This is a genomic window from Barrientosiimonas humi (assembly GCF_006716095.1).
Taxonomy (GTDB): Bacteria; Actinomycetota; Actinomycetes; order Actinomycetales; family Dermatophilaceae; genus Barrientosiimonas; species Barrientosiimonas humi.
In genome coordinates, this window is sequence record NZ_VFOK01000001.1 from 3,060,194 (window position 1) to 3,117,386 (window position 57,193).

The following is a 57,193-nucleotide window of genomic DNA, read 5'->3' on the forward strand; positions in this document are numbered from 1 at the left end:
TCTCCTGGTTGTTGTCGGCGGCGGCAGCGTCGGCCTCGGCCACGTCGGCGGCCGGGGCGACGAGCAGGTGGCGGCTGTCGGGACCCTGCGCGACGAGCGAGGCGTGCGTGGGCGGGTCGCTCGGCACGTGCTCGGGGCGACGGGCCTCGAACTCGCGGCGCAGGACCGGCACGACCTCCTTGCCGAGGATCTCGATCTGCTCGAGCACGACGTCGGTCGGCAGACCGGCGTGGTCCAGCAGGAACAGCTGGCGCTGGTAGTCGCCCATCTGGTCGGCGAAGCCGAGCGTGCGCTCGATGACCATCTCGGGCGTACCGACCGTCAGCGGCGTGGTGCGCGTGAACTCCTCCAGCGACGGGCCGTAGCCGTAGACCGGGGCCACGTCGAAGTAGGGGCGGAAGCGCTTCTTGGCCTCGGCCTCGGTCTCGCCCATGAAGACCTGGCCGCCCAGCCCGACGATCGCCTGGTCGGCGCTGCCGTGGCCGTAGTGCTCGAAGCGGCGGCGGTAGAGGTTGACCATCTGGGCGGTGTGCTCGGGGTTCCAGAAGATGTTGTTGTGGAAGAACCCGTCGCCGTAGAACGCGGCCTGCTCGGCGATCTCCGTCGAGCGGATCGACCCGTGCCAGACGAACGGCGGGACGCCGTCGAGCGGCTGCGGCGCGAGGGTGAAACCGCGCAGCGGGGTGCGGAACTGGCCCTGCCAGTCGACGACCTTCTCGCGCCAGAGGCGGCGCAGCAGGTGGTAGTTCTCGACGGCCAGCGGGATGCCCTGGCGGATGTCCTTGCCGAACCAGGGGTAGACCGGGCCGGTGTTGCCGCGGCCCATCATCAGGTCGATGCGGCCGCCGGACAGGTGCTGCAGGAACGCGTAGTCCTCAGCGATCTTGACCGGGTCGTTGGTGGTGATCAGCGTCGTCGAGGTCGACAGCTGGAGCTTGTCGGTCTTGGCGGCGATGTATCCGAGGTGCGTGGTCGGCGACGACGGCACGAAGGGCGGGTTGTGGTGCTCGCCGGTGGCGAACACGTCGAGCCCGACCTCCTCGGCCTTCAGCGCGATCTTCGTCATCGCGTCGATCCGCTCGCCCTCGGTCGGCGTACGGCCGGTGGTCGGGTCCGGCGTCACGTCGCCGACGGAGAAGATCCCGAACTGCATCGTTGCTCACTCCTCAGTGGGTAGTTGAAGTGTCCACTACCTCGAACGGTACCCCCTCCCGGGGTATTCCCGGGAGGGCTCAGCCGAAGCCGTGCGCCGCCAGCGGGTGCATCAGCTCGCGCTCCTCGTAGGCCAGGTGGGACAGCAGCGTGTCGGTCAGCAGGTCGACCGACTCACCCAGCCGCGCGAGCGCGTCGCGCCCGGCCTGGCCGTACCCCTCCGCCTCGACGAGCCCCACCAGCGCGCGGTCGAGCTGGTCGAGCACGTCGGCGATGACCTCGTGCTCCTCCTGCAGCTGGTTCAGCACCGGCTCCAGGTCGGGCTGGCTGCGCTGCAGGTGGGGGAAGACCGAGCGGTCCTCGAGCGTGTGGTGGCCGGTGACGATGCGGCAGTAGCTCTCGCAGTAGGCGCCGAGCGTCCAGTTGTTCTGCCGCATGGTCATGGTGTTGATCACCGAGCGGGCCGCGCCGACGGAAAGGTGCCCCTCGCGTACCTGGTCCACGATGCTGCGCACCTGCTCCAGCTCGGCGCGCAGGCCGTCGTGGATGTCGACCAGGTGCTGCGGCGCGGCCTGCTGGGCGAGCGGGTATCGCGCGTCGTCGGGCTTGGGCAGGGTCGGCCGGCTCGCCTCGTCCCACGGGAGCTCGGGGCGCAGGCGGGTGCCGTCGTCGGCGGTCGGGGTGACCTGGAGGGGTTGCGGCTCGTCCCCACGGGGTACGCCCGTGGCCGGGTGCTCGGGCGCCGTCGCCTGGCCGGTGGGCAGCGCGGTCTGCGGGGCGGAGCGGCGCTGCTCGACCAGGTCGCGCAGGCTCGGGCCGACCTCGTCGGCGAACCGGCGCAGCGTGTCGGGGTCGTCGGTGCCGAGCACGAAGGTGCTCATGCCGGTCGTCGTCGCGAGGTCGGCGAGCTCCTCGGCCCACTGGTCGGGGGTGCCCTTGAGGAAGCCGCCGCCCCGGCCGAAGGAGCCGAAGATGTTGTAGATCCGGCGGATGTCGCGCGGGTCGCGGCCGGCCTTGACCGCGGCAGCGTCGACGGCGGCGGACAGCTCGGGCAGCGCGGGCGGGTCGGCGTAACCCATGCTCGGCACCCAGCCGTCGGCGAGCTGGCCGGTGAGGCGCAGCATGCGCGGCTTGTACGCCCCGAACCAGATGGGGATGTCGTGCGCCGGGCGCGGGCCGCCGCGGAACCCGACGACCTGGTAGTGCTCGCCGTCCTCGCGCACCGACTCCCCCGCCCAGACCGCGCGGATGATGCGCACCGCCTCGACCAGGGCGTCGACCGCCTCCTTCGGCGAGCGGCGCGGGCCGCCGGCCGCGACGATCGCGTCCCAGAACGCGCCGGTGCCGAGACCCAGCTCGACCCGGCCGCCGGTGAGCAGGTCGAGCGACGCGGCGGACTTGGCCAGCACCGCCGGCGGGCGCAGCGGCAGCGAGGCGACGTTGGGTGCGAGACGGATGGTGGACGTACGTGCCCCGAGGAAGGACAGCAGGGTCCAGGTGTCGACGAAGTCGCGCTGATAGGGGTGGTCCTGGATGCTGACGACGTCGACGCCGCTGACCTCGGCCAGCTGGACGAGCTCGAGCAGCTGTGGGAGCGCGTCGGCGCGAGGGGTGGGGAAGAGTCCGAGCTGGATGTCATGACCAAGATCCGGCATGGGCTCATCGTGGCACTCGAAGGTGTGCGCCTTCCCGGTTGGCCGCGGGCGGAGCTGTTGCGGCGCGGGGCCGTTCGCGAAGACATGACAGACGTCAGGGGTGCCCCACCCCGTCGGGTGTCAGGGTGACGGCATGAACCGCCGCGTCCTGACCTTCGTCGCCCTGGCCGTCTCCATGCTCTACGGCGTGCTGGTGGGCGTCGCGGACGACCGCAGCGTGATCGCGCCCGTCGGGGGAGTCGTGGTCGCGCTGTGCTGGGTCGCGGTGGGGATGTTCGGCCGGGACCCCGGGGAGGGTCGCGAGCGCAGACGGGTGCGCTGACCCCGCGGCTCGGCTGACGAGGGGGCAGCCGAGCCGCCGGGGCGAGTAGTTCGGGGAAGGAGCGCCGCGAGGAACGAGCGCGTCGCCGAGTGGTCACTTGTGGCGGGTGCGCCGCAGTTCACACCAGCAACGAGTGACCACTCGACGCGCTGTCCGATCTGTTCGGACACGGTCGGGGTCACGCGTTCCCAGACTCCCCTCACGAGGAGCGCCGCTGCCGCAGGATCTGCTCGCCCGTGCGAAGTACGCCGGGAGCCTGGCGGCGATGGGCGTGGCTGAGCAGCTCCCAGCAGACCTTTCCGCGCCAGGTCCGGCGCGGCAGCTTCTGGGCTGTCCCACTGCCCCGGACACCGTCGCTGCGGGAAGGCAGTTCGTCGATCGGTCCGGCTGGTGAGGCGGAGTGCCGGGCACAGGTGGCGCGAACTGCCTTGTCAGCGCGACGGTTTGGTGGCGTGACGGGCGCCCGCCTCAGCTCTGCGCGTGGCGGTCGGCCACCTCCCGCATCTGGGCCCGTCGTACGTCGTTCGGCTCATCCCCGCTCGCGCAGGGCGGACCACGCCGCACCTACTCGCCTATGGTCCTAACTGGGCTCATCCCCGCTCGCGCGGGGCGGACTGAATTTCCTGACAAACTCTGAGAGGACGTAGTCGGCTCATCCCCGCTCGCGCGGGGCGGACAGCCCGGTCCCGGCCGCGGTCGACGAGCCGTCCGGCTCATCCCCGCTCGCGCGGGGCGGACTCGATCGAGTCGGCCGCCGGCGGGTCGCTGAGCGGCTCATCCCCGCTCGCGCGGGGCGGACACCCCAGGAGCGCCGCGGCTCATGTGGTGGGAGGGCTCATCTCCGCTCGCGCGGGGCGGACGACTCGCTCACCGACGACGACGACAGGCCGGTGGGCTCATCCCCGCTCGCGCGGGGCGGACTCCGAGACGCGCCAACCCATTCCGCGCGCGGCCGGCTCATCCCCGCTCGCGCGGGGCGGACTCCGAGACGCGCCAACCCATTCCGCGCGCGGCCGGCTCATCCCCGCTCGCGCGGGGCGGACGAGTGCCACGCGCGCCACGTCGGCGGCAGGCACGGCTCATCCCCGCTCGCGCGGGGCGGACTTCCGGGACACCCCGGCGCGGTCGAGGAGGCTGGGCTCATCCCCGCTCGCGCGGGGCGGACGCCACCTCGAGCTCGGCCGACCACAGTGAGCGCGGGGCGGACCGCGGCCGGCCGCCGTTGAGGTCGAGGTAGGCCGGCTCATCCCCGCTCGCGCGGGGCGGACCCCGTCGGGATCGTCGGCACCGGCGGCTTCGTCGGCTCATCCCCGCTCGCGCGGGGCGGACTTCCGGGACACCCCGGCGCGGTCGAGGAGGCTGGGCTCATCCCCGCTCGCGCGGGGCGGACGCCACCTCGAGCTCGGCCGACCACAGTGAGCGCGGGGCGGACCGCGGCCGGCCGCCGTTGAGGTCGAGGTAGGCCGGCTCATCCCCGCTCGCGCGGGGCGGACCCCGTCGGGATCGTCGGCACCGGCGGCTTCGTCGGCTCATCCCCGCTCGCGCGGGGCGGACGGGACTGCCACCCGCCACGGCCACTCGTCTTCGGGCTCATCCCCGCTCGCGCGGGGCGGACGGGCTCGTGGCGTTGTTGACGATGCGCTGGATCGGCTCATCCCCGCTCGCGCGGGGCGGACTCCAACGCGCTCAATCCCTATAGCGGGCAGGAGGGCTCATCCCCGCTCGCGCGGGGCGGACGCCGACGCGCTCGGCGTCAGTCCGCTGGTGTGGGGCTCATCCCCGCTCGCGCGGGGCGGACCACCTACAGCAGGCCGGCCCCGGCGCGGGGCTGGGCTCATCCCCGCTCGCGCGGGGCGGACCCGACACCGACACAGGAGAGACCGATGACTGAGGGCTCATCCCCGCTCGCGCGGGGCGGACGAAGACTGGGGTCAGGGCGAGGAGTACAAGCTGGGCTCATCCCCGCTCGCGCGGGGCGGACCAGCCGTACGGGCCGTGGTCGTCGGTCGCGACGGGCTCATCCCCGCTCGCGCGGGGCGGACGGAGGCACCGGCCAGACGTCTCGTCTGCAAGCGGGCTCATCCCCGCTCGCGCGGGGCGGACACCGAGGTCAGGACCGCGGCGACCTGCTCGGCGGGCTCATCCCCGCTCGCGCGGGGCGGACACGACCACGGTCTTCGAGACGGCGAAGGACGTGGGCTCATCCCCGCTCGCGCGGGGCGGACTCGCCTGGCGTGTACGCGTAGAGTTCGTGTCCGGGCTCATCCCCGCTCGCGCGGGGCGGACTCCCCCCAAACTTGCATTGCGCCCCTGCCCCAGGGCTCATCCCCGCTCGCGCGGGGCGGACGTGAGGGATCGGCTCCGTGCGGTGTCGACCGCCGGCTCATCCCCGCTCGCGCGGGGCGGACTGGTCCGAGCCCTTCATGTGGAACGCGGGGTTGGGCTCATCCCCGCTCGCGCGGGGCGGACGGCAGCGACGCCGGCAAGGGCTGGGCGTCGAAGGGCTCATCCCCGCTCGCGCGGGGCGGACTATGGTCACCTAGACCACAATCCCGCCGATTCCGGCTCATCCCCGCTCGCGCGGGGCGGACTGCATATCGGTGCATTCCGCCTGCTTCGTCCGCGGCTCATCCCCGCTCGCGCGGGGCGGACGTCTCAGAATGTGAAATGGATCGGCCGGGGAGGGGCTCATCCCCGCTCGCGCGGGGCGGACGTCTCGTCGCAGACAAAGCACCGATATTGACGAGGCTCATCCCCGCTCGCGCGGGGCGGACTCGCCACCCGCAAGCGCGGCATCGACCGTGACCGGCTCATCCCCGCTCGCGCGGGGCGGACCGCAACATTCCCTGCCCCATCTGCCGCCGCGCTGGCTCATCCCCGCTCGCGCGGGGCGGACCGCAACATTCCCTGCCCCATCTGCCGCCGCGCTGGCTCATCCCCGCTCGCGCGGGGCGGACCCTGTCGTGCGCGGTCACTGTGGAGGTTTCAAGGGCTCATCCCCGCTCGCGCGGGGCGGACGCTAATGTCCGTGCCGGTCATTTCGGCGGCCACGGCTCATCCCCGCTCGCGCGGGGCGGACCACACGCTCGATTGCCCACGCGGGATCGCGGCCGGCTCATCCCCGCTCGCGCGGGGCGGACGGCACGGGCATTACTGCCCGTGCCGCACGTAGGGGCTCATCCCCGCTCGCGCGGGGCGGACCCTGGGGTTGAACACCACTGCCCTGAAAGGGGAGGCTCATCCCCGCTCGCGCGGGGCGGACTTCTCGGTCAACGCCCGCGGTCACTTTGCATCGGGCTCATCCCCGCTCGCGCGGGGCGGACAGGACGCCGACGCCGGAGACGGGTCGCAGCAGGGGCTCATCCCCGCTCGCGCGGGGCGGACCACTACCGACACCATCGCCGCCCGCGTCGTGGCGGCTCATCCCCGCTCGCGCGGGGCGGACGCGTTCCAGGTCTCCTCGCCGGTCTCGGCGAGCGGCTCATCCCCGCTCGCGCGGGGCGGACGCGAAGACCGCGTTCGACATCATCACCCGCGGCGGCTCATCCCCGCTCGCGCGGGGCGGACGTCGGCGGTCTCTCTCCCCGCGACCGAGCACGCGGCTCATCCCCGCTCGCGCGGGGCGGACGGCGGTCCACGTCTGCGCGGCGAGGCCGTCCTGGGCTCATCCCCGCTCGCGCGGGGCGGACTCACTGGTGAGGCCAGACCGCCGCTGGAACTCCGGCTCATCCCCGCTCGCGCGGGGCGGACCCGGTAGGCGTCGGCAGGAGCGTAGGCGTAGAGGGCTCATCCCCGCTCGCGCGGGGCGGACGTATATGCCGCACTAAGGCGACCTAGTCAGTCGGGCTCATCCCCGCTCGCGCGGGGCGGACATTCCGTCACCGTCACAGATCGGGCAGGTCGGCGGCTCATCCCCGCTCGCGCGGGGCGGACGCGCGGACCGGCGCTAATGTCGGTGCCCGTCATGGCTCATCCCCGCTCGCGCGGGGCGGACTGTGGTCTAGGCGACCATAGCGCGGCATATACAGGCTCATCCCCGCTCGCGCGGGGCGGACTCGCCCCACACCTGCATAGCGCCTCGACCCCAGGGCTCATCCCCGCTCGCGCGGGGCGGACTCACTGGTGAGGCTGGACCGGCGCTGGAACTCCGGCTCATCCCCGCTCGCGCGGGGCGGACCTCGGCGACGCCGGCGGCGACGCGGGGAAGAAGGGCTCATCCCCGCTCGCGCGGGGCGGACGTCTGCTCACCGCCCGGCGACCTCGAGACCACGGGCTCATCCCCGCTCGCGCGGGGCGGACCTCGTACCACTTCGTGGCGAACCCGGCGGCTCGGGCTCATCCCCGCTCGCGCGGGGCGGACCGGCACCCTTGCGCTCACCGCCACGTCCAGCGGGGCTCATCCCCGCTCGCGCGGGGCGGACGCGCCCCGGTTGGTCTCGGCCCACTGCTGGGCGGGCTCATCCCCGCTCGCGCGGGGCGGACGACCGCATCGGCTCACTGTCCGGGCTGGACGAGGGCTCATCCCCGCTCGCGCGGGGCGGACGGCTCCGACGCCGTGCGCGCCGCGAACATCCTGGGCTCATCCCCGCTCGCGCGGGGCGGACAACCCGGCTCGCAGGTCGTCGCGCCACGAGGTCGGCTCATCCCCGCTCGCGCGGGGCGGACTCAAACACCGGGTCCGCCAGGATGACCGACCGCGGCTCATCCCCGCTCGCGCGGGGCGGACACGTCTCGGCGTGCAGGCCGTCCTGCTCCGCCCGGCTCATCCCCGCTCGCGCGGGGCGGACGCCTGGATGCCGCGGGCGGCGGTGGACACGGCGGGCTCATCCCCGCTCGCGCGGGGCGGACTGGCAGTCGTCTCGATGGTCCTCGGGGTAGTCGGGCTCATCCCCGCTCGCGCGGGGCGGACTCGTGCTCGGCGGCGGCGACCGCGAGGCAGAACGGCTCATCCCCGCTCGCGCGGGGCGGACTGAAGCCGGCATGGACGGAAGTTCAGCAGGCGGGGCTCATCCCCGCTCGCGCGGGGCGGACCGCCCTCCTCCAAGGTGTCCGGGTGCTCAGGGGGGCTCATCCCCGCTCGCGCGGGGCGGACCCGCCCTTGAGTCGGGCGACCTCGGCGCGGAGCGGCTCATCCCCGCTCGCGCGGGGCGGACTTCCAGGACAACATGATCGCCTACCTGATCGAGGGCTCATCCCCGCTCGCGCGGGGCGGACCGCGGCGTGGACCGTGACCTCGCATGGCAGGAGGGCTCATCCCCGCTCGCGCGGGGCGGACGACGCCGGGAACGCGACCACCCTGTTCGGCTGGGGCTCATCCCCGCTCGCGCGGGGCGGACATGACCGGGTTGCGCACCGCCCACGACTTGGTGGGCTCATCCCCGCTCGCGCGGGGCGGACAGCGAGACGGGGCGCAGTCGTGGGCGGCTGTGGGGCTCATCCCCGCTCGCGCGGGGCGGACACCATGAGCAGGGCGACGAGGAGGGTCATGCCGGGCTCATCCCCGCTCGCGCGGGGCGGACAGTCGCTGACCTGCAGTGTTCCACTCCTCCAGGGCGAAACTACTTCACTTTCGTCGCGCCGCGCGGCGGTACTTGCTCGCCGAGCTCCAGCCCTGGCGCATGCCGTATCGCGCTGCGGGGGCGGTCGGGCGGCGAATCAGCTCGATCCCGTCGAAGTCCACCGGCTCCCATTCGTGCCGGTGGATCCGGAACGCGAGCCGCTGTTCGCCGCGCACGGAGTGCACCATCACCGCGCGGCCATCCTTCGACAGATCAAGGACCCGCTCCCACAGCTGTTCCCGCACCCGAGCCGGCACGGCACCGACGAAGACGCCTGGGGAGATCTCCATCAGCCACCGGGTCAGATGACCGCGGAGTCCAGCGGGGCAGGCGGTGAGCACGAGAACTACCACGGCACGTCCTCCGCGTAGTCGCGTCCACCCGCCACGCGCCGCCCCTGGCCGTCCCAGAGATGCACGACATCCCACTCGCCGTCATCGACCTCGTCGGGGCTGTCGTCGGTGTCCAGCAGCAAACGGTGGATGTCTCGCACGCACCGAGTGAGCAGCTTCCCGTCGTGCAGTCGGTCGCGCATCTCGCGACGTGTCTCGGCGGGCAGATCGTCCAGCTCCTCGGCGCGAGCCGCGATGTCGAACGCCACCGGGATCGCCAGCTCCGCCTTGTAGAGGTCGGCCACGTCGAAGACGAACGAGCGCGCGTGCCCGGTGTGCACGAACCCGAGCCCAGGCGCACATCCCAGAGCCACGATCACGGCGTGCGTGACGCCATACAGACAGGTCGTTGCCGCGGACAGCGCCTGGTTGACCGCGTCCCCCGATTCGAAGTCTTCGCGGTCGTAGTTCCTGCGCGCCCACTCGACACCGGTGCGGTCCGACTCCGCACGGTAGATCCGACGGACACGCGCACCCTCTCGGCCGCGCAGCTGCTGCATCGTCAGACCCGAGACGTCCTCGCCGGCGAAACGCATGGCGTACATCGCCCGCGCCACACGCAACCTCGAAGACTGGTTCGTCACCGCGCCGGCCTGCGCCTCAAGCAGCCGTGAGCTGTTGGTGAGCGTGCGACCGTGCGCGTAGTAGCGCACGCCCCGCTCGCCCACCCACACACTCGTCGAACCGCTCTCGGCCATGAGCAGCATCGCCTGGTGCGTCACGCGGGTGCCTGGTCCGAGGAGCAGTGCTCCGATCGTGGCCGCAGGAATGTGAACCACGCCGCGTTCATCGGTGGCGGTGATCGCGTTGCCGTCGCGGTGAACGGTGCACCGCTCCAGATAGATGAAGCTCAGACGGTCCTGCGCGCGCACCAGCTGACCGATCTCGACCGGCGGTGGTCCCGGAGGCGGCTTGACCATCGGAGTCTCCTACGTCGGCGCCAGGGTGAGCAGGCCGCAGCCGTACGCCTTCGCCCGGCCGATGCCCGACGTCAGCGCTCTTCGTAGGACGTCTGGGTCCGTCACCGTCAGCTCTCCGCGGTAGGTGACGCGGGTGACACTCACCCGCCCGCGGCGCCCCGAATCAGGGTCGGAGCGTCCGAACTCGGCCAGCCCGATTCCCGAGAGCTCGAGCGCGCGAACTGGCTCGCCGTCCGCCTCGTCGCCGCGCGTGGGAATCTCGAATCCCCAGTGCTGACAACGAGATACGAACCATTCCTCCTGATGACGACGGGTCAGGTGCGGGGTGACCTTGCCGCGCTTCCCCTCTCCTGCGCTGACCGACCGCACCGGGTTCGCCGTCAGCCGGAACCTCCAGCTCTGGCCGGCCTCGATGCGCTGGAGGAACGGGTCGTAGTCCGCGGCGTCCCAGGTGGCCCGCGTCGGCCAGCCAGCCTGCTCGATCAGCCCTGTGAAGTCCGGGGGCTCGGGACTCACGACGTACAGCTCGATCCGGTGCTTCTCCGGCCGGTCGACCCGCCAGAGGACCCGGCCAGCCTGGTCGACTCCCCCGGCGTCCGGCCCGCAGCTCGCGAGCACCACGGCGTGCATCGCCTGAGGCGAGGCCAGGAACCGACCTGTCCCGCGACGGCTCGGGTTCAGCAGCACACGAGAGAGGTACATCTAGGCCCCGCCCAGTGCTGCGAAGAAGTCCTCGCGCTGATGACCGTCAGGATTGTCCTTCGCCACCGGCGCGAGGCGCACGACGTCACGCCAGCCGTACTCCCGTCGCTCGGAGGAGAAGCTCAGCGGCACGTCACGCACGGTGAAGCTGTCCTGGTCATCCGTCGGCAACCCGCCGGACGCGTCCGCGAGCAGGTCCAGATGCACGGTCTGCCCCTGCTCCTTCCTGTACGCCCTACTCACCTGCCAGTCGGCGTCCCGCAATGCGCTCTCCAGGTCCGTGTCCACCACGCCCAGGGACAGACGGCCCGCCGGTGGGCACGACCGTCGTCCGAGGTACAGCGGAAAGGCCGGGGCGCGCACGGCCTCGTCCAGTCCGCGCAGCAGCTCGGCATCCCCCTCGACACCTGCGACGAACACCGCGTCGGACAGGTAGTAGCGGTAGGACAACGGCATCACAGCTCCGTCGGAGATCCGGATCGCCGTCTGGAAGTCGCGGATGATCCGCCCGGGCTGGTCGACACGAACCCCGAACCGCAGCGCGGCAAGGTCCTCGACCGGGTCGGTCCGGCGGCGCCCCTGAGCAGCGGCGAGCAGCCCGAGGACGCCGCTCTTCGTCGGCTCGGGTCGCGTCTCGCGCCGTGTGAACCGGGAGGAGTCGCCCCACGCCTGCAGGGGCGCAGCGAGACGCAGCAGCAGGACGCTCATGCCGGCGCTGGGGCGGAGACGGCGGCACGGATCGGTTCCGCCAGCCGCTCGACGGCCTCCGCCAACGTGGCGACGTCGCCCAGCTCGTCCAGCGCAGCAGCCCGGTCGTTCCCCCGCACGACCAGGGTCAGCTCCGGCTCCGCGACGAACGAGGACACCCCTCGGGTCGCCTCTGCGAGCTTGGCGGCCGAGCCGGCAACCAGCCCCCGATCGGGCTGCACCGGATCCTCGAACGCACCGACGAGGTTCACCGGCTGCCCCGTGCGCACCATGATGACGGCCGCATCCGGGACGGTGCGGTTGGCGAAGGTGTTCTGCTTGCCGGTCGGCATGCTCGAGACGAAAGCGTGCACGAATGCCTGCGCGGCACGGACCGTTGCCTGCTCGTCCCCCAGGTTGGCGAACAACCCGTCCAGGTTGATCGTGGCGTAGCGGTAGATCGTCGCCGAGTTGAACTCGATCGTGCCGAGCATGCCGGCGCCGGACTCGTCCTCAGGGTTCTTGTCGTCCACCGCCGTGAAGTAGTCCTGCTCGATGTCGACCGCGTGCGTGCTGATCGCGTGGGCGACCTGCACGGCAGCGTCGACGCTCAGCTCCTTGTTGTCGGCCACCATGCGACCGAACAGCCCGACCTCGATGCCGTGCTCGCTATCGGCCGCGGCGACGGCGTCCTTCTTGCTCACGGTCTTGCCCGCGTCACCGTCCAGCGCCAGCTCTGCGAGTCGATCGATCTGGGCGGTGCTGAAGAAGATCAGGTAGTCGCTGACGGGATAGGGCTCGGCGTCGTCCGGCGACGCGTCCTTCTTCGCGCGAGGCTGAGTCACCTTGATTCCTAACGCTTTCAGGACGCCCTCGGCCCGCTGACGCGCCTCGTCGCCGTCCACGTCCGGCTGCAGCTCCTGCATGCGAGCAACCATGAGCTCGACGATGCGCTTGGTCCGGTAGCCGACGTCCGCCCGCTCCAGCGACTGCTCGTACGCCTTTCGCGCGGCCCGCTTCCATGCCTGGCTACTCACCCGCGCGCGGCGGACGCCGCCGTACAGCGCCGACTTGGGGCTGCCCGTGTCATCGCGGTTGAGGTTGCTCGGCGGAACCGTCTGCAGGACGTGGATGTCGATGAAGGTGGCCATCAGGCAGCTCCGTTCTCGGATGAATCATTGGCAGGTGGTGCACCGTCCGCGGGCGCGGACCCGTCGTCGGCCTCGCCCGGTCGTGAGTACAGGTCGCGCGCCCAGCCGGTCCGCACGCGGGTCGCCCGCTCCGGACGAGCCATGCGGAAGAGATCCGCCGCGAGCAGGGCGTGGTCCAGGCCGATGTCGTACGACCGGAGCAGCTTGATGAACACCCGCAGGTGATAGAGCCGCTGCGACGAGGTGCGTGCAAGCGCGACCGCGGTGAACCGTCGCACGACGGCCGGGTCAAGACCGCCGTCGGCCCCCTCGCGTCGCGCCAGCCGCCCGGCTGCCGCGCCGAGCGAGACGCCCCGGAGGTCCATAGGCGTCAACCGGCCTTGCTGGTGAATCGCATAGAGCACGAGGCCGGCACAGATGGCCTGCTCTGCGTCCGAGGGCCCGTCCGTCCTGCCCTGCAGTCGGGGGTCGAGGTCGGTCCAGACCAGCGCCCAGACACCTGGATCGTCACCGAGCCGTGCCGGGTCCGCGCCGCGCAGCGCCGCCATCGTGGCGGATGCTGCTGAGGTCGGTCGGGTCCGGCCGGCGGCCGGCAGGTATTCGCGTTGCAGCTGGCCGACCACCTGGCCCGTGTGCTGCTGGACCAGTCGGGCAGTGCCGACGTCCTGCTCAGCCATGGGTGAGCTCCTTCTCGCTCGTCTCGCTCGGACGGGCTGTCGCGAGCGGCAGTGCCTTGGCCAGGTTCCTGGTGAACCACAGGAGGGCGTTGCCGCTGCTCACGTGACGGGTGCCCCCTCCACGACGCTCGACGTCACGACCGCGGAACGCGTCGTCGCCGGCATTCAAGACAAGTTCGTCCCCCAGACGCCGGATGGCGTCCTTGGCGAACCGCTGCCAGGCGGTTCGCCGCTCGGTCAGGTCCGAGTCGGAGCTCAGTGAGGCGATCCACCGGCGATAACCCTGGTCGAGACGCAGATACCCGGTGGCGCGCGCCGAGTCGCGGGGGACGTCAGCCTCCTGGCCGCGAGCCGTTGCCAGCTCGCCCGCGAGCCCGGCCAGAGCGTCCACCGCCAGCTTTGCGTCGTCCAAGGAGGCGATGACGAGGCCGTGGAGCCGCTCGTCCGTCAGCACCGACAGACGCAGCCGGAGTGCGTCGTCGATGACGCTCGCGGTCGAGGAGTTCTGGGCGCCGTAAAGCATTCCGATGGAGCGCACGCGCACCGGGTAGTCGCGCGCGAGCACGCCCTGCTCCTGCAGCTCCGCCAGCCACTCCAGCGTGTGCGGCGGCAGCGTGTCGTCTCCCTCGTTGCGCACGGCACCGCCGTCGACACGTTGCACGAGCAGACCGGCGAGTCCTCGCCACAGGGCGCGCTCGGGATCATGCTCGCGGGGCATGTAGGCCACCGGGACCCCGTTTTTCTTCTCCTGCGCCTGGCTGCGCCGCCATGCCGTCATCGGCTCACGGTCGTGCTGGTTGTAGTGCTGGATCGGGTCGCCGTTGCTGATCACGACGTCGACGACGTCCGGGCCCTCGGTGACGAGCCGGATGCGCCTGATCGGCCACGTCATGATGTCGACGGGCCCGAGCGGGTGCTGGTGGCCCGCCTCGACCGCGGCTCCCAGCTGATCGCGCTCCCATACTGGCCTGTCACGCGAATCTCCTTGGTCCAGAGGAAGATTCAGCAGGAGCGTCTCCTTCAGGTTGGCGCCCTCGACGACGACCAGACCGGTCCGCCCGGTCCACCCGGTGCCGATGGGGTAGCCCTTGCCGCCCTTGACCCGCTCGTCGCCCACCGCACCCGTCTTGATCCCGGAGGGGTCGTACGCCTGCGCATGCACCACCCAGCGGGACGCCTCGGGGAGCCCGATGCGCTGGACGGCTGCTCCAGATCGGGTCGTGAAGTACGGGCTGTCGCCGTCGGGGTGCTCGCCGATGAGCTTGACCAGACCGCTGGTGCCCTTGGCGGCCAGGTCGGGAACCTGCATGAACGGGGTGGTCGGGGACAGCAGGTCGAAACGGTCGCGATGCTCTTCGAGGTAGGCGCGAATCTCCTTCATCGGCAGGGCTTCTGCCTCCCAGAGATCCCGCCACTGATCTTCCGCCTGCGCGCGGGTTCGCGCGTAGGGGAGCGATCGGCGCAGGATCGCGAGCAGCAGTCGCAGCACGGCCGCGGACTGGGTCGGCAGCTCGCCTGCCAGCGCTTCGATCTGGTGCGCCGAGGCGAAGGTGTCCTCGAGCGAACGCTCGTCGACCTGCTCGCCGGTGCGCGTGCGGATCCATGGCTGCGACACGAGGTCGAAGCCACGGATCTGGTCGCTGCTCATGCCCCCTCGGTCCCCATGGCCGTCATCATGAGGCCCCGGTCACGGTCGTAGTGGAGAAACTGCCCAGAAATGTTCGCGCGCCCCTCTCCGTCGAGCGGCAGCACCAGCACACCGCGCAACCAACGCGACTGCTGCCACCCGGTGAAGTCTGCGCCGAGCCTCTCGAGCTCGGCGATCACCGCGTCCCCCCGCCGTCCGCGCGACATCGTTGCTGGAAGGCGCAGGCTGTGCCGAGCCACCTCCCGGGCGAGCGCGTGCTCGGGGGCGTCGAACGAGACGTCGGGCAGCGAGCGGCCCGGCTCACCGTTCTCCCCCGGAAGCAGGCTGACCTCACCGAAGTCGTTACGGATGACGATGACGACCTCGATCCCCTCGTCACCGTCTCGCACCTGAGCGGCAGAACGCGCCTCGTCCCCCCGGTCGTCCACGCGAGCGTTGAGCCAACCGATCATCGAGCGCTCGTAGAACGGGTCGACCAGCAGAAACTTGCCCGCCGCCTCCTCACGGTTCTCAGCCTCCCGCTGAGCAGTCTTCTCGGCCTCCGCCCACGCCGTTGCCCATCCCGCGGGAGGTTCGAGGGCGGCCGAGTAGCCCCGCGCCACCAGCACGGGGATGTCGGCGGGGAGCGCCAGGGGCTGGCCAGCGAGGTACGGCTCGAGGACCAGAGCTGAGCGCAGGAGCGGCGCACCGCCGTACACCGCCGTTCCTCCGTCGTCCAGCGCTGGCGGGTCTCCCGCGAGGTCGATCGGCCCGACAGCCCGGACATACAGCCGGGGCGTCCGGAAAGCCTCGGGTCGGTGCTGCTCGCCGGCACCACGACGGTGACGGTGGAGGCGGCCCGACCGCTGCAGCACCAGGTCGATCGGCGCGAGGTCGGTGATCATGAGATCGACATCGATGTCGAGCGACTGCTCCAGCACCTGCGTGCCGACGACGACGAACCCGCGTGGACGACCCACCGACACGCCATCGCTGCCTGGCGGACCCAGCAGGTCGCGCAGGTGCTGCTCACGACGCATCCGGTCAGTGGCGACGAAACGACTGTGCACCAGCTGAACCCGCTCCGGGCCGAGCCTCTCGAGCAGCGCATCGTAGGCCTCCTGGGCCCGCGTCACGGTGTTGCAGATGACCGCCACGCACGCGCCGTCTGCGACGGCCCCGCCGACCAGCCCCACCAGCTCCGTGACGTCGTCGTCCATCCTCTCGACGGCTAGGTCGCGACTCTCGCCGACGACCTCCACGGGCACGGTCGTCCGACTGCGACCCTGCACCGTCACTCGCGGATAGGCACCTGCGTGCTCCTCGTCCTGCGCGTCCTGATCCGTCAAGTCATCGACGAGACCACGGCGGCCCGCGGCGTACGCGGCGAGCAGCTCCTCCCGGGTGCGCGGTGGCAGCGTCGCGCTGACGAGGACCACCGGAGTGCCGAACGCCCCGAGCCACTCGAGCACTCCGCGGAGGTAGACGTTCATGTAGACGTCGGATGCGTGCACCTCGTCGATCACGACGACCTTGCCGGCGAGGGCCAGCAGACGTAGGGCCGTGTGGCGCACCTTCAGGGCACCCATCAGCACCTGGTCGATGGTGCCGACCACCATGTTGGCCAGCACCCCCTTGCGGCGGCCCTGCAGCCAGGACGAGGCCTGGGCACCACCGGGGTCAGATCGATCCCGCTCGGGGTCTCCGACGGAGCGGTAGTAGGCGTCCTTGGTGAGTAACGCGTAGTCGTCGTTGAGCTCGGCCTTTCCGTGCGCCAGGAAGATCGAGTTGGCCGCGTCGCCGGGGAGGTCGTCGATCCAGCTCCGCACCCGTCCGAACATGGCATCGCTCGTGGCCATGGTCGGCAGACCCACCATCACTCCGGACTGGCCGAAGCGAGAGGCCAGCACCTCAGCAGCGGCGAGCGCCGCCTCGGTCTTGCCCTGACCCATGGGGGCCTCGATGAGCAGAGCGGCGGGTTCCTCGACGGCCTTCGCGGCCTTGACCGCATCGATCTGCATCGGGTGGATCTGGGCATCGGCGAGGTGTGGAAACCGTTCGCGCAGAAGCGATTCCGCGTCAGGTGCGGCGGTGGGCGACCACGGCATCATCAGGTCGCGGGCCAACTGGGCGTTCGCCAGCCGCGCACCGGCCGCGAGGACCTCATGGGGGAATCGCTTGACGTCGCTCGCGAGCCAGTCCGCCACCACCACCGCCGCAGTGAGCAGCACCTGCGCGGTCAACGGGAGCGACAGCCTGGTCCAGTCCGGCAGCAGCTGGTCCGCGCCCGTTCGCGCCGCCACGCCCTCGACGATCTCCGACTGGACGGCTCGCCAGGCGTCCGTGGCACCCACACTTTCCTGGCCGCGCAGCGCCCTCAGCTCCAGGGTCGTCGGGGGGACTCCGTGGTGAGCCCCGACCGGTGACGCGAAGCCGTCGGCGGCCCCTTTGCTGAACCCCTGCTGCTGGAGCCACTCGGTGAGCAGGAACTGCCCGACGCGGCAGTGTGGTGGCGCCTGAGGACTGGCCGGCCCCACCCTGAGGCCCTGGCCCTCCATGTCGGTGACGAGGCCGGCGAACTCCGGGCCGGCGTACTCCGCCTTGGCTGCGAAGGCCGGGCTGGCCTTGCCGAGGTCATGGATCCCGGCGAGGAAGGTCAGCAGTGCACGACCGTCGGCCTCTCCGCTGGGAAGCGGTTCACTGATCACCCGCCGTACGTTCGGCGCCAGCCACTCGTCCCAGAGGAACCCGGCGACCGCTGCCGAGTCCTCCAGGTGCTGGACCAGCGGCATCCAGGATCCGGTGTCTCGATCGGTCTTGCCCCACACCGACCGCGCTGCCTCGCTCCACCCCATGTCTGCCTCCCGCGGTCAGGATGCCGGGACCGCCTCTGGTCTAGGGCGGATTCGGGCTGAAATCCTGCGACGGCTGCTGCGCTGTCCGACTGGTTCGGACACGGTCGCTGCGGGGGTGGGCTGACGCTGTCGCCTCAGCTCTGCGCGTAGCGGTCGGCCACCCCGAGGGCCTCGTCCAGGATCGCCAACCCCTCGCGCAGCTCCTCCTCGCGCGTGGTGCACGGCGGGACCACGTGGGTGCGGTTGAAGTGCACGAACGGCCACAGGCCGCGCTCGCGGCAGGCGGCGGCGAACTCGGTCATCGGGGCGGCGTCGGCGCCGCCGGCGTTGAACGGCACCAGCGGCTCGCGGGTCTCCCGGTCGCGCACCAGCTCGATCGCCCAGAACGCGCCGAGCCCGCGCACCTCGCCGATCGACGGGTGCTTCTCGGCGAGCTCGCGCAGGCCGGGGCCGATGACGTCCTGACCGAGCGCGGCGGCGTGCTCGAGCACCTGCTCCTCCCGCATCGCGGTGATCGCGGCGACGGCCGACGCGCAGGCCAGCGGGTGCCCGGAGTACGTCAACCCGCCCGGGTAGGCCCGCTCACCGAAGCTGTCGCGCACCGCGGGCGAGATGATGACGCCGCCGAGCGGGACGTACCCGCTGTTGACGCCCTTGGCGAAGGTGATCAGGTCGGGGACGACGTCCCACGCATCGACTGCGAACCACTCGCCGCAGCGCCCGAAGCCGCTCATCACCTCGTCGGCGATCAGCACGATGCCGTGCTCGTCGCAAAGGTCGCGCACGCCCTGGAGGTAGCCGTCCGGCGGCACGAGGATGCCGTTCGTGCCGACGACCGGTTCGAGGATGATCGCGGCGATCGTGTGCGGCCCCTCGACCGTGACCATGTCGCGCAGGTGCGCCAGCGCCCGCTCGCACTCCTGCTCCTCGGTCTCGGCGTGGAAGGCCGAGCGATAGAGGTAAGGCCCCCAGAAGTGGACGACGCCCGGCTGCGCCGGCTCGGACGGCCAGCGGCGCGGCTCCCCGGTCAGCGTGATCGCGCCGGCGGTGGAGCCGTGATAGCTGCGGTACGCCGCCAGCACCTTCGGCCGGCCGGTGTGCAGTCGGGCCATGCGCACCGCGTTCTCGTTGGCCTCCGCGCCGCCATTGGTGAAGAAGACGGTGTCGAGGTCACCGGGGGCGACCTCGGCGATGAGGCGCGCTGCCTCACCGCGTGCGTCGTTCGCGAATCCCGGTGCCACCGTTGCCAATCGGCCCGCCTGCTCCTGGATCGCCTTGACGACCTTGGGGTGCTGGTGGCCGATGTTGAGGTTGACCAGCTGGGAGGAGAAGTCGAGGTAGCGCTTGCCGTCGTAGTCCCAGAAGTGCGACCCCTCCGCCCGCGCGATCGGCATCGGGTCGATGAGGTCCTGCGCCGACCAGGAGTGGAACACGTGCTGCCGGTCGAGCTTGCGGACGGTGGCCTCGTCGTACGACGTGAAGTCGGCGCTCATAGGTCCAGTGTGCCGCTCGCTCCACGCGCCGAGCATGACGTCGTCGTCCGCGAGATCGAAGAACGTCCGCCCACAGCGATCCCAGTCGTCATCCGTCAGAGAACGTGCGTCAGTCATGGGCACCACCACCTCGAGAGCACTGAACCTGGAGACGACCCGGCCGCGCTACCCTCAATCCATGCAGCACGCGCAGCAGACGACGACGCCGGACCCGCTCCGGCGCTGATCAGGCTGCACTGACCACCCCGCCCCGGAGCCAGGCTCCGGGGCTTTCGCGTTGCCCCGCCCGGCTCCGAGCACCACCACCCAGGAGTCGAAACACCATGAGCGACAACGCTTCTCACGACGAGTTCCAGGACCATCGCGAGCTCAACCAGGCCCTCGGCATCTTCACCACCGACCCGTTGATCGGCAGCGGGCTGCCCGTCTGGTTGCCGAACGGCAGCATCGTGCGCGACGAGCTCGAGCAGCTCGCCCGCGACGTCGCCCGCGCCGACGGCTGCCACGGCGTGCACTCCCCCGTGCTCGCCAAGCGCGAGCTGTTCGAGCGCTCCGGCCACTGGGCGAAGTTCGCCGACGACATGTTCCCCGTGATGCAGCTCGGCGCCGCCCCGGGCGACGACGACCTCGTGCTGCGGCCGGCCAACTGCCCGCACCACGCGCTGGCGTACGCCGCCAGCCGCCACTCCTACCGCGAGCTCCCGGTCCGGCTCAACGAGCTGGCGCCGATGTTCCGCGCGGAGCGCTCCGGCGTGCTCTCCGGCCTCAGCCGCGTGCGGCAGATCAGCCTCGACGACACCCACGTCTTCTGCCGCCCCGACCAGATCGGCGACGAGGCGGCGCGCGCACTGCGTTCTGCCCTGCACGCCCAGGAGGTGCTCGGGCTGCCCGTGGATTACGTACGAATGTCGTTGCGCGACAATGGTGCTGGCTATCTCGGCACTGACCAGCAGTGGGGTGACGCCGAGGCTGCGCTGCGGCTCGCGGCCGAGCGGGTGCTCCCCGGCACCGGCCTCGAGCTGGTCGACGGCGTGGGCGAGGCGGCGTTCTACGGACCCAAGCTCGACCTGCAGGTGCGCGACGGGCGCGGCCACGAGGAGACCATCGCCACCGTGCAGCTGGACTTCAACCAGCCCGAGCGGTTCGACCTGACCTACGACGGCGAGGACGGCGGCCGCCACCGCGTCGCGATGATCCACCGCGGCACCGTCGGCTCGATGGAGCGGGTCGTCGCGTCGCTGCTCGAGCGGTACCAGGGGCGGCTGCCGCTGTGGCTCGCGCCGGTGCAGGTGTGCCTGCTGCCCGTCGCGCCCGCGCACGACGGCCCCGCGCGGCGCTTGCACGACGACCTGCTGGCCGCCGGTCTGCGCCCGCGCACCGACGTCGACGGGTCGCTCGGCGCGCGCATCCGCCGCAGCCGCGAGCGCCGCGACGCCGTCATCGTGGTCATCGGCGACGACGAGATCGCCAGCGACAGCGTGCAGGTCACCGACCCGGCCGCCGACTTCCGGGGAGCCGTCGACCGGGCGAGGTTCGTGGCGCAGCTGCAGAAGGCGTACGACTCGCGCGCCCGGCGGATCGACTGGTGACGGCGGGCCGGGGCCAGGCTCCGCATTTCGTGCACCAGTGAACGATCTGAGTACGCCATCGCCCGGGATACCGGCCCGGCGCCTCCGCATTTCGTTCACCAGTGAACGGAATGCCCCGGGGGGTCTCGATACGGCCTCGTCCCTCGGCCTACTCGACCAGCGTGGGCCCTTCGCGGCGGCGGCTGCGCAGCGGTCCGTTGGGCAGCGCGGGGGCGGGGAGGCGGTCGCGGCCGCCGTCGTACCCCGGGACGTCGCCGAACCGGTCGGACCCGGCCTCCCACTCCGCGCGGTATGCCGCGACCTCGTCGTGGTTGCGGCCGATGAAGTTCCACCACATGACGATCTCCTCGTCATAGGGCTCGCCGCCGAGCAGCACGATGCGGGCGCCCTGCTCGGAGGTGAGGTGCAGCGAGGCACGGCCGGGGTCGGTCACCGCGAGCGCACCCGACTCGAGCGCGGCGCCCTCGAGCGTCACGTCGCCGTCGTCGAGCAGCACCGCGTGCTCGAAGCCGGGGTCGACCTCGACCTGCCAGTCGGCACCCGGTTCGAGCCGAATCTCCGCCGCCAGCAACGGAGTTGCGGTCTCGATCGGAGACTCCGCCCCCGCCAGCGACCCCACGAACACCCGCCCGTGCACGCCCGCGCCCAGCGCCGACTCCGGCGCCGCGAAGTGCTGCAGCCGGCGCGGGAGGTCGCGGTCGGCCTCGGGCAGCACGACCCACAGCTGCACCCCGTGCAACCGCTGCGTGTCGTCGGTCGAGACCTCCGAGTGGGCGATGCCCTGCCCGGCGGTCATCAGGTTGACCTCGCCCGGCCGCACGATCGCGTGGTAGCCGCCGGAGTCGTGGTGCTCGACCTGACCCTCGAACAGCCAGGTGACGGTCTGCAGCGCGGTGTGCGGGTGCGGCGGCACGTGCATCCCGCCGGTGGCTGCGACGTCGTCGGGCCCGTAGTGGTCGACGAAGCACCACGCCCCGACGAACGACCGGTCGCGGTGCGGCAGCGTGCGCCGCACGGTCATCGCCCGCGGCCCGCCCAGCGGAACCTCGCGCGGCGCCAGCACCAGCACGTCCTTCGCGTCGTGCATCGGCTCGCCCACGACCTCCTGCGGGTCGCGCTCCTCGTTGCTCATCTCGGCCTCCCGTGGGGGTTGCTGTCAGCCAGTGTCTCGCGCAGCGCCGCGAGGTGGGCATGCACCAGGGGGATCGCCGACGCGCCCTCCCCCGAAGCCGACGCGACACGCTTCATCGACCCGGCGCGTACGTCTCCGGCGGCGAAGATTCCCGGCACCGTGGTCTCGAGGTTGGCGGGCGGAATGCCTTCTCGCCAATGGTCTTTCGGCACGTCGCGGCCGGTCAGCAGGTATCCGCGCTCGTCGCGCGCGACCGTGTCTGGCACCCAGTCGACGTGCGGGCTCGCCCCGAGCAGCAGGAACAGCCCGCTCGTCTCGACCCGTTCGGCGCCGTCGGGCCCGGTCAGCTCGATCCATTCCAGCCGGCCGGTGCCGCCGCCGTCGGTCACCTCGGTCGAGCCGCGCACCGTGATGAGCGGGTTGGAGCGGATCTCCCGCACGAGGTAGTCCGACATGGTCTCGGCCAGCCCAGCCCGCCGTACGACGATGGTCACCGACGCGGCGTACCTCGCCAGGTGCACCGCCGCCTGCCCGGCCGAGTTGCCGCCGCCCACGACGTGCACGTGCTTGCCGGTCATCTCCTGCGCGGCGCTGGTCGCGGCGCCGTAGTGCACGCCGAGCCCGACCAGCTCCTCGAGCGGCGCGACGCCGAGACGCCGATACTTCACGCCGCTCGCGATGATCACCGACCAGGCGCAGATGCGGGTGCCGCCGACCCACGCGTGCTGGTGCTGCCCCTCGGGCTCGATGCCGGTCACCGGCAGCGCGGCGAAGAAGCGCGCCCCGAACCGCGACGCCTGCATGCGCGCACGCTGCGCGAGCCGCATGCCGGAGATGCCGCGCGGGAAGCCGAGGTAGTTGCGGATCATCGAGCTGGTGCCGGCCTGGCCACCGATCGCGTCGGCGTCGACCACCACCGTCGACAACCCCTCCGAGGCGGCATAGACCGCCGCGGCGAGCCCCGCCGGCCCCGCGCCCACCACCAGCACGTCCGCCACGGTGCCCTCGGGGATGTCGGACGGCGCGCCGTACATCGCCGCCGCGAGGTCGGCCACGGACGGCTGCACGAGGGTGCCGCGCCCGAACGTGTCGATCACGGGAAGCCTTGCGGGACCGTCGATCTCGACGTCAGCGAGCACCTCTTGCCCCTGCTCGGAGCAGGAGGAGTAGACCGAGCTCGGCACGCCGGTGCGCGACAGGTAGTCGCGGATGCGGGCGAGCTCGGCCGAGTCGGTGTCGGCGACGATGCGCACGGCGTCGACCACCGGGCGCGCGGCCGACCAGCCCCAGTCGCTCAGCAGCTCGCTCACCGCCTGGTGGAACTCCTCGTCGCGCGGTCCGCGCGGCACGCCGAGATAGGCGTCGTAGCAGCCGTCGAGCATCGCCTGGCGCACCTCCTCGACCATCCGCCCGAAGTCGCTCGCCGGCAGCACGCACAGCCGCCGCGCGGTCGGCACGACCTGGTGCAGCGCGGTCAGCACCTGCGCCGCGGTGCCGCCGGGCACCACGCACTCGCACACGAGCAGGGCGACGGGCTGGCCCGCCCGCGCCCGACGTACGCACTCGGCACGGGCGGTGTCGGCGTCACCGACGATGAGCACCTCGTAGTCCCCGGAGTAACGGTCCTCGAGCACGGATCGGATGGCCTCGGCGGAGACACCGGCGACGGCGAGGATGAGCGGGCGGGTCACGGCGACCAGTCTGCCTGGGAGCCGCGGGCAACGCGCCCGCGCGGGCGGATCGGCTGCGACGATGCCTGCATGATCCTCGACCTGACCGGACGCACCGCGCTCGTCACCGGCGGCGGGGTCGGCATCGGCGCCGCCGTGGCCGCTGCGCTCACCGACGCGGGGGCGCGCGTCGCGATCACCTATCGCAGCCACCCGCCCACCGAGGAGGCGCTGACCGCGCTCGGTGGCCCGGCGGGCCGGCCGGTGGCGGTGCAGCTCGACAGCGCCGACGAGGCCGCGGTCGAGCGGTCGGTGGGCGAGGCGGCTGCCGAGCTCGGCGGACTCGACATCGTCGTCAACAACATCGGCGGGCTCGTGCGCCGCGCCACGCTCGACACCCTCACGCTCGCGCAGTGGCGCGAGATCCTGACGGTCAACCTCGACAGCACGTTCCTCGTGAGCCACGCGGCGCTGCCGCACCTGCGCGATGGCACCGGCCGGATCGTCAACCTGGCCTCGCTCGCCGGGCACACCGGCGGGCACCCGGGCGCCCTGGCGTACGCCACCGCCAAGGCCGGCATCTTCGGCTTCACCCGCGCGCTGGCGAAGGAGCTCGCGCCGCGCGGCATCACGGTCAACGCGCTGGCCCCGGGATTCATCGAGGCCACGCCGTTCCACGACACGTTCACCACGGCCGACTCCAAGGCCGCGACGATCCGCGACATCCCGGCCGGCCGCGCGGGCACGCCGCTCGACGTGGCGGGCGCCGCGGTGTGGCTCGCGTCCGACCTGGCGAGCTATGTCAACGGCGCGGTCATCGACATCAACGGTGCGCAGTACTTCCACTGAGCCCCCCGTCACCCACCTGGAAGACTGGCGCCCGTGACGGACGTGGTCGTCGGCATCGACGTGGGCGGGACCCGCATCAAGTCGGTGCTGCTGACGAGGTCCGGTGACGTGCTCGCCGAGGACACGCGGCCGACTCCGGCAGACGCGTCCGTACGTCTGGGGCCGGCTCTCGCCGACATCGTCACCTCGCTGGTCGAGCGGGGTGGGGGTGAGTCCGGCGGCCCGAGCGAGGCCCGTGGGCCCGGCGAGGTGCGTGAGCCCGGCGGGCCGGGCGAGGTGCGGCCGGCGCGGGTCGGCATCGGGGTGCCGGGCATCGTCGACGAGCAGCGCCAGGTCGGCGTGCGCTCCGCCAACCTCGGGTGGCACGACCTGGACCTGCAGCGGGCGTTCGGCGAGCACCTGTCGCTGCCGTTCGTCGTCGGGCACGACGTGCGTTGCGGGCTGCTCGCCGAGGCGCGACTGGGGGCGGCGCAGGGGTGCACCGAGGTGCTGTTCGTGCCGCTCGGCACCGGCGTCGCCGCGGCCCAGCTCGTCGGCGGTCGGCTGTGGCACGGGCGGCCGTGGGCCGGCGAGATCGGGCACGTGGTGGTCGACCCCGACGGCGACCCGTGCGCCTGCGGTCTCCGCGGGTGCCTCGAGACGGTGGCGAGCGCGGGGGCGATCGGGCGTCGGTGGTCGGCGCTGACCGGCCGCGGCGGGGACGCGGCCGAGGTCGCGCGACTCGTCGCCGCAGGAGACCAACAAGCAATCTCGTTGTGGCACAACGCGATCGAGGCCCTGGCCGCGGTCATCTCGCCCGTCGTCGCCGCCAACGGCACGCAGCTGGTGCTCGTCGGTGGCGGTCTCGTGCGGGCGGGCGACCTGCTGCTCGACCCGTTGCGCGAGGCGGTGCACGCACGGCTGGCCCCGGCCATGCGACCGGCGGTGGCGCCCGCGTCGCTCGGCGACCGGGCCGGCTCGCTCGGAGCGGCGCTGCTGTCGCTCGAGGCCGGAGGCGTCGCGTGATCGTCACGCTCACGCCCAACCCCGCGGTCGACGTGACCTATCGCGTCGGGGCGCTCGAGGTCGGCGGCTCGCACCCGGTTGGCGCGGTGCGCGAGCAGGCGGGCGGCAAGGGGGTCAACACCGCGGCGGTGCTCACGACCATGGGGCAGGAGTGCGTGGCCGTCTGCCCGGTCGGTGCGGACGACGCCGACCGGTTCGCGGCCGATCTCGACGCCCGCGGCGTGCGCCATCGGCTGCTCCGGCTGCCTGGCCGCACCCGCCGCTCGGTCACCGTGGTCGACGACGCCGGCGAGGCGACGGTGCTCAACGAGCCGGGGCTGCCGTGGGGTCGCGACGACCGCGACCTGGTGATCCAAGTCGTCGCTCAATCTCTCTCTGGTGCAAGGGTTCTCACGATCAGCGGCAGCCTTCCTGACGCTGCCGTGGCGGCGGTCGTGCGGTGCGTCGAGACGGCCGACGCCCTGGCCGTGCCGGCGGTGCTCGACCTGCGCGGACCGGTGCTGCGCGACTCCCTGGCGCACGGCCCGGCGCTCGTGAAGCCGAACCGTGCCGAGGCGGCAGCGATGCTGGGGTTCGACGCCTCGGCCGCGCCGTCCGCAGCCGAGCTCGCCGAGCGACTGGTCGGTGACGGTGCCGGCGCCGCAATCGTCTCCGACGGTGCGGCGGGGCTGACGCTGGTGTCCGGCGATGGCATACGGCTGGTTGGACGGTTGCCAGAACCGTTGCAGGGCAACGCAACTGGTGCCGGCGACGCACTCACCGCCGCGCTGGCTGCGGGACTGGCCGAGGGCGTACCGACTGGGCGGGACGCCTGGGCCGAGACCCTGCGCACGGGGGTCGCCTGGTCGGCCGCCGCGGTGCTGCAGCCCGTCGCCGGCGCCGTAGACCCCGCCGACGTCGCCCGCCTGCTCCCCCGTGTCGAGATCGAGGAGATCGCCTGATGACCCTGGCCAACCTGACCGAGCTGCTGGCGACGACGACGCGGGGTGCGATCGCGGCGTTCAACGTCATCCAGATCGAGCACGCCGAGGCGTACGCCGCGGCCGCCGCGCACACGAATCTGCCTGTGGTCATGCAGATCTCGCAGAACGCCGTGCGCTATCACGGGGCGCTGGCACCGATCGCCGCCGCGACCCTCGCGGTCGCGCGCGCCAGCGAGCAGCCGGTCGTCGTGCACCTCGACCACGCCGAGGACGAGGACCTCGTCCGGGAGGCCGTCGAGCTCGGCCTCACGTCGGTGATGTACGACGGTTCGCGCCTCCCCGACGAGCAGAACCGGGAGGCGACCGCGCGCGTCGTGCAGCGCTGCCACGACGCGGGGGTCAGCGTCGAGGCCGAGCTGGGCGAGGTCGGCGGCAAGGACGGCGTGCACGCGCCGGGCGTGCGCACCGACCCGGCGGACGCCGCGCAGTTCGTCGCCGACACGGGGGTCGACGCGCTGGCGGTCGCGGTCGGCAGCTCGCACGCCATGACCTCGCGCACCGCCGAGCTCGACGTCGACCTGATCGCGCGGCTGCGCGAGGGCGTACCCGTCCCGCTCGTGCTGCACGGCTCCTCCGGCGTGCCCGACGCGGGGCTCGTCGCCGCCGTGCGCGCGGGCATGCGCAAGGTCAACATCGCCACCCACCTGAACCAGGTCTTCACCGAGGCGATGCAGACGTCGCTGCGGGAGCACCGGACCGTCGACACCCGCCGCTACCTCGGCGCCGGCCGCGACGCCATCACCGCCGAGGCCGCCCGCCTCCAACAGCTGCTCGCCCTGGAACCCACGACCTTGGTGGAGTAGGCCGGCCGACCACGGTGGTCGAGCGGCTCTCTTGAAGCTGGTCGAGTAGGCCGGAGCGCAGCGGAGGCCGCATCGAGACCCCCTTCCACGGCGGTCGAGTAGGCCGGAGCGCTAGCTGAGGCCGCATCGAGACCCCCTTCCACGGCGGTCGAGTAGGCCGGAGCGCAGCGGAGGCCGTATCGAGACCCGTCGGCTCCCTCTGTGGTCACCGAAAGGCGCCGGGAAGCGGGAGCCGGTGCCTGGTCGGCCTGGTCTGACGGCTCACCGTGGCGACGTTTCTGACAGAGCCCGACGTTGTTGACACGGACTGGCGTTGTTGACAGACGTGCGTGCTGTAGCAGCCCTTTGTGTCAACAACGCACTGTCGTGTCGAGATCGTGGGGTCGGGTCAGGACCGACCCCCCGGACTGGCCAGAATCACCCAGACTGGTCACTTGCAACCGACCAGTCTGATAGTTAGTGACCACTCTGGCGCCGTACGCCATCGGCGACTCGCGAATCCGACGTCACCCCAGGCGTACTCACGCCTCCCGGCGTCTTTCGGTCAGCACACGAGTAGGTGACGTGGTCTCGATACGGGCTCGCCTAGCGGCTCGCCCTACCCTTCGATACGCGCTCGTCCCTCGCGCTACTCAGGGCGGCGCTCGACCAGCGTGGTGGGGGTCTCGATACGGCCTCGCCCAGCGGCTCGGCCTACTCGACCAGCTTGTGGGCGACTCGCTCCGGCCCGCTCGACCCGCGCGACGGGGTCAGCTGTCCAGCATCACCGAGCGGCTGAGGTTGCGGGGGCGGTCGGGGTCGAGGCCGCGGGCGGCGGCGCGGGCGACGCACAGGCGGTGCACGCGCACCAGCTCGGCCATCGGGTCGGCGTCGCGGTGCTCGAAGTGCGCGCCGGTCTCGGCGACGTCGTCGGCGAGGCCCTCGGGCACCTCGCCGATCGCCCACACGACGCGGCCCGGCTCGGCGATGCTGATCGGGCCGTGGCGGTACTCCATCGCGGGGTAGGCCTCGACCCACATCTGGTTCGACTCGCGCAGCTTCAGCGCCGCCTCGTTGGCGAGGCCGACGGTCCAGCCGCGGCCGACGAAGCTGATCTGGTCGGCCTCGACCAGCGCGCCGAGCACCTCGGCCTCCGGGGCCTCCAGCACCGCGCGCGCCTCGTCGATCGCGGGCGTCAGGTTCTCGCCCATCGCGGCGCGCAGGATCGTCAGGGTCGTGGTGGCGAAACGAGTCTGGACGACCGACTCCTCGTCGACGTCGTCCATCAGCACGGTGTGCTCGGCCAGCTCGGCGATCTCGGTGCCGGGCGTGGCCACGAACGCGACGTGCGGCGTGCCGGCGGCGCGCAGCTCGCGGACGACGTCGACGACCTCGCTGGTCGTGCCCGACCGGCTGATCACGACGACCCGGTCGTAGCCGCGCGCGAGGTGGTGCTCGGAGGCGGCGAACGCGTCGGTCACGCCCTGCCCCAGCTCCTCGCGGCGGGCGGCGTACGCCTGGCCCATGAACCACGACGTCCCGCAGCCGATGGTCGCCACCCGCTCCCCCGCGCGCGGCAGCACGTCGACGAGCGAGGGCACCCGCGCGACCGCGCGCGCCCAGTCATCGGGCTGGGTGGCGATCTCGGTGCTGGTGTGGCTGGACGCGGGGCTCATGCGCGACCTCCGTACGGGTGAGCAGATCTGATCGTTTGAGTCACCAATCTTGCACAGTTGCGCACACGCGTCCAGGTGGATTCGTTAGATTCGTCCCGTCCGCACGCCCCCTCGAACCGCTGGGAGCCAGCACCTAATGACCGACCTGCGCCTCGGCCTCGTGGGCTTCGGCCTGCGCGCCAACCTCGCGACCACCGCCCACCGCCCCGGCGAGGGAAGCCGGGTCACCGTCGTCGCCGACCCGCTGGCCGCCGCCCGCGAGCGCGCCGCCGAGCTCGTCCCGGGCGTGCGCACCGTGCCCGACCTCGACGCGCTGCTCACCGACGCCCGCGACGACGTCGACGCCGTGCTGCTGCTCACGCCCGACCACCTGCACCGTGACCACGCGACCGCCACGCTCGAGGCGGGGCTGCCGACGTTCCTCGAGAAGCCGATCGCGACGACGGTGGCCGACGCCGACGCGATCCTCGAGACCGCCCGGCGCACGCGTACCCGCCTGTATGTCGGTCACAACATGCGGCACATGCCGGTGGTCACCGCGATGCGCGAGGCGATCCGGGCCGGCGCGATCGGCGACGTGAAGGCGGTGTGGGTGCGGCACTTCGTGTCGGCCGGCGGCGACTTCTACTTCCACGACTGGCACGCCGACCGGCGCAACACGACCGGGCTGCTGCTGCAGAAGGGCGCCCACGACATCGACGTGATCCATTGGCTCGCAGGCGGATTCACGCGTTCGGCCGCCGCCGTCGGGAGCCTGTCGGTCTACGGCGACGTCGACTCCCGCCGCGACAACTCCGACCGGCGGCTGCGCGACTGGTACGACGTCGGCACCTGGCCGCCGACCGCGCAGCGCGACCTCGCGCCGGTGCTCGACGTGGAGGACATCTCGATGGCCAACCTGGTGCTCGACGGCGGGGTGCTCGCGTCCTACCAGCAGTGCCACTTCACGCCGGACTACTGGCGCAGCTACACCGTCATCGGCACCGCCGGCCGGCTCGAGAACGTCGGCGACGGGCCCGGCGCGCAGGTGCGGATCTGGGACCGCCGGACCGACACGTACGCCGACCCCGACCGGGTCATCGAGGTCGGCGGCGACGACGAGGGGCACGGCGGCGCCGACCCGTTGCTGGTCGCCGAGTTCGTGCGCTTCGCCCGCGACGGCGGCCCGACCGAGACCTCGCCGGTCGCGGCGCGTCAGGCGGTCGCGGCCGGTGTCGCCGCGACCCAATCGCTGCGCTCGGGCGGCGGCATGGTCGAGGTGCCCGGGCTCGACCCGGAGGTCGCGGCCTGGTTCGCCGCCGACCAGCAGTAGCCCTCCCCATCCGGTCGCCAGTCGCTGGTCGCCGGTGTCCGCGACTGTCCGCACCGACACCCGACGTACGCCCTCGGCCGGAATATTGGTTGGCGCTCCACCCTTGGGGCTGAAGTACTCTCAGAGTGATACGGCGTCGTATCACCCTGCCCGCGGCTCCCGTCACTCCGCGGAATCCCTTCGCCTCCCTTTGGAGAAGCATGTCTACCGCTGCCCCGCCGGAGTATCCGGACAAGATCGACGGCGCCGTGCTCAAGGTCGCCGGTGTCGTCGTCCTCGGCGCGATCATGTCGATCCTCGACATCACCGTCGTCAACGTCGCGCTGCCGGTCTTCCAGACCGAGTTCGCGACCGACCCCGCGCAGCCGCTGGCGTACTCCACCGTCGCGTGGACCGTCACCGCCTACACGCTCGCCCTCGCCACGGTCATCCCGCTGACCGGCTGGGCCGCCGACCGCTTCGGCACCAAGCGCCTCTACCTGCTCGCCGTCGCGCTGTTCACCGCCGGCTCCGCCCTGTGCGCCGCCGCGGGCTCCATCGAGATGCTGATCGCCTTCCGCGTGCTCCAGGGCCTCGGTGGCGGCATGCTCATGCCGCTCGGCATGACGATCATGACCCGCGCCGCCGGCCCCGACCGGATGGGCCGCCTGATGGCGATCCTCGGTGTGCCGATGCTGCTCGGCCCGATCCTCGGCCCGATCCTGGGCGGCTACCTCATCGAGAACCAGAGCTGGCACTGGATCTTCCTGATCAACGTCCCGATCGGCATCCTGGCCCTCGTCTACGCCTGGGTCGTGCTGCCCGCCGACTCGGTCGAGCCGTCCGAGACGCTCGACCTCACCGGGCTGCTGCTGATGTCGCCGGGTCTGGCGCTGTTCCTCTACGGCGTCTCGACGATCCCCGAGGCCGGCACCATCTTCGACGCAGAGGTGCTCATCACGATGGTCATCGGCGCCGCGCTGATCGTGGCGTTCGTGCTGCACTCCTTCCGGCCCGCGCACCCGCTGCTGGACCTGCGGCTGTTCAAGAACCGCAACCTCACGGTCGCGACCGTCACCATGTTCCTGTTCGCCGCGGCCTTCTTCGGGGGTCTGCTGCTGGTGCCGACGTACTTCCAGTCGGTGCGCGGTGAGTCGACCCTCGACGCCGGTCTGCTGGTCGCCCCGCAGGGCATCGGCGCCATGCTGACCATGCCGATCGCGGGCGCCCTCGCCGACAAGCTGCCGGTGGGCCGCATCGTGCCGGTCGGCCTGGTGCTGATCGTCGGCGGCATGTTCGCGCTGACTCAGGTCGGGTCGGACACGTCCTACACCTACCTCGTCGCGGTGCTGTTCGTGCTCGGCCTCGGCATGGGCGCCACGATGATGCCGCTGATGACCTCCGCGCTGAAGACGCTCACCCACCACGAGGTGGCGCGCGGCTCGACCCTGCTGAACATCGTCCAGCAGATCGCGAGCTCGGTCGGCGTGGCGATCATGTCGGTCGTCCTCACCAACAACATCGCCGACCGCCCGCTCGCCGGCCCCGCGATGGCCACGCACGCCGACCCGGCGCTCACCGAGCGGATGGGCGGCTCGCAGGTCGTCGCCCAGGGTCTGGCGCAGGCCGGTGACGCGTTCGCCCAGACCTTCTGGGTCGCCGCGATCCTCGTCGCGCTGACCCTCGTGCCCGCGGCGATGCTGCCGCGCAAGCGCGAGAAGTCGCACCTGCTCGACGACGAGGGCGAGGCCCGGCCGCCGGTCGTCGTGCACTGAGCGAGGCGACAACCTCAAGCATGAGCGAGGCGGACAGGCATGCCTGTCCGCCTCGCTCATCTTTCGGGTGTCTCGCGGGGCCCGATGAGCACGTACGCCCTCGCGCTCCGCGCGCGACCGGCCCGGCTCAGCCCACGCTGGTCTGGGTGCCCGTGCCGTTGCTGCCGACCGCGTCGAGCAGCGCCTCGTTGAAGGCCGGCAGGTCGTCAGGGTTGCGGCTGGTGATCAGGTTGCCGTCGATGACGACCTCCTGGTCGACCCACGACGCGCCGGCGTTGCGCAGGTCGGTCTCCAGGCTCGGCCACGACGTCAGCTGCTTGCCCTGCACGACGTCGGCCTCGATGAGGGTCCAGGGCGCGTGGCAGATCGCCGCGACCGGCTTGCCCGACAGCAGGAACTCGCGCACGAACGCGACCGCGGCCGGGTCGGTGCGCAGGGCGTCGGGGTTCGCGACCCCGCCGGGCAGCACGAGCGCGTCGTAGTCGTCGATGCTCGCGTCGCCGACCACCGTGTCGACGTCCTTCTTGTCCGCCTTGTCGAGGTGGTCGAAGGTCTGCACCTGACCCTCCTCGGTGGAGAGCAGGCTCGGCTCGTGGCCGGCCTTCGAGACGGCATCCCAGGGGTCGGTGAGCTCCACCCGCTCGATGCCTTCGGTTGCAGTGAGGAACGCAATCTTCTTGGCCATGGCGGCAAGTCAACGACACCCGCACGGCTGCGGACCACACCCCCAGGTGGGACCTCAGGCGCCGGCCGACACCTGCCGCCGGGCCGTCTCACCCGCCCCGTTGGCCCCGTTGGCCCCGCCGGCCTCGCCGGCCTCGCCGGCGGTGTCGGTCGCGGCCGGCGCGGTCTGAGGCTCGGCCGGCTCGGCAGGCGTCGGCAGCACCCGCGCCAGCACCCGCTCGATGAGCAGCCCGACGGTGACCGCGAGCGCGATGCCGACCGCAGCCCCGACGAGCGGGTTCTCCTTGACCCAGTGACCGGCGAGCGCCCCGAGCGCGACGGAGTAGGTCGCCCACGTCGCGCACGACAGCGCGGTCAGCCCAGCGAACCGTCGCCGGCCGTACCCCGTGCTGCCGGCCGTGAGGTTCACCGCGACCCGGCCGACCGGGATGTAGCGCGCGACCAGGATGATCACGCCGCCGCGGCGCTCCAGCTGCTGCTCGGCCCACACCCGCCCGCGGGCCACCCGAGGCGAGCGGGCGGACAGCCGGTCGGCGTCGATGCGCCGGCCGATGGCGTACGCCAGGTTGTCGCCGAGCCACGCGCCCACCGCCGCGACGACGGCGAGGGCGACCAGGTTGGGGGCGCCCGAGGCGGCGCCGACCGCGGCGAGCGCGATGAGCAACGACTCGCTCGGCAGCGGCGGGAAGAGCCCGTCGAGCATCGCGAACGAGAAGATCACCGGCAGCACCCAGGCCGCGGCGGCGTGGTCGGTGATGAGCTGGTTCAGCTGGTCGAGCACGGCCTTGGTCTCCCCGGGGTGGCGGCGCGGCCGCCCTGCGCGACCGTCCTTACGACGGTCTCAGCCCCGGTGAGGTTGCACATCGGCCGCGAGTCCAGACCCGCGTACGACCTAGGTATGACATCGGCCGGCTCGGGGCGCGGTCAGCCGGAGTTGCGCAGCGCGGTGGCGAGGCCGTTCATCGTCAGCAGGATGCCGCGGCGCACCTGCGGGTCCTCGTCGCCGGCGCGGTATCGGCGCAGCAGCTCGATCTGCAGGTGGTTCAGCGGTTCGAGGTAGGGGAACCGGTTGAACACCGAGCGCTTGAGCGCGGCGTTGTCCCACAGCAGGTCGTCGTGGCCGGTCACGGCCGCGAACATCCGCACCGTGCGGGCGTGCTCGTCGACGATCTTGCCGAACACCCGCTCGCGCAGCGCCTCGTCGTCGACCAGCCGGGAGTAGCGCTCGGCGATCCCGAGGTCGGACTTGGCCATGACCTGGGCCAGGTTGGACATCACGGTCTGGAAGAACGGCCAGCGGGCGTAGTAGTCGCGCAGCGTCGCGAGCCGCTCGGCGTCCTCGCCGACCCACTGCTCGAGGGCGGTGCCGGTGCCGTACCACCCCGGCAGCATCACCCGCGACAGCGACCAGCTCATCACCCACGGGATGGCCCGCAGGTCGGAGATCTGCTCGGTCGGTTTGCGTGACGCCGGGCGCGACCCGATGTTGAGGTCGCCGATCTCCGCGACGGGGGTCGAGGCCTTGAAGTAGTCGACGAATCCCGGTGTGTCGTGGACCAGCTCGGCGTACGCCGTCCTCGCCAGAGCGGCGATCTCGTCCAGGTGGGCGTAGGCCGCGGCGGTGTCGCCGAGACCCTCGACGTCCAGCAGCGACGACTCCAGCGTCGCCGACACCAGCGCCTCCAGGTTGCGGGTGGCCAGCGGCGGCTCGGCGTACTTCGCCGCGATGATCTCGCCCTGCTCGGTCAGCCGCAGCGAGCCCTGCACCGCGCCGGGCGGCTGGGCCAGGATCGCCTCGTAGCTGGGGCCGCCGCCGCGACCGACGGTGCCGCCGCGGCCGTGGAACAGCCGCAGCCGCACGTCCTGCTCGCGGGCGACCTCGACCAGGTCGAGCTCGGCGCGGTAGAGCGCCCAGTTCGCCGCGAGGTAGCCGCCGTCCTTGTTGGAGTCGCTGTAGCCGAGCATGACCTCCTGCAGGCCACCCTTGGAGTCGACGAGCTGGCGATAGACCGGCACCGCGAGCGCCGCGCGCAGCGTGGTCGCCGACACCTGCAGGTCCTCGATGGTCTCGAACAGCGGCACGATGTTGACCGGGCAGGTGGCCGCGCCGTCGCCGGGGTCGAGCAGCCCCGCCTCCTTCAGCAGCACCGCGCACTCCAGCAGGTCGGAGACGCTGGTGCACATGCTGATGACGTAGTTCGGCACCGCCTCGGGCCCGAACGTGCGCACCGCCTCCGCGGCCGCCGCGGTGATCGCGAGCTCGCGCGTGGTCTGCTCGGAGAACTCCGCGCCGCGCCCCACGAGCGGCCGACGCGAGGCGAGCTCGGCGACGAGCAGCTCGACCTTCGCGTCCTCCTCGAGCGAGGCGTAGTCGGGGTGCACGCCGGCCCACGCGAACAGGTCGGAGATCGTCTCCTCGTGCACGTCGGAGTTCTGACGAAGATCGAGGCCGTAGAGGTGGAACCCGAACGACCGCAACGCTTCTCGCAGACGAAGCAGGCGGTCGTCGGCGATCAGGTCGTCGCCGCGCGAGCGCAGCGACGCGTCGATGACGTCGAGGTCGGCCAGCAGCTCCTCGGGCGTCTCGTACGCCGTCGCACCGTCCACCTGCTTCGCGCCCTCGGGGATGGCGCCGAAGAACCGGACGTACGTCTGCTGCAGCCGCCCGCGCGCCCAGCGCACCGCCTGGCGGTACGGCTCGTCGTCGCGGGAGTCGCCGGTGTTGCGGGCTGCGAGAGCGAGCAGCTCGTCGCTGACCGGCGACATGCGTACGGACATGGAGAGGCTGGTCTCCAGGTCGGCGAGCTGGCGCAGGTAGTGGGTCAGCGCGGTCTGCGCGGCGCGGGAGGAGGCGGTGCGCACGACGTCGGCGTCGACGCCGGGGTTGCCGTCGCGGTCGCCGCCGATCCAGGATCCCGCGCGCAGGAGCGGCTCGGGCAGCAGGTCGAGGCCGGGGTAGATCTCGTTCAGCTCGCGGCGCACCCGGGCGTTGAGCTGCGGCAGGACCTCGAACAGCGACGCCTCGAAGAAGCGCAGGCCTACCTCGATCTCGTCGCGGATCTGCACCCGCTGCAGCCGGATCAGCGCGGTCTGCCACAGGGTGAGGATCTGGATCTTGATGTCGCGCAACGCATCCCGCTCCTCCTGCTCGGAGAGGGTCATGCGCTCACGGGTGCGCATCCGCTCCTTGATGCGGCTCTGCGCGTCGAAGACGGTGCGGCGCCGGGTCTCGGTGGGGTGGGCGGTGATGACCGGGACGATCTCGGCGTCGCGCAGGGTGTCGGCGACGACCTCGGGGGCGGGGCCGTCGGCGCGCAGCTTGGCGAACGTGGCGGCGAGCGAGCCGTCGGGGGCGGGGTCGTCGGACGCCACGTGCAGGGCGCGGCGCCGCTCGCGGTGCAGGTCCTCGGCGAGGTTGGCCAGGAGCGCGAACAGGCTGAAGGCGCGGATGACGTGCAGCGCGTCGCGGGTGGTCTGCCCGTCGAGCAGCTCGGCGAACCCGGCGCGGTCGACCTCCTGACGGCGCACGGCGAAGGCGCGGGTGCGCGCCTCCTCCACCAGGTCGAAGACGCGCTCACCCTCCTGCTCGCGCAGGACGTCGCCGAGCAGTCCGCCGAGGAGGCGGATGTCCTCGCGGAGCGGCTCGGTGGCGGCGCGGCCGTCCTCGGTGACGTCGAAAACCAGGTGCTGCTGCGACATGCGCACCAGGATGGGCGTTACCGATCGGTCATGGGGCGCAACGTTCGGCAGGTGGAAGCGGCGTTCGTCACATCCGTTCCGCAGATTTCCTGACGGGCTAACTTTCGGGAGCGTAAGTTATGCGTGTGAGCCTGATGACGACCACCGTCCGTCCTGCCGTCCGCTGGAGCGTCGAGCACGCCCTGCCCCGCCAGGTCCTGCGCATGTCCGAGAAGCGGGGTGACATCCAGGCCCGCCTGGTCGCCGAGTCGCGGCACGTGGCGACGCCCGACCTCGCGGGGCTGTTCGACGAGATCCGGGGGCGGGGGCGGCTGGTGCGCACCGACCTGGCCTATCTGACCGCCACGCACGAGGTATGCCGGGAGGTGCTGAGCTCGCCCGACGTCAAGGCCGGCTTCCCCGCTCCCGACAACCCGGCGATCGCGCGCATCCTCGACTGGACCAAGACCGAGACGCTGCACCCGGTGCAGCCGCCGTCGCTGCTCGCGGTCGACGGACCCGACCACACCCGCTATCGCAAGCTGGTCACCAAGGTCTTCACGGTGAAGGCCGTCGAGGCGCTGCGCGGCCGGGTCGAGGAGATCGCGGCCGGCCTGCTCGACGAGATCGCGGCCAGCGGGGCCGACCAGGTCGAGCTGGTGGAGGCGTACTGCTCGCGGCTGCCGGTCGCGATGATCACCGAGATCCTCGGTGTGCCGCCGCAGGACCAGGACCTCGTGCGTGGGTTCGGCAGCGCCGCCGCGCCGAGCCTCGACATGGGGCTGTCGTGGAAGATGTTCCGCAGCGTCGACAACGGGCTGACCGAGTTCGACACCTGGCTCGACCAGCACCTGGAGAACCTGCGCCGCAACCCCGGCGACAACCTGATGAGCAAGCTCGCCGCCACCCGCGACGAGGAGGGCGGGCTCAACCTGGTCGAGCTCAAGGCGACGGCCGGGCTGGTGCTGGCCGCCGGCTTCGAGACCACGGTCAACCTGCTCAGCAACGCCATCGCGCTGCTGCACGACCACCCCGAGCAGCGCGAGCTGCTCAAGGCCGAGCCGGAGCGCTGGTCCAACGCCGTGGACGAGGTGCTGCGCTTCGATCCGCCGGTGCTGCTGACCGGGCGCAAGGTCGACAAGGCCACGACGATCGCGGGGGTCGACCTGCGGCCGGGCGTGGTCGTGACCACCGTGCTCGCCGGCGCCAACCGCGACCCCGAGGTGTTCACCGACCCCAACACCTTCGACGTCACCCGCGAGAACGCCAAGGACCACATGGCCTTCTCCGCCGGCCGCCACTACTGCCTCGGCGCCTCGCTCGCGCGGCTCGAGGGCGAGGTGGCGCTGCGGGCGCTCTACGAGCGCTTCCCCGACCTGCAGGTGCTCCCCGGCGCCCAGCGCCGCAAGACCCGGGTGCTCCGCGGCTTCCAGGTGCTGCCCGCCACGGTGTGAGGGCGCGGCGCCGCGAAGGCGTCGCGGCCGCCGTGCTCGTCGCCCCAAGGAGAAGCCTCGCAGCCGCTTTACTCTGGGGCGTGTGGTGCGCCACCCCCCTCGTGGCGCACCCCGTGCACCACCTCGCGGTGGTGCATGACGTGCCCCAACGAAGAGCCCCGGCGAAGTCAGGTCAGGGGAGGCGAACCCCACGCCCGAGCGTCGCCCGGCCTGGCGCACCAGGCGCCCCAGAGTAAAGCCGCCGCGCGAGCGTCACGGGGCGGCCGTGAGCCACGCAGCTCCGGCTCACCTCACGAGCGGGTGACCGCGCGCATGACCGTGCCGGCGGTGGCGCGGGCGGCCTGGGTCAGCGGGAGCCGCTTGGCCTGCCACCGGCGCAGGTCGCCCTCGGCGTTGAGCGTCTCGGCCAGGGTCACCGCGTCGACGATCGCGTCGCAGGCTCCGCGGCCGAGGTTGGGGGTGGCGGCGTGCGCGGCGTCGCCGACGACGACGTACCGGCCGCGGACGTACGTCGGGAGCGGCGGCGCGACCCAGAGGCGGGTCGCGATCGTGTCGGGTCCGGCCTGCTCCAGCGCGCCGCGGACGACCCGCGCCGCGCCGGCGAAACGCTCGCGCGCCTCCGCGAGAACCGTTGCGGCGTCGAGGGGTTCGGGACCCAGGTCGCTGCGGTGCGTGGTGAACCAGTACTCCCGCTTCGACCCCGACGGGCCGAACGACATCAGGCCGAAGATCAGCCCCCGCCCCCAGTACTCCCCGGCCAGCGACGGCGTCGCCGCCGGGCGGACCCCGCGCAGCGCGACATAGGGCGTCTCGACCCGCTCGGCCGCGCGCGGGTGCACCAGGCCGCGCACCACGCTGCGCACCCCGTCGGCGCCGACCACCAGGTCGGCGTCCAGCGAGGCGGGGTCAGCCACCGCCTGCTCGACCCGGCGCACGCTCGGCGGCACGACTGCCTCGAGCCCGGCCAGCAGCTCCGGCCGCGGCACCGCGAGCAGACCGGGGCGGGTGATCGGGCTGAGCGGCCGGCCCGTGATGGAGTACAGCCGCCCGGCGCCCGGCTTCTCGACCTTCGGCTCGGCGCCGACGCGGGCGAGGGCCTTCAGGGCCGAGGGCCACAGCCCGAGCGGGGCGCCCAACGCCTTGCGCTCCGGCTCGGCCTCGTGCAGCACGACCTCGAACCGGTCGGGGTCGAGCCCCGCCGCCAGCGCCAGCCCGGCGATCCCGCCGCCGACGACGGCGACGCGACGCGGCGTCACTCGGCGGCCGGGAGCCCGAACTTGTCCCGCTGGTCCGCCGGCACCAGAGCGAGGTAGTCGTCCTGGTGGGTGTCGATGTACTTGCGCACGAACGGGCAGAACGGCAGCACCGCGAGCCCACGCCCCTTCACCTCGTCGAGCGCGGTGCTGACGAGCTCACCGGCCAGACCACGGCCGCTGTAGTCGGGCCCGACCTCGGTGTGCGTGAACGCGATCCGGTCGGGGGACAGGCGGTACTCGGCGAAGCCGGCCACCGTGTCGTCGACGAGGATCTCGAAGCGGTTCTCTTCCGGGTTGTCGCGAACGGTCGTGCTCATCGGGCCTCCTCGGCTCACGGCGGGAACGGGTCCCATCCTGCCTGGTCGGGTGCTGCGTCAGCGGACGTACAACGCCTCGATCTGGTCGGCGTACATCTTCTCCACCACGTGCCGCTTCACCTTGAGGGTGGGGGTCAGCTCGCCGGTCTCCTCGGTGAAGTCGTCGGCGAGCAGCGTGAACTTCTTGATGCCCTCGGCGCGCGAGACCAGCGCGCTGGCCCGGTCGACCGCCTGCTGCACCTCGGCCCGCAGGTCGTCGTCGTCGACCAGCTGCTCGGCGGTGGAGTCGCCGCGATCGTGCTCGGCCGCCCACCGACGTACGCCGTCGGGGTCGAGCGTGACCAGCGCCGCGACGAACGGGCGACCTTCGCCCACGACCATCGCGTGACCGACGACCGGGTGGGCGCGCAGCTCCTCCTCCATCGGCCCGGGCGCGACGTTCTTGCCACCGGCCGTGACGATGATGTCCTTGCTGCGCCCGGTGATGCTGAGGTAGCCGTCGTCGAGCGTGCCGAGGTCGCCGGTGCGGAACCAGCCGTCGTCGAACGCGGCAGCCGTGGCCTCGGGGTTGCGCCAGTACTCCGCGAACACCACGCCGCCCCGCAGCTGGATCTCGCCGTCGTCGCTGATCCGCACGGCGTTGCCCGCGATCGGCCGCCCCACCGACCCGACGCGGGTCATCGTCGGCTGGTTGACGGTGATGGCGGCGCACGACTCGGTGAGGCCGTAGCCCTCGTAGACCGGCACGCCGACCCCGCGGAAGAAGTGGGCCAGCGAGGCGCCGAGCGCGCCGCCGCCGGAGATGACGGTGTCGCACTGGCCGCCGAGCGCGTCGCGGATGGTGCGATAGACGAGCCGGTCGAAGACGGCGTGCTGCGCCCGCAGCGCCCGCCCCGCGCCCGGGCCGCCGGTGTCGGACGACTCCTGCGCCCGGCTGCTGTCGGCCGCCACCTTCTCGGCGCGCCGGAAGATCGCCGCCTTGGCCCCACCGGCCTCGTCGGCCTTGGCGCGGATGCCGTCGTGCACCTTCTCGAACACCCGCGGCACCCCGAGGATCAGGTGCGGGCGGAAGCTCGCGAACTTGTCGACGATGGTGCCGAAGTCGCCCCAGAAGCCGACGGTCGCGCCGCCCTCGCTGGTGGCGTACGTGACCGCGCGGGCCAGCACGTGCGCGAGCGGCAGGAACATCAGCACCCGCCGCCCGGGCGCGGCCGCGACCCCGATCGGTTGCGACAGCAGACCCTGCGCCTCGGCGGCGAGGTTGCGCTGCTGCACCACGCAGCCCTTGGGGCGCCCGGTCGTGCCGGAGGTGTAGATGATCGACGCGGCCGAGTCGAGGGTCACCGCGTCGCGCCGCTGCTCCAGGGTGGCGTCGTCGACGTCGGCGCCGCGCGCGGTGAGCTCGGCGACCGCCCCGTCGTCGAGGCACAGCACCGGGACGTCGACACCGGCCTCGGCGACCGTCTGCGCCATCTCGGGCGTCTCGACGACGACCAGCCGCGCCCCGGAGTCGCGCACGATCCACTCGACCTGCGAGGCCGACGACGACGGATAGATCGGCACGGTCGCCCCGCCCGCGGCCCACACGGCACAGTCGAGCTGGATCCAGGCGTAGCTCGTGCCCGCCATGATCGCGACCCGGTCGCCGGGCTCGACGCCCGAGGCGATCAGGCCCTTGGCCGCGGCCGCGACGCCGTCGCGGTGCTCGGTCGCGGTGATCGGCTGCCAGGTCTGGTCGAAGACCTCGAAGCTGACGTGGTCGGGGTCCTGCTCCGCCCGCCGCCAGGCCAGCCGCGCGAGGTTGTGCTCCTCCCCCAGCTCGACCTCCAGCGGCACCGCGAACTCGCGCGCCGCGGTGTGCGTGTCAGCAGACACCGACCCCTCCGAGACCTCGTACGACCCTGGACGCTCCCCCATCGGTTGACGGTAACGCCCGAACGGGTGCGACGCGCCGGTGGGCCGCAGAAGCGGGCCTACGACCGCCGCGGCAGCGGCTCGGGGTTGCGGTGACCGAAGGTCTCGCCGGCGTTGATCGCGGTGCGGTCGTTGCCGTACGTCGGCAGCGGGTTGGCCTTGAGCGTCGCCGCGAGGTGCATCAGGTTCCAGCTCATGATCGTGGTGTTGCGCCGGGTGAACGCGTTGCCGAAGCCGACGGCGCCGTCGTCGGTCGGGTCGCCGTAGGACGGGCCCGGGCCGATCTCGCCGATCCAGCCGCAGTCGGCCTGCGGCGGGATCGCGCAGCCCAGGTGCTGCAGCGCGAACAGCAGGGACATCGCGGTGTGCTTCACGCCGTCCTCGTTGCCGGTGATCACCGCGCCGCCGACCTTGTTGTAGAAGATCGACTGGCCCCGGTCGTTCAGCTCGCCGGACATCGCGTAGAGCCGCTCGATGATCCGCCGGCAGACCGAGCTCTCCTCACCGAGCCACAGCGGCGTGCCGATGACGACGATGTCGGCCGCGTCGAACAGCGGCCACAGCTGCGGCCACGCGTCGTCGGGGAAGGTGTCGCTCATGTCGGGCTGCACCCCGGGCGCGATCGCGTGGCGCACGGCGTGCACCTCCTCGACCTCGACGCCCGCCCCGCGCATCAGGTGCGCGACCGCGTCGAGCAGCCGCCCGGTGTGCGAGGTCTGCGGGTCGGGGTTGAGGGTGCAGTTGACCAGGACGGCCTTGAGGTCGTCGTAGCGGGGTGCGGTCGTCATGACCCCACTCTGCCCGGTGACGCACCCATCGCCCGCAGCAACCGACGTACGTCCTCGCGGCCTTGCGACGCGACCCACGCCGTCCGCCCGCGCCCGTCGCGGGAGGCGAGGTCGGCCCCGGCGCGCAGCGCCAGCGCGACCTGGTCGGGCCGGCCCGCGGCCGCCGCACGCACCAGCTCGGCGTCGGGATCAGTGGGCCGGGTCGCGGTGCTCGCCGCGGCCAGCGTCGCCTCGATCGTGCGATAGCCCCGCTCGCGGGCCATCTGCAGCGGGGTGAGCCGCTCGTTGCCGGAGGGCCGGTCGAGCTGCACGCCGCCCGCGACGAGCACGCGCGTGGTGTCGATGTGCCCCTCGTCGTCGGCACCCAGCCACACGACCTCGTGGATCGCCTGGTAGCCGATGCGGTTCACGTGGTCCTTGCTGATGCCGGCGCGCAGCAGCCGCCCCACGATCTGGGCGTGCCCGCGCTCGGCGGCGCGGATCAGGCCGGTGCCGTTCCAGGAGTCGAGGTCGTTGATCCTGGCGCCGTTGCGCAGCGTCAGCTCGAGCACGCCGGGGGCGTTGTCGGCGGTGGTGATCAGGTAGGCCGACTCGCCGCCTGCGTCCTTGGCGTTGACGTCGGAGCCGGCGGCGATCAGCCGCTGCGCGGCCGGGACGTCGTCGCGGCGGGCGGCCTGCCGCAGGGCCTCGTCGTCGCGACCGGTCACGGGAGCCGGCGAGGGCGTACGGCTCGTGGCGGCCGAGCCACTGGCCGCCGGGTCGGCGCCGCCCGACCCGCCCGCGCTGCACCCTGCGACAAGGGTGAGCGCGAGCAGGCCGAGCAGGTCGCGACGGTTCATCGCCGGGGCAGGACGACGACCTCGGGGTCGCCGACGGGGGCCGGCTCGTCGAACCGGCTGTCGACCGCGAGCAGCTGCCCGTTCAGCACCTTCGCGGTGGTGAGCACCCGCGTGGGGTCGGTGGCGCGGTCGCTGAGCAGGGTGGCGGCGCTGCCGTCGGGGCTCAGCCGCAGGGTGGTCACCCGGCGCTCGAAGTTGCGGATCACGGTCAGCTCGGTGCCGTTGCGCACCAGGCCGTCGGCGTCCTTCAGCCCGGTGCCGCCCTCGACCGGGGTGAACTCTCCGGTGCCGAGGTCGACCCGCCACAGCAGGCCCGCGTTGCCCTGCGCGACGACCAGCGCCGAGCGGTCGGTCGACGTCACGATGCCGCCGAGGTTGAAGCCGGCCTGACGCTGCACGACACCCGACCCGTCGGCGAACACCGTTGCGCCCCAACCGTTCTCGCCCTGGGCGACGCGGAAGATGCGCGGGTCGTTGGAGTCGGTGAAGTACGCGGCGCCGTCCGGCCCGATCGTCACGTCGTTGACGAACGTGTCGCTGCCGGGCATGCGCAGCGCGGTGAGCAGCTCGCCCTCGGGGGAGTACACCCAGACGTCGGGCGCGCCCGGGTGGTCGATGCCGTTGGGGCCGCCGGCGACGTACACGTTGCCCGCGCGGTCGGTGGTGACGCCGCGGGCCGTCCAGCGACCGTCGGTGCCGTTGCCGCCCAGCCACTCGCTCGAGCCGCCGCGCAGCGTGCCGCGGTGGATCTCGCCGCCGGTGGTCTCGCTGACGTAGTAGGTGCCGCGGCGCTGGTCGACCCCGATGCCCTCGAGCTTGGCGCCGTCGTCGGCCCCGGCGAGCGGGAGCGTCTGCGTCGGGAGCACCGGGTCCGGGGCGGGGCGTGCGGCCTGCGCACCGGGCACGGCGGCGGTGAGCGCCACGGCCGCCAGGCTCGTGGCGGCGAGGGCGGTGGGGATTCGGGTCATGCGCATCGGGGTCGGCCTTCCGGGTCGGGAACCTTGGCCACCACGATCCCCGCGGGCGCGGCCGCCCGCATGACCCGCGCGGCCAGCGCTGGATAGCCGAAAGGTTGACGCACCCCGCCCGCCGGATCCGTACGCTCGCGGCCATGGCCGCGCCGCCCGGGAACCCCGCCGACACGCAGGTCCACGGCCGCCGCGCCGGCCGCCGGGACCGCGCCGGCTCGGCAGGTGCCTCGACGCGGGCGTCGACGCGCGCCGCCCTGCCGGTGCCGCTGGACCGGCTGCTGCTCGCGAGCCTGGTGGTGCTGGTCGTCGCCTCGACCTGGCGGTTCCTGACCCGGCACACCATGGCCGACGGCGGACTGCTCGTGCTGGCCCTGGCCGCGGCCCTGCTGCTGACCCAGGCGGCGGCGCTGCGGGTGCCGTCGGGGAGCGGCCGGCGCACGGCGCTGGTGCTCGTCTCGACGCTCGCCTGCGTCGTGCTGGTGCTGCTCGCGCCGTCGTTCGCGTGGTGCGCGGTGCCGGTGGCCTTCGCGGTGCTCGGGACCCTGCCGGCCTGGCCGGCCACCGGCATCACGATCGGGCTGGGCGTGCTGGTCTCGGTCGCGTGGGCGCGCGTCACCGGCGCCCTCGACCTGACCCTGGTGGCCGGACCGACCGTGATGGCGCTGGTGACGGTGGCCGCGGCGCGGGCACTGCAGGCGCAGGCCGAGCAGCAGCGGCGGCTGGTCACCGAGCTGGTCGACGCGCAGGCCGAGCTGGCCGAGGAGCAGCGGCGCAGCGGGGCGCTCGACGAGCGCAACCGCCTCGCGCGCGACCTGCACGACTCTGTCGGTCAGACCCTCACCTCGGTGGGTCTGGTGCTGTCGGCGGCCGAGCGCGACCTGGAGCGCGACCCCGCCCGGGCCCGCGCCCGGATCACCACCGCCGCCGAGGCGACCCGCACGGCCCTGGCCGAGGTGCGTACGGTCGTCGCCGACCTCTCGCAGGGCGCCGGCACCTCGGGCGAGCGGTTGGTCGTCGCGCTGCGCGGGCTGGTCGCCGAGCTGCCGCCCGGCACGGTCGGTTCGCTGGCGGTGCACGGTGACGCCGGTGACCTCCCCGCGCCGGTCGCCGACGCGCTGCTGCTCAGTGCTCGGGGCGCCCTCGCCAACGTGCGCGAGCACTCCGGGGCGAGCCGGGTCGCCGTGACGCTCACCGCGCTCGACGACGAGGTGCGCCTCGACGTGCGCGACGACGGCCGCGGGTTCGCGACCACCCCGGGGCGCGCACCGGGAAGTCGCGGACGAGTCGACCGACGCGGGCACGGGATCGCCGGGATCCGTTCTCGCACAGAGGCGCTCGGCGGCACGACTGCTGTCGAGAGCGCTCCCGGTGAGGGCACCAGTCTGTCCATCGCCCTCCCGACCCAGCGGGGTGACCGGTCGTGATCCGGGTCGCGCTGGTCGACGACCACCCGCTCGTACGCTCGGGTCTGTCGGCCCTCATCGACGGCGAGGACGACCTGCAGGTGGTGACCCAGGCCGACAGCCTGGAGACGGCGGTCGCCGCGCTGCGCGAGACCCCCGCCGAGTGGTGCTGATGGACCTCAACCTCGGCGACGGTCCGGGTGGCGCGGAGGCCACCGCCGCCGTGCTCGCGCTCGCCGAGCCGCCGGTCGTGGTGGTGCTGACGACGTACGAGACCGAGGCCGACGTCATCGCCGCGATGCAGGCGGGGGCGTCGGGCTATCTGCTCAAGGGCGCGACCGCGGAGGAGCTGTTCGCCGGCATCCGTGACGCCGCCGCCGGCCGCTCGGTGCTGGCGCCGTCGGTGATGCAGACGCTGGTGCGCCGCGCGACGCCCGGGCCTGACGTGGTGACCGAGCGGGAGGTCCAGGTGCTGCGGCTCCTCGCGCAGGGCCTCGGCAACCGTGAGATGGCGGCCCAGCTGCTGGTGTCGGAGGCGACGGTGAAGTCGCACCTCGCGCACCTCTACACCAAGCTCGGCGTCACGACCCGCACCGGCGCGGTGTCGGTCGCCCTGGAGCGGCGGATCATCCGACCGCCGGGGTGACCACCGCCGCTGAGAGTGCGCAAGTGGCCCATCCGGCGGGGCCGGAGTGGGCGTGTCGCGCACTCTCAGCGCGCGGCGTGCGCGCAGCGCGCCAACCAGTCGCGCAGCAGGACGCTCGTGACGTCGGGGCGCTCGATCTGGGCGTTGTGACCGGCGGCGTCGAGCACCGCGAAGGTGGCGCGCGGGAAGCGCTCGAGCAGCGCCCACTGGTCTGCGTAGCCGACCACGGAGTCCTGGCGACCGGTGAGGATCAGGGTGGGGCGGTCGTACGACAGCGCCTCGCACTCCGGCAGCGCGTAGCCGCCGGACTGGATCCGCTCCAGCGCCTCGTCGTCGGCGGTGGCGAGCCCGGACCCGATCTCGGCGCAGAACCGCTCGAACGTCTCCCGGGTCTGCACGACGGCCAGCGGCTCGAAGGTCGCGAGCTCGTCGGCGTCGAGGGAGGACATGAGGGTCTCGTCGCGCTCGATGACCGTGTGCGTGGGCACGGTGCGGTCGGCGTGCATCGGCACCACGACGGGGCACACGAGCGCGAGGCCGAGCACCTGGTCGGGCCGCTGCCGGGTCAGCTCGGTCGCGAGGTAGCCGCCGTAGGACTCCCCCACCAGCAGGAACGGTTCGGCCCCGACCGCGTCGGCAACGGTCTGCTCGACGGCTGCGAGAACGTCTGCGGTGGAACGGATCTCGCGTGCGGCGGACGAGCCGCACCCCGGCAGGTCGAGATAAACCCGGCGGAACCCGTCGAGCTCGCCGAGGACCGGTTCGAGCATCCCGGCCATCAGCCGCCGGTCGGGTCCGAATCCGTGCAGCGCCACGACGGGGGTGCCCTCGCCGACGATCTCGGTGCTCAGCGTCGCCATGCCCTCCAGCATGCCCGAGCCAGCACCAGCCCGTACGCCCTCGCGGACCTCCGCAGGCACGTGCGCCCGGGCATCCGAGCCGTGAACCGTTGTGCAACAACTCCCACCGCACGCCCGGACTTGATTAGCGTCTGCCCTAGGGCAGTACGTACGGATGGGGAGACGACGTCATGGGGCGGAAGAACGCACCCGCTGCGCTGTCTACGCACGACGCAGCGGTCTGGCACACGATCGATATCAACCAGCGCCTGGAGCGCGGCGGCCTCGCCGAAAGGCCTCCGATACCGACAATGTTCCGACCTCACCTTGGCCCGGGGGAGCGGGTTCTGGCGGACGGTGGCGTCGTACTGCGCGAGTTCTGTTCAGCGGGAGACGGCAGTTACCACCACGATTCAAGCTTCTTCTTCGCGTCGGGCGCGGGCGGACTCGCGCTGACCGGAGCTTTCGCAGCCGCGCGGGCCGTTGGCAACTCGCGTCGGAAGGCCGCCGCGGCCAGTGCCGCCGCCCAGCAGTGGCGCCCAATCGCCTCGGGCCGGATCTTCGTCAGCACCCACGGCTTCTACCTTCAAGAACCCACCGGGATGCACCCCTGGGTCTTGTCCGCAATCACGGGCATGGAAGTGGTCGCACCGGGGGTCTCGATGCTGTCCGGAAACTCTGACCGTGGCGCTATCTGTTGGCTGGTCGAGTCGGAGTGGGCCGAACTGGTTTTCACGTTATGGGCTCACCAGCTATACCCACAGCACCCGCAGCTGACATCCTTCGCCTGGATTCCGCCCGGGTGGCAGCAGCGCGTCACCCAAGCCGGCATGGCGCTGCCTTCGTACGGCCGCTCAGAACTGCCCTCATGACCGGGCTGGTTCGCCGCTCTAGCGGCCCCGTCTCTCATGGACTCCCACGCGACGAGACCGGCAGCCGAAACCTCGCTGATGCTGACTGGGGCGGCGCCCCCATCCAGATCGATGCGCTGGGGGTCGCTCTACCCACGAACCTAGGTGCACGCGTCGCGTCCGCGGTGACGACAGACCCCCGGGTGCGGCGGCGTGGCACCAGGCATTACCGGCTTCGCATCGGTTGGCTTGCAGGCGCCCAGGGAGTGGTGGTCGTCCGCCTGGAGCAGGATCTGCTAGCGCTGCCCGATGGAAGGTTTCGCGCACAAGGGGCATATCGCCATGCCGAGACGGAGACTTATCTCGCAGTCGAGACCCCCGGCCGCCGAGTGGGTGACGTTCCGATGGATGCCTCTCGTGCGGTCGACGCCGAGCTTGGCGGAACCCACGAACCAGCGCTAGATGAGATCGCGTTCCTTCCAGCGAAGGTCCGGCGATCGTTCGTGGGACGGGTCAGATCCCCTCGCTACTTCTCGGCGGAGGCTCTCGAATGGAACGGTGGGCAGCGCCACACCGTTTCAGGACTACGCCTCGATGATCGAGAAGCATGCGTGGTGCAGGCAGCGCACCACCGTGACACCACCCATTGGGTAGTCGAACTGGTCACCTACCGGCTCCGGGTTGACCGGGCTCAGCTCGCGCATCCGGGGTGGACAGGGTGACCGGTTCCACCGAGCCGGACTATTACGACGTCCTGGACCTCAAACCCACGGCCAGCGCATCGATGATCCGGGCGGCGTACCGGCTCAAGGCCAAGGACATCCACCCTGATCGCGCGGGTGCAGAGGGGGCCATGGCGCGCCTCAACGAGGCCTACGCCGTTCTCAGCAGCCCCGGGCGCCGGTCCGAGTACGATCGCGGCCTCGCTCGGGAGCGGGAGAAACAGGCTTCGGCTCCGGAGGCTGAGCAGCCCGTCGTGGACGACTGGGGCCGCGAGACATCTTGGGCCGATGTCTCACAGCCGTCTGCTGCCAGCTCGGCGGGAAACCAGCAACCGTGGCCTGCTGACCCACAGCCCGGACCCGACCCTGCGCCCCGATATCCCTGGGAGCCCGGTGGGGAACAACCCCCTCCCATGCCAACACCGGGGTTCCCTGTACCCGGGTACGCCCCACCAGCTCCCAGGGGCCCGCTGTGGGGCCGCCTTCCGGCTGACCGCGCTGGCGCACGGCCTGCGCGGGTCAGCACCAGACTCCTCGTGGGGCTAAGCGTCGCGTTCGCGCTCCTCCTCATCGTCGGAGGATGGGTGTTCCAGGACGCCGACGCCGCGGTTACCAACGCCGTCTTCCTTGCTGTTCTCAGCGTCTTGGCGTACGCGACCGGTGGCCGGCGCGCCGCCGGCGGCGGACTCTTGAGCAATCTCTATCTGCCCTATGCCGCCATCCTGACCCTGTTCGCGTGGTGGTGCTGGACCCGGACGGATGCCATCACCGGTGCAATGGTCACGGCCTGGCTGCTCGCCTTCGTCGCCGCCGTCGAACTGCGGCATCGATTCTTCACCGGTAGATAACCCCGTACGCCCTCGCGGACCTCCGCAGACACGTGCGCCCGGGCGCACCGCTCAGCGGTGGACCGCTCGGCGGGGCACCGGCCAGGCGCGGCGACGGGCGAGGTCGGGCGGCGAGGGCGGGCCCGAATCACCCCTGTGGGTCTTCCCCACCAGCCGTGGTCCTGCCTACGGTCGCCACGTCCGGTCAACCACGACATTCACAGGAGCTATTCGTGGCAACCCCTCGCAAGTCGTCCACATCGAAGAGCGACGAGCGCCCGGAGGCTGTCGTCGGCAACGGCGGCGAGCTGCACCAGCTGCCTCGCAACGGCGAGGTCATGACCACCGCCCAGGGCGTCCCGATCAGTGACGACCAGAACTCTCTCAAGGCCGGCGACCGCGGCCCGACCCTGCTGTCGGACCAGGTGCTGCGCGAGAAGATCTTCCACTTCGACCACGAGCGCATCCCCGAGCGCGTGGTCCACGCCCGCGGCTACGGCGCGCACGGGACGTTCGAGACGCTGGAGTCGCTCTCCGACATCACCGTCGCCGACCTGTTCCAGAAGAAGGGCACCAAGACCCCGGCGTTCGTCCGGTTCTCGACCGTCGCCGGCCGCGCCGGCTCGTTCGACCTGGCCCGCGACGTGCGCGGCTTCGCGGTGAAGCTCTACACCCAGCAGGGCAACTGGGACATCGTCGGCAACAACATCCCGGTCTTCTTCATCCAGGACGCGATGAAGTTCCCCGACCTCGTGCACTCGGTCAAGGAGGAGCCGGACCGCGGCTTCCCGCAGGCCCAGTCGGCGCACGACACCTTCTGGGACTTCGTCTCGTTCATGCCCGAGTCGACCCACATGACCCTGTGGCAGATGTCCGACCGGGCGATCCCGCGCTCCTTCCGCTTCATGGAGGGCTTCGGCGTGCACACCTTCCGGTTCGTCGACGCCGACGGGAAGAGCACGTTCGTGAAGTTCCACTGGAAGCCCAAGCAGGGCGCCCAGTCGGTCGTGTGGAACGAGGCCGTCAAGATCAACGGCGCCGACCCCGACTTCCACCGCCGCGACCTGTGGGACGCCATCACCGCCGGCGACTTCCCGCAGTGGGACCTCGCGGTGCAGCTGTTCGACGACGAGGTCGCCGACTCGCTGCCGTTCGACGTGCTCGACCCGACGAAGATCATCCCGGAGGAGGACGTGCCGCTGCGCGTCATCGGCCGGCTCACGCTCGACCGCGTGGTCGACAACGAGTTCGCCGAGATCGAGCAGGTCGCGTTCTGCACGCAGAACATCGTCCCGGGCGTCGACTTCACCAACGACCCGCTGCTGCAGGGCCGCAACTTCTCCTACCTCGACACCCAGCTCAGCCGCCTCGGCAGCACCAACTTCACCAAGCTGCCGATCAACGCGCCCAAGTGCCCGGTCGCGCACTTCCAGCGCGACGGGCACATGCAGACGGAGGTCCCGCAGACCGGACCGGTGGCGTACGAGCCCAACGGCTATCCCGACGACGTCACCGGGCCGCGGGCCGAGCCGCGTCCGCAGGAGGCGAGCTTCCGCTCGTTCGAGGCGCAGGTGGAGGGCGAGACCCGGCGCATCCGGCCCGAGTCGTTCGCCGACCACTACAGCCAGGCGCGGGTGTACTGGATCAGCCAGACCCCGGTCGAGCAGCAGCACATCGTCGACGCCTACACCTTCGAGCTCAGCAAGGTGAAGAACCCGCAGATCCGCTCGCGGGTGGTCGCGAACCTGCGCAACGTCGACGAGGACCTCGCGAGCCAGATCGCCGACGGGCTCGGCCTGCCGCTGCCCGAGGCGAGCGAGCCGTTCGCGCCGGTGCGCACCGACCTGCCGGCCTCGCCCGCGCTGAGCATCCTGGCCGACCCGCCGAACACCTTCGCCGGGCGCAAGCTCGGGCTGCTGGTGACCGACGGCAGCGACGCCAAGCTCGTCAAGGGTCTGCAGGACGCGTTCACCAAGGCCAAGGCGATGGTCACCGTGGTCGCGCCCAAGGTCGGCGGCGCCGAGCTGTCCGACGGCAGCCACCTCGAGGGCGACGAGCTGCTCAAGGGTGCGCCGTCCGTCCTGTTCGACGCGGTCGCGATCGTGCCGTCCGCCGAGGGCGTGCAGCAGCTCGCGAAGGACCCGGCGGCCAAGGACTTCCTGAACGACGCGTTCAACCACTACAAGTTCATCGGCCTCGGGCCCGACGCGACGCCGCTCGTCGAGGCGGTCGGTCTCGCCGACAAGCTCGACGACACCACGCCGACGATCTCCTCGGCCGCGGACGCCACGAGCTTCGTGCAGGAGTGCGCCCAGCTGCGCGCCTGGGAGCGCCCGGTCAGCGAGTAGTCCCCGGAACCGCCTGCGCCCTGGTCACGTTCACCCTTTCGGACCAGGGCGCAGGTGTGTCCCCACCCCGCACGTCGTTTCCTTGCCAAGTCCTGACCTTTGCCAGACCCTCCCCAGACGGTCCGCTTCCTAACGTCGTCTCACAGCCTGCAGGTCGTCGGGGCGACCCAGGTGACTCCCCTGGAAGCAAAGGACAGTCAGTGATGAAGAAGAGCATGACCCTGCTCAGTGCCGTCGGCGCCCTCACCCTCGGCGTCGGTCTGGCCGGTCCCGCCAGCAGCGCCCCGGCGGACCCCGACACCAACCCGTCGGTCGAGCGCAAGGCCGCCGCCACCACCAAGGCCGACCAGCAGCGCGTCCGTGACTACTGGACGCCCGAGCGCATGAAGAGCGCCAAGCCGCGTGACCTGTCCAACAAGGGCCAGCTGAAGAAGTCGCTCAAGGGCAAGCCTGTCGCCCCGACCGCTGGCGCCGAGGCCGTGCAGGCCGCGCCGCAGCCGACCCTCGGCAAGGTGTTCTTCACCCTCGGTGGCGCCAACTACGTCTGCTCCGGCACCGCGACCAACAGCGGCAACGGCGACGTCGTGACCACCGCCGGCCACTGCCTCAACGAGGGCCCCGGCGCCTACGCCACGAACTTCGCGTTCGTCCCGGCGTACGACAACGGCTCGCGCCCGTACGGCACCTGGGTCGCCGAGACGCTGCTGACCACCACGCAGTGGAAGAACTCCGGTGACTTCAACTACGACGTGGGCTTCGCCGTCATGGCCGAGAACACCAGCGGCCAGAGCCTGACCCAGGTCGTCGGCGGCCGCCAGATCGGCTTCGACCTCGGCTACCGCCTGCCGTTCGAGTCCTACGGCTACCCGGCCGCCTCGCCCTACGACGGCCAGCGCCTGTGGAAGTGCTCGGGCACCTCGACCACCGACACCTTCGGCGGCTCGACCGACCACGGCCTGCCGTGCAGCATGACCGGTGGCTCCTCCGGCGGTGGCTGGTTCACCAACGGCGTGCTCAACTCGGTGAACTCCTTCAAGTACAACGCCGACCCGAACACGATGTACGGCCCGTACTTCGGCAGCACCGTCCGCTCGGTCTACACGACCGCCGCGGCCAGCTGACCCGATCCCCCACGCTGGTCGAGTAGGCCGGCTCAAGCCGGTCGAGTAGGCCGAGGCGCTAGCCGAGGCCGTATCGAGACCCAGTCCCCCGCAGGACTGGTCTCGATACGGCCCGCTCGTCCCTCACGGGCCTACTCGACCGGCGTTTGTCGTTGTCGCCTACTCGATCGGCGTCGTGGCGCCGAGCTCGATCAGCAGCACCCCTCCGGCGATGAGGGCGATGCCGCCGGCCATCAGACCGCTGAACGGCTCGCGGAACACCACGCGCGAGACCAGGGCGGTGAGCGCGACGCCGACCGCCGCCCACACGCCGTACGCCATCCCCAGCGGCATCCCCGCGCGCAGCGTGAGGCTGAGGCAGGTGAAGGCGACGGCGTAACCCGCGAGCACGCCGGCGTACCAACGCTTTTCGCCGAGCGCTGCCATGCGCAGCGACGCGGTGCCGAACACCTCGCAGACGATCGCCACGACGAGGAAGGCCCACGCCATCACGCCGCCCCGTGGGCGCGGCGCTGCGCGGCCTGCGAGCCCAGCTCGACGACGAGTACGCCGGCGCAGACGAGCGCCAGGCCGACACCCATCAGCGCGGTGAGCGGCTCGCCGAACAGCACGGTGGAGGCGAGGGCGGTCAGCGCGACGCCGACCGCGCCCCAGATGCCGTAGGCCACGCCGAGCGGCATGCCCGCGCGCAGCACGAGGGCGAGGAAGGCGAAGGAGGCGACGTAGCCGACGGCGACGACGGCGTACAGCGCCGGCCGGTCCAGCGCCCCCTTCAACGACAGCGAGGCCGACACCTCGCACCCAATCGCCCCTGCCAGCAGCAGCCACCGCCTCATGCCGCAACGATCGCACGGCGCGACCGCGCGCCGGCGGGCGGTCGCACCGGCGGAGCGAACGACCGGCGGGCGGCTACTGACCCGAGCGCAACGCCTCGATCAGCTCGTCCTTGGACATGGTCGACCGACCCTCGACGCCGATCTCCTGCGCGCGCTCGAGCAGCTCGTCCTTGGTCCACTCGTCGTAGCTCTCCGACTCGCCGCCGCGGCGGCCCACCTCCGAGCGTGAGGAGCGCGCCGCCGCGTTGGCGATGCGCGCGGCCTTCTGCTTGCTGGCGCCCTCATCGCGCAGGGCCTCGTAGACCTCGTCGTCCTTCACCGAGGGGCCAGGGTCCTCGCGCCGGGACTTGTCGCTGGGCATGACGTCCTCCTCCAGGGGTCCTCCTCCTACGGTCGCACCGGCTCCCGGGGCGTTCAACCGCTCGCTCGGGTGTGGTGCCGCACGCCGGGAGCCGCCTACCGTGCTCGGGTGAGTCTTGCGTCCGAACCCCGTTCTGCCCTGGTGCTTCTCGACATCGACGGCACCCTCGTCGACAGCACCTATCACCACGCGCTGGCCTGGCAGCGCGCCTTCCGTCGGCACGACCTGGACTTCCCCTTCTGGCGGATCCACCGGTCGGTCGGCATGGGCGGCGACAAGCTCGTCGGCGCGGTCGGCGGCGACGAGGTCGAGGAGCGGCTGGGCGACGCGCTGCGCGCGGCGTGGGAGGAGGAGTTCGAGCCGCTGAGCGGGGAGGTGCGTCCGCTGCCCGGCGCGCAGGACCTGCTGCGCGACCTCGCCGACCGGGACATCCCGGCCGCGCTGGCGTCGTCGGGCGAGCGCAGGTTCGCCGAGAAGGCCATGCAGCAGCTCGGCGCCGAGTCGCTCGTCGAGGCGCTGACCAGCTCGGCCGACGCGCAGGAGTCCAAGCCGCAGCCCGACCTGCTCGCGGTGACCCTGGAGGAAGTGCCGGCGCGGCGCGCGGTGCTCGTCGGGGACACGCCGTACGACATCGAGGCGGCCAGCCGCGCCGGCCTGGCCTGCGTGGCCGTGCGCTCCGGCGGCTTCGCCGACACCGAGCTCGCCGAGGCCGACGCGATCGTGGACGGCCCGGGCGACCTGGTCGGCTTCGACTGGGACCCGGTGCTGCGCGACGTGGGCGACGCCGACCCCCGGGTCTAGCCCACCTGCCCCACCTGCCCCCGCCCCGCCCCCCGAACGCATGAAACCGGGTTACGGTCGTTTGACCTCAATGCATCAGGGTCAAACGACCGTAACCGGGTTTCATGCCCGGCTCACCTGGGCATTCATGCCCGGCTCACCTGGGCGGCGGGGTCAGCGGTGCAGGTCGAAGCGGTCGGCCTCCATGACCTTGACCCACGCGGTGACGAAGTCGCGCACGAACTGCTCCTGCGCGTCGTCGCTGGCGTAGACCTCGGCCACGGCGCGCAGCTCGGAGTTGGACGAGAACACCAGGTCGGCGCGGCTGCCGGTCCACTGCTGGCCGCCCGCACCCTGACCCTGGAAGGTGTCGGCGCCCGATTCCCCGCTCCAGGAGGTGCCGAGGTCGAGCAGGTTGACGAAGTAGTCGTTCGTCAGCTGACCGACGCGGTCGGTGAAGACGCCGACCTGCGAGTCGCCGGTGTTGGCGCCCAGCACCCGCAGACCGCCGACGAGCACGGTCATCTCGGGCGCGGTGAGACCGAGCAGGTTCGCCCGGTCGATGAGGGCGTACTCGGCCGGGAGGACGGTGTCGCCCCGGTCGTAGTTGCGGAAGCCGTCGGCCGTCGGCTCGAGTGCGTCGAAGCTCTCGGCGTCGGTCTGCTCCTCGGTGGCGTCGGTGCGGCCCGGGGTGAACGGCACGGCGACCTCGGTGCCGGCGGCCTTCGCGGCCTCCTCGACACCCACACCACCGGCGAGCACGATCACGTCGGCGAGCGAGACCTGCGCCCCGCCCGCGCCGTTGAAGTCGGACACGACGCCCTCGAGCTTGTCCAGCGTCGCGGCGAGCTGCTGCGGGTCGTTGACCGCCCAGCTGCGCTGCGGCTCGAGGCGCACGCGAGCACCGTTGGCGCCGCCGCGCTTGTCGCTGCCGCGGAAGCTGCCGGCCGAGGCCCACGCGGCCTTGACCAGGTCGCTCACCGACAGGCCGGTGGCGCGGATGCGCTCCTTGAGGTCGGCGACCTCGGAGTCGCTGACGACGGCACCCTGCTGCGCCGGCACCGGGTCCTGCCAGATGAGGTCCTCGGCGGGCACCTCGGGGCCGAGGTAGCGCACCTTCGGGCCCATGTCGCGGTGGGTCAGCTTGAACCAGGCGCGGGCGAACGCGTCGGCGAACTCCTGCGGGTTCTCGTAGAACCGGCGCGAGATCTTCTCGTACGCCGGGTCGACCCGCAGCGACAGGTCGGTGGTGAGCATGGTCGGCGGGCGGGTGAGCGAGCCGTCCTCGGGGTCGGGCACGGTGTTCGCGCCGGCGCCGTCCTTGGGCTGCCACTGGTGGGCGCCCGCGGGGCTCTTGGTGAGCTCCCACTCGTAGCCGAACAGCACCTCGAAGAAGCTGTTGTCCCACGTCGTCGGGGTGGGGGTCCAGGTGACCTCCAGCCCGCTGGTGATGGCGTCGCGGCCCTTGCCGCTGCCGAACGAGCTGATCCAGCCGAGGCCGCCCGTCTCGAGGCCGGCGCCCTCCGGCTCCGGACCGACGTTGTCCGACGGGTCGGCCGCACCGTGGGTCTTGCCGAAGGTGTGGCCGCCGGCGATCAGCGCGACGGTCTCCTCGTCGTTCATCGCCATCCGGCCGAAGGTCTCGCGGATGTCGATCGCGGCGCGGGCCGGGTCGGGCTCGCCGTTCGGGCCCTCGGGGTTGACGTAGATCAGACCCATCTGGACCGCGGCCAGCGGGTTCTCCAGGTCGCGCTCACCGGTGTAGCGCTTGTCGCCGAGCCAGGTGGTCTCCGGGCCCCAGTAGACGTCGTCGTCCGGCTCCCACGCGTCGACCCGGCCACCGCCGAAGCCGAACGTCTCGAAGCCCATGGTCTCCAGGGCGACGTTGCCGGTGAGCACCATCAGGTCGGCCCAGGACAGCGACTTGCCGTACTTCTTCTTGACCGGCCACAGCAGCCGCCGGGCCTTGTCGAGGTTGCCGTTGTCGGGCCAGCTGTTGAGCGGGGCGAACCGCTGCTGGCCGGTGCCGGCGCCGCCGCGACCGTCGGCGGTGCGATAGGTGCCGGCGCTGTGCCAGGCCATCCGGATCATCAGCGGGCCGTAGTTGCCGAAGTCGGCCGGCCAGAAGTCCTGGGAGGTGGTGAGCACCTCGGCGATGTCGCGCTTGACCGCCGCGAGGTCGAGGGTCTGGAACGCCTCGGCGTAGTCGAAGTCGTCGGCGAGGGGGCTGCGGGCCGGCGGGTTCTTGGCGAGGATCTTCAGGTTCAGCCGGTTCGGCCACCACTGCTGGTTGGCGTCGCCCTGGGTGGGCTTCACCAGCTCGTGCATGACGGGGCACTTGCCCTCGCCGGCGTCGGCGTCGTTCATCTCGCCGAGCTCGGTGGTGTCGTCGACCTTCTCGTCGAGCTCGGACTCGTTGACAGACATCGGTGTCCTTTCCGGTGGGGCGGTGCTGGTGTCGTACGTCGGTGGAACGTTCGGGGGTCAGGCGGGGTTCGCGTGGGCGGAGGCGCAGCGGGCGCAGCGTCCCCAGTAGATGACCTCGGCCTCGTCGACGACGAAGCCGCCGGCCTGCGGGCCGAGCGCGGCGGCGTCGAGCGCCGGCTCGAGGCAGG

46 protein-coding genes, 1 pseudogene and 2 CRISPR repeat arrays (2 of these 49 cut by a window edge) are annotated in these 57,193 nt (G+C 72.1%); of the genes and pseudogenes, 18 read left to right on the forward strand and 29 right to left on the reverse strand.

Translation table 11 applies throughout. The features are described from left to right. A protein-coding gene (locus FB554_RS14245; protein WP_142007057.1) for an LLM class flavin-dependent oxidoreductase crosses the window boundary here: on the reverse strand, positions 1-1,153 show its 5' portion. 17 nt of this gene lie to the left of the window's left edge; only the first 1,153 of its 1,170 coding nucleotides appear in the window; it begins with the start codon at positions 1,151-1,153; its stop codon lies off the left edge, out of view. Positions 1,154-1,232: 79 nt separating this feature from the next. Beyond that, positions 1,233-2,807, reverse strand: a complete 1,575-nt coding sequence (locus FB554_RS14250; RefSeq protein ID WP_142007058.1) for an LLM class flavin-dependent oxidoreductase — start codon at positions 2,805-2,807, stop codon at positions 1,233-1,235. A 133-nt stretch (positions 2,808-2,940) separates the two neighbouring features. Here FB554_RS14250 and FB554_RS14255 point away from each other — a divergent pair, with 133 nt between their 5' ends. Then, positions 2,941-3,129, forward strand: a complete 189-nt coding sequence (locus tag FB554_RS14255) for a hypothetical protein (protein WP_142007059.1) — start codon at positions 2,941-2,943, stop codon at positions 3,127-3,129. A 526-nt stretch (positions 3,130-3,655) separates the two neighbouring features. Then, a CRISPR array of direct repeats spans positions 3,656-4,295; the repeat unit is 28 nt; unit sequence GGCTCATCCCCGCTCGCGCGGGGCGGAC. A gap of 299 nt (positions 4,296-4,594) precedes the next feature. Then, positions 4,595-8,648: direct repeats of the CRISPR family, unit length 28 nt; unit sequence GGCTCATCCCCGCTCGCGCGGGGCGGAC. A 44-nt stretch (positions 8,649-8,692) separates the two neighbouring features. Here FB554_RS14255 and FB554_RS14260 read toward each other — a convergent pair. The 9 genes from FB554_RS14260 to FB554_RS14300 all read right to left on the reverse strand — a co-directional run bounded on the left by FB554_RS14260 (position 8,693) and on the right by FB554_RS14300 (position 19,191). Next, positions 8,693-8,977 (reverse strand): type I-E CRISPR-associated endoribonuclease Cas2, encoded by a 285-nt coding sequence (locus tag FB554_RS14260; RefSeq protein WP_236022410.1) that lies wholly within the window; start codon positions 8,975-8,977, stop codon positions 8,693-8,695. Positions 8,978-9,033: 56 nt separating this feature from the next. Next, on the reverse strand, positions 9,034-9,999 hold the full coding sequence (gene cas1e, locus FB554_RS14265; RefSeq protein WP_142007061.1) for a type I-E CRISPR-associated endonuclease Cas1e: 966 nt from the start codon (positions 9,997-9,999) through the stop codon (positions 9,034-9,036). 9 nt (positions 10,000-10,008) lie between these two features. Continuing rightward, positions 10,009-10,701 (reverse strand): type I-E CRISPR-associated protein Cas6/Cse3/CasE, encoded by a 693-nt coding sequence (cas6e, locus tag FB554_RS14270; RefSeq protein WP_142007062.1) that lies wholly within the window; start codon positions 10,699-10,701, stop codon positions 10,009-10,011. Further along, positions 10,702-11,409, reverse strand: coding sequence for a type I-E CRISPR-associated protein Cas5/CasD (cas5e, locus tag FB554_RS14275; RefSeq protein WP_142007063.1), 708 nt, complete (start codon positions 11,407-11,409; stop codon positions 10,702-10,704). Further along, the gene (gene cas7e, locus FB554_RS14280; protein ID WP_211344611.1) at positions 11,406-12,539 is read right to left on the reverse strand and encodes a type I-E CRISPR-associated protein Cas7/Cse4/CasC; all 1,134 of its coding nucleotides are present in this window, start codon (positions 12,537-12,539) and stop codon (positions 11,406-11,408) included. Before cas7e ends, cas5e begins: the two co-directional genes overlap by 4 nt. Next, entirely contained in the window at positions 12,539-13,216 is a 678-nt protein-coding gene (gene casB, locus FB554_RS14285; RefSeq protein ID WP_142007065.1) for a type I-E CRISPR-associated protein Cse2/CasB, read from the reverse strand. Before casB ends, cas7e begins: the two co-directional genes overlap by 1 nt. Beyond that, entirely contained in the window at positions 13,209-14,864 is a 1,656-nt protein-coding gene (casA, locus tag FB554_RS14290) for a type I-E CRISPR-associated protein Cse1/CasA (protein WP_142007066.1), read from the reverse strand. Before casA ends, casB begins: the two co-directional genes overlap by 8 nt. Continuing rightward, on the reverse strand, positions 14,861-17,698 hold the full coding sequence (gene cas3, locus FB554_RS14295; RefSeq protein ID WP_142007067.1) for a CRISPR-associated helicase Cas3': 2,838 nt from the start codon (positions 17,696-17,698) through the stop codon (positions 14,861-14,863). Before cas3 ends, casA begins: the two co-directional genes overlap by 4 nt. Positions 17,699-17,832: 134 nt before the next feature. After that, positions 17,833-19,191, reverse strand: a complete 1,359-nt coding sequence (locus FB554_RS14300) for an aspartate aminotransferase family protein (RefSeq protein WP_142007068.1) — start codon at positions 19,189-19,191, stop codon at positions 17,833-17,835. Between the two features lie 323 nt (positions 19,192-19,514). On the opposite strand from FB554_RS14300, the gene thrS reads away from it, so the two are divergent. Further along, positions 19,515-20,780, forward strand: coding sequence for a threonine--tRNA ligase (gene thrS / locus FB554_RS14305; protein WP_142007069.1), 1,266 nt, complete (start codon positions 19,515-19,517; stop codon positions 20,778-20,780). 148 nt (positions 20,781-20,928) lie between these two features. Here the strand turns inward: thrS and FB554_RS14310 are convergent, their stop codons facing one another. Next, positions 20,929-21,912 carry a pirin family protein gene (locus FB554_RS14310; RefSeq protein ID WP_142007070.1) on the reverse strand — a complete coding sequence of 328 codons (984 nt, stop codon included), beginning with the start codon at positions 21,910-21,912 and terminating at the stop codon, positions 20,929-20,931. Further along, a complete protein-coding gene (locus tag FB554_RS14315) occupies positions 21,909-23,603 on the reverse strand; it encodes an NAD(P)/FAD-dependent oxidoreductase (protein WP_142007071.1) in 1,695 nt (564 codons plus the stop codon). The genes FB554_RS14310 and FB554_RS14315 overlap by 4 nt, the downstream gene beginning before the upstream one ends. A 69-nt stretch (positions 23,604-23,672) precedes the next feature. Here FB554_RS14315 and FB554_RS14320 point away from each other — a divergent pair, with 69 nt between their 5' ends. The 4 genes from FB554_RS14320 to FB554_RS14330 are packed head-to-tail and all read left to right on the forward strand — an operon-like array spanning position 23,673 to position 27,222. Beyond that, entirely contained in the window at positions 23,673-24,431 is a 759-nt protein-coding gene (locus tag FB554_RS14320) for an SDR family NAD(P)-dependent oxidoreductase (protein ID WP_142007072.1), read from the forward strand. Between the two features lie 33 nt (positions 24,432-24,464). Then, positions 24,465-25,436 carry an ROK family protein gene (locus FB554_RS17235; RefSeq protein ID WP_170206893.1) on the forward strand — a complete coding sequence of 324 codons (972 nt, stop codon included), beginning with the start codon at positions 24,465-24,467 and terminating at the stop codon, positions 25,434-25,436. Beyond that, complete coding sequence (locus FB554_RS17240) at positions 25,433-26,377, forward strand: 1-phosphofructokinase family hexose kinase (RefSeq protein ID WP_170206894.1); 945 nt, start codon at positions 25,433-25,435, stop codon at positions 26,375-26,377. The genes FB554_RS17235 and FB554_RS17240 overlap by 4 nt, the downstream gene beginning before the upstream one ends. Next, positions 26,377-27,222: a class II fructose-bisphosphate aldolase gene (locus FB554_RS14330; RefSeq protein ID WP_142007073.1), complete on the forward strand. Its 846-nt coding sequence runs from the start codon at positions 26,377-26,379 to the stop codon at positions 27,220-27,222. The genes FB554_RS17240 and FB554_RS14330 overlap by 1 nt, the downstream gene beginning before the upstream one ends. Before the next feature lie 749 nt (positions 27,223-27,971). On the opposite strand, the gene FB554_RS14335 is transcribed toward FB554_RS14330, so the two are convergent. Further along, positions 27,972-28,877 (reverse strand): SIS domain-containing protein, encoded by a 906-nt coding sequence (locus tag FB554_RS14335; RefSeq protein ID WP_142007074.1) that lies wholly within the window; start codon positions 28,875-28,877, stop codon positions 27,972-27,974. A 136-nt stretch (positions 28,878-29,013) separates the two neighbouring features. Between FB554_RS14335 and FB554_RS14340 the strand changes: the two genes are divergently transcribed. Together FB554_RS14340 and FB554_RS14345 are read left to right on the forward strand one after the other, a co-directional pair. Further along, complete coding sequence (locus FB554_RS14340; protein WP_142007075.1) at positions 29,014-30,189, forward strand: Gfo/Idh/MocA family protein; 1,176 nt, start codon at positions 29,014-29,016, stop codon at positions 30,187-30,189. Between the two features lie 200 nt (positions 30,190-30,389). Continuing rightward, positions 30,390-31,943, forward strand: coding sequence for a DHA2 family efflux MFS transporter permease subunit (locus FB554_RS14345; RefSeq protein WP_142007076.1), 1,554 nt, complete (start codon positions 30,390-30,392; stop codon positions 31,941-31,943). Positions 31,944-32,070: 127 nt separating this feature from the next. On the opposite strand, the gene FB554_RS14350 is transcribed toward FB554_RS14345, so the two are convergent. The 3 genes from FB554_RS14350 to ppc all read right to left on the reverse strand — a co-directional run bounded on the left by FB554_RS14350 (position 32,071) and on the right by ppc (position 36,326). After that, a complete protein-coding gene (locus FB554_RS14350) occupies positions 32,071-32,628 on the reverse strand; it encodes a type 1 glutamine amidotransferase domain-containing protein (protein ID WP_142007077.1) in 558 nt (185 codons plus the stop codon). Positions 32,629-32,682: 54 nt separating this feature from the next. Continuing rightward, the gene (locus tag FB554_RS14355) at positions 32,683-33,408 is read right to left on the reverse strand and encodes a DedA family protein (protein ID WP_142007078.1); all 726 of its coding nucleotides are present in this window, start codon (positions 33,406-33,408) and stop codon (positions 32,683-32,685) included. Positions 33,409-33,551: 143 nt separating this feature from the next. Then, positions 33,552-36,326 (reverse strand): phosphoenolpyruvate carboxylase, encoded by a 2,775-nt coding sequence (gene ppc, locus FB554_RS14360; RefSeq protein WP_142007079.1) that lies wholly within the window; start codon positions 36,324-36,326, stop codon positions 33,552-33,554. Between the two features lie 134 nt (positions 36,327-36,460). Here ppc and FB554_RS14365 point away from each other — a divergent pair, with 134 nt between their 5' ends. After that, positions 36,461-37,759 carry a cytochrome P450 gene (locus tag FB554_RS14365; protein ID WP_142007080.1) on the forward strand — a complete coding sequence of 433 codons (1,299 nt, stop codon included), beginning with the start codon at positions 36,461-36,463 and terminating at the stop codon, positions 37,757-37,759. Positions 37,760-38,049: 290 nt separating this feature from the next. Here FB554_RS14365 and FB554_RS14370 read toward each other — a convergent pair whose 3' ends face one another. From FB554_RS14370 to FB554_RS14395, 6 genes are read right to left on the reverse strand one after another with little or no spacing between them, the layout of a single operon-like run. Then, positions 38,050-39,015 (reverse strand): FAD-dependent monooxygenase, encoded by a 966-nt coding sequence (locus tag FB554_RS14370; protein WP_170206896.1) that lies wholly within the window; start codon positions 39,013-39,015, stop codon positions 38,050-38,052. Further along, the gene (locus FB554_RS14375; RefSeq protein WP_142007082.1) at positions 39,012-39,332 is read right to left on the reverse strand and encodes a GNAT family N-acetyltransferase; all 321 of its coding nucleotides are present in this window, start codon (positions 39,330-39,332) and stop codon (positions 39,012-39,014) included. The genes FB554_RS14370 and FB554_RS14375 overlap by 4 nt, the downstream gene beginning before the upstream one ends. Positions 39,333-39,389: 57 nt before the next feature. Next, positions 39,390-41,249, reverse strand: coding sequence for an AMP-dependent synthetase/ligase (locus FB554_RS14380; protein ID WP_142007083.1), 1,860 nt, complete (start codon positions 41,247-41,249; stop codon positions 39,390-39,392). A 56-nt stretch (positions 41,250-41,305) separates the two neighbouring features. After that, entirely contained in the window at positions 41,306-42,034 is a 729-nt protein-coding gene (locus tag FB554_RS14385) for a flavodoxin family protein (protein ID WP_142007084.1), read from the reverse strand. Next, the gene (locus FB554_RS14390; protein ID WP_142007085.1) at positions 42,031-42,873 is read right to left on the reverse strand and encodes an ankyrin repeat domain-containing protein; all 843 of its coding nucleotides are present in this window, start codon (positions 42,871-42,873) and stop codon (positions 42,031-42,033) included. The genes FB554_RS14385 and FB554_RS14390 overlap by 4 nt, the downstream gene beginning before the upstream one ends. Next, complete coding sequence (locus tag FB554_RS14395; RefSeq protein WP_142007086.1) at positions 42,870-43,847, reverse strand: SMP-30/gluconolactonase/LRE family protein; 978 nt, start codon at positions 43,845-43,847, stop codon at positions 42,870-42,872. Before FB554_RS14395 ends, FB554_RS14390 begins: the two co-directional genes overlap by 4 nt. A gap of 137 nt (positions 43,848-43,984) precedes the next feature. Between FB554_RS14395 and FB554_RS14400 the strand changes: the two genes are divergently transcribed. The 3 genes from FB554_RS14400 to FB554_RS14405 are packed head-to-tail and all read left to right on the forward strand — an operon-like array spanning position 43,985 to position 45,893. Further along, positions 43,985-45,268, forward strand: a complete 1,284-nt coding sequence (locus FB554_RS14400; protein WP_142007087.1) for a sensor histidine kinase — start codon at positions 43,985-43,987, stop codon at positions 45,266-45,268. Beyond that, positions 45,265-45,420: a response regulator transcription factor gene (locus FB554_RS17675; protein WP_236022156.1), complete on the forward strand. Its 156-nt coding sequence runs from the start codon at positions 45,265-45,267 to the stop codon at positions 45,418-45,420. The genes FB554_RS14400 and FB554_RS17675 overlap by 4 nt, the downstream gene beginning before the upstream one ends. Continuing rightward, positions 45,420-45,893, forward strand: a complete 474-nt coding sequence (locus tag FB554_RS14405) for a LuxR C-terminal-related transcriptional regulator (RefSeq protein WP_236022157.1) — start codon at positions 45,420-45,422, stop codon at positions 45,891-45,893. Before FB554_RS17675 ends, FB554_RS14405 begins: the two co-directional genes overlap by 1 nt. 65 nt (positions 45,894-45,958) lie before the next feature. Here the strand turns inward: FB554_RS14405 and FB554_RS14410 are convergent, their stop codons facing one another. Next, positions 45,959-46,753 carry an alpha/beta fold hydrolase gene (locus tag FB554_RS14410; protein WP_142007088.1) on the reverse strand — a complete coding sequence of 265 codons (795 nt, stop codon included), beginning with the start codon at positions 46,751-46,753 and terminating at the stop codon, positions 45,959-45,961. 170 nt (positions 46,754-46,923) lie between these two features. On the opposite strand from FB554_RS14410, the gene FB554_RS14415 reads away from it, so the two are divergent. From FB554_RS14415 to FB554_RS14430, 5 genes and pseudogenes are all read left to right on the forward strand, one after another. Next, positions 46,924-47,604, forward strand: a complete 681-nt coding sequence (locus tag FB554_RS14415) for a hypothetical protein (RefSeq protein WP_142007089.1) — start codon at positions 46,924-46,926, stop codon at positions 47,602-47,604. 697 nt (positions 47,605-48,301) lie between these two features. Continuing rightward, a pseudogene (locus tag FB554_RS17945) lies at positions 48,302-48,487 on the forward strand (J domain-containing protein); the annotation flags it as partial. A 402-nt stretch (positions 48,488-48,889) separates the two neighbouring features. Next, entirely contained in the window at positions 48,890-49,153 is a 264-nt protein-coding gene (locus FB554_RS17680; RefSeq protein ID WP_236022158.1) for a hypothetical protein, read from the forward strand. A 317-nt stretch (positions 49,154-49,470) separates the two neighbouring features. Beyond that, a complete protein-coding gene (locus FB554_RS14425) occupies positions 49,471-51,480 on the forward strand; it encodes a catalase (protein WP_142007623.1) in 2,010 nt (669 codons plus the stop codon). Between the two features lie 203 nt (positions 51,481-51,683). Continuing rightward, complete coding sequence (locus FB554_RS14430; RefSeq protein ID WP_236022159.1) at positions 51,684-52,601, forward strand: trypsin-like serine peptidase; 918 nt, start codon at positions 51,684-51,686, stop codon at positions 52,599-52,601. 159 nt (positions 52,602-52,760) lie between these two features. Here FB554_RS14430 and FB554_RS14435 read toward each other — a convergent pair whose 3' ends face one another. From FB554_RS14435 to FB554_RS14445, 3 genes are all read right to left on the reverse strand, one after another. Continuing rightward, positions 52,761-53,090 (reverse strand): DMT family transporter, encoded by a 330-nt coding sequence (locus tag FB554_RS14435; protein ID WP_142007091.1) that lies wholly within the window; start codon positions 53,088-53,090, stop codon positions 52,761-52,763. Then, complete coding sequence (locus FB554_RS14440; RefSeq protein WP_142007092.1) at positions 53,090-53,437, reverse strand: DMT family transporter; 348 nt, start codon at positions 53,435-53,437, stop codon at positions 53,090-53,092. The genes FB554_RS14435 and FB554_RS14440 overlap by 1 nt, the downstream gene beginning before the upstream one ends. 73 nt (positions 53,438-53,510) lie before the next feature. Then, on the reverse strand, positions 53,511-53,798 hold the full coding sequence (locus tag FB554_RS14445) for a DUF7218 family protein (protein ID WP_142007093.1): 288 nt from the start codon (positions 53,796-53,798) through the stop codon (positions 53,511-53,513). A gap of 108 nt (positions 53,799-53,906) precedes the next feature. Between FB554_RS14445 and FB554_RS14450 the strand changes: the two genes are divergently transcribed. Then, the gene (locus tag FB554_RS14450; RefSeq protein ID WP_211344613.1) at positions 53,907-54,599 is read left to right on the forward strand and encodes an HAD family hydrolase; all 693 of its coding nucleotides are present in this window, start codon (positions 53,907-53,909) and stop codon (positions 54,597-54,599) included. A 153-nt stretch (positions 54,600-54,752) separates the two neighbouring features. On the opposite strand, the gene katG is transcribed toward FB554_RS14450, so the two are convergent. Together katG and FB554_RS14460 are read right to left on the reverse strand one after the other, a co-directional pair. Next, the gene (gene katG, locus FB554_RS14455; protein WP_142007094.1) at positions 54,753-57,005 is read right to left on the reverse strand and encodes a catalase/peroxidase HPI; all 2,253 of its coding nucleotides are present in this window, start codon (positions 57,003-57,005) and stop codon (positions 54,753-54,755) included. A 57-nt stretch (positions 57,006-57,062) separates the two neighbouring features. Continuing rightward, positions 57,063-57,193, reverse strand: partial view of a Fur family transcriptional regulator gene (locus FB554_RS14460; protein ID WP_142007095.1) — the 3' end only. 331 nt of this gene lie beyond the right edge of the window; the window shows 131 of its 462 coding nt (coding positions 332-462); its start codon lies off the right edge, out of view; it ends in the stop codon at positions 57,063-57,065.

Coding starts and splice junctions, on each gene's coding strand:
- FB554_RS14250 (WP_142007058.1), bottom strand. CDS start 2,807: ATGCCGGATCTTGGTCATGACATCCAGCTCGGACTCTTCCCCACCCCT.
- FB554_RS14255 (WP_142007059.1), top strand. CDS start 2,941: ATGAACCGCCGCGTCCTGACCTTCGTCGCCCTGGCCGTCTCCATGCTC.
- FB554_RS14260 (WP_236022410.1), bottom strand. CDS start 8,977: ATGGAGATCTCCCCAGGCGTCTTCGTCGGTGCCGTGCCGGCTCGGGTG.
- cas1e (WP_142007061.1), bottom strand. CDS start 9,999: ATGGTCAAGCCGCCTCCGGGACCACCGCCGGTCGAGATCGGTCAGCTG.
- cas6e (WP_142007062.1), bottom strand. CDS start 10,701: ATGTACCTCTCTCGTGTGCTGCTGAACCCGAGCCGTCGCGGGACAGGT.
- cas5e (WP_142007063.1), bottom strand. CDS start 11,409: ATGAGCGTCCTGCTGCTGCGTCTCGCTGCGCCCCTGCAGGCGTGGGGC.
- cas7e (WP_211344611.1), bottom strand. CDS start 12,539: ATGGCCACCTTCATCGACATCCACGTCCTGCAGACGGTTCCGCCGAGC.
- casB (WP_142007065.1), bottom strand. CDS start 13,216: ATGGCTGAGCAGGACGTCGGCACTGCCCGACTGGTCCAGCAGCACACG.
- casA (WP_142007066.1), bottom strand. CDS start 14,864: ATGAGCAGCGACCAGATCCGTGGCTTCGACCTCGTGTCGCAGCCATGG.
- cas3 (WP_142007067.1), bottom strand. CDS start 17,698: ATGGGGTGGAGCGAGGCAGCGCGGTCGGTGTGGGGCAAGACCGATCGA.
- FB554_RS14300 (WP_142007068.1), bottom strand. CDS start 19,191: ATGAGCGCCGACTTCACGTCGTACGACGAGGCCACCGTCCGCAAGCTC.
- thrS (WP_142007069.1), top strand. CDS start 19,515: ATGAGCGACAACGCTTCTCACGACGAGTTCCAGGACCATCGCGAGCTC.
- FB554_RS14310 (WP_142007070.1), bottom strand. CDS start 21,912: ATGAGCAACGAGGAGCGCGACCCGCAGGAGGTCGTGGGCGAGCCGATG.
- FB554_RS14320 (WP_142007072.1), top strand. CDS start 23,673: ATGATCCTCGACCTGACCGGACGCACCGCGCTCGTCACCGGCGGCGGG.
- FB554_RS14330 (WP_142007073.1), top strand. CDS start 26,377: ATGACCCTGGCCAACCTGACCGAGCTGCTGGCGACGACGACGCGGGGT.
- FB554_RS14335 (WP_142007074.1), bottom strand. CDS start 28,877: ATGAGCCCCGCGTCCAGCCACACCAGCACCGAGATCGCCACCCAGCCC.
- FB554_RS14340 (WP_142007075.1), top strand. CDS start 29,014: ATGACCGACCTGCGCCTCGGCCTCGTGGGCTTCGGCCTGCGCGCCAAC.
- FB554_RS14345 (WP_142007076.1), top strand. CDS start 30,390: ATGTCTACCGCTGCCCCGCCGGAGTATCCGGACAAGATCGACGGCGCC.
- FB554_RS14350 (WP_142007077.1), bottom strand. CDS start 32,628: ATGGCCAAGAAGATTGCGTTCCTCACTGCAACCGAAGGCATCGAGCGG.
- ppc (WP_142007079.1), bottom strand. CDS start 36,326: ATGTCGCAGCAGCACCTGGTTTTCGACGTCACCGAGGACGGCCGCGCC.
- FB554_RS14365 (WP_142007080.1), top strand. CDS start 36,461: ATGACGACCACCGTCCGTCCTGCCGTCCGCTGGAGCGTCGAGCACGCC.
- FB554_RS14375 (WP_142007082.1), bottom strand. CDS start 39,332: ATGAGCACGACCGTTCGCGACAACCCGGAAGAGAACCGCTTCGAGATC.
- FB554_RS14380 (WP_142007083.1), bottom strand. CDS start 41,249: ATGGGGGAGCGTCCAGGGTCGTACGAGGTCTCGGAGGGGTCGGTGTCT.
- FB554_RS14385 (WP_142007084.1), bottom strand. CDS start 42,034: ATGACGACCGCACCCCGCTACGACGACCTCAAGGCCGTCCTGGTCAAC.
- FB554_RS14390 (WP_142007085.1), bottom strand. CDS start 42,873: ATGAACCGTCGCGACCTGCTCGGCCTGCTCGCGCTCACCCTTGTCGCA.
- FB554_RS14395 (WP_142007086.1), bottom strand. CDS start 43,847: ATGCGCATGACCCGAATCCCCACCGCCCTCGCCGCCACGAGCCTGGCG.
- FB554_RS14400 (WP_142007087.1), top strand. CDS start 43,985: ATGGCCGCGCCGCCCGGGAACCCCGCCGACACGCAGGTCCACGGCCGC.
- FB554_RS14405 (WP_236022157.1), top strand. CDS start 45,420: ATGGACCTCAACCTCGGCGACGGTCCGGGTGGCGCGGAGGCCACCGCC.
- FB554_RS14410 (WP_142007088.1), bottom strand. CDS start 46,753: ATGGCGACGCTGAGCACCGAGATCGTCGGCGAGGGCACCCCCGTCGTG.
- FB554_RS14415 (WP_142007089.1), top strand. CDS start 46,924: ATGGGGCGGAAGAACGCACCCGCTGCGCTGTCTACGCACGACGCAGCG.
- FB554_RS14425 (WP_142007623.1), top strand. CDS start 49,471: ATGACCACCGCCCAGGGCGTCCCGATCAGTGACGACCAGAACTCTCTC.
- FB554_RS14430 (WP_236022159.1), top strand. CDS start 51,684: ATGAAGAAGAGCATGACCCTGCTCAGTGCCGTCGGCGCCCTCACCCTC.
- FB554_RS14435 (WP_142007091.1), bottom strand. CDS start 53,090: ATGGCGTGGGCCTTCCTCGTCGTGGCGATCGTCTGCGAGGTGTTCGGC.
- FB554_RS14440 (WP_142007092.1), bottom strand. CDS start 53,437: ATGAGGCGGTGGCTGCTGCTGGCAGGGGCGATTGGGTGCGAGGTGTCG.
- FB554_RS14445 (WP_142007093.1), bottom strand. CDS start 53,798: ATGCCCAGCGACAAGTCCCGGCGCGAGGACCCTGGCCCCTCGGTGAAG.
- katG (WP_142007094.1), bottom strand. CDS start 57,005: ATGTCTGTCAACGAGTCCGAGCTCGACGAGAAGGTCGACGACACCACC.